Raw genomic sequence first — 55,859 nt, forward strand, 5'->3', positions numbered from 1 at the left:
GCGCCAGGAGCCTCGCGAAGGTCAGGTGGAACTTGCCTACCGCGGGCGACCGGCCGCGGAGCTGGTGCTGCAGCGCGCCGAGGCGGGCAACTCCCTGGCCGCCGCTCGGGTGCTGGAGGGCTGGCTCGGCGAGGTGCGCCCGACCCTGCCGCCCAGCGTCGAGCTTGAGGTCTTCGATGAGTCCTGGCAGTTGATTGACGATCGCATCTCGTTGCTGCTGGTCAACGGCGCGGGCGGCCTGCTGCTGGTGGTGATCCTGCTCTATTTCTTCCTGCCGGCGCGCGTAGCGCTGTGGGTGGCGATCGGCATTCCTACCGCCTTCATGGCGGCCCTGGGGGTGTTCTGGGGCATCGGTGGCTCCATCAACATGATGTCGCTCTTCGCGCTGATCATGGCGCTGGGGGTGATTGTCGACGACGCCATCGTGGTGGGGGAGGACGCAGATGCCCACCACCGCATGGGTGAGGCGCCTCGCAATGCCTCGGCGGGGGCCGCACGACGCATGCTGTGGCCGGTGGTGGCCTCCTCGCTGACCACGGTGGCGGCCTTCATGCCGCTGCTGATGGTGGGCGGGGTGATCGGCAATATCCTCGGCGATATCCCGGTGATCATGATCTGCGTGCTGATCGCCTCCCTGCTGGAGTGCTTCGTGGTGCTGCCCGCTCACCTGCGCAACGCCTTCGTGCCCGGCAAGGAGACGGCGCGCCGCCCGCGCGGCATTGCCAGGCTGAGGGAGGGCTTCGAGGCGCGTTTCGACGCCTTCCGTCACGGCCCCTTCCGGCGCTTCTCGGCGCTGACCCTGCGCCACCGCGGTGCCACGGTGGCCGGCGCCCTGGCGGTCACTCTGGTCACCGCGGGGCTGCTGGCCGGTGGTCGGCTCGGTTTCAACTTCTTTCCGTCCCCGGAGTCCAGCGTGGTCTATGCCAACGTCAGCTTCGTGGCCGGCACCGACCGGGCGCGGGTGGCTGAATTCGTCGACCATCTTCAGGTGACACTGGAGGAGACCGACAGCGCCCTGGGCGGTGGCCTGGTGAGGTTGGCAGTGTCTCGCTACGGCACCACCCAGGAGGGTGGCTCCCCCGGGCGCAGCGCAGACGAGGTAGGTTCGCTGATGATCGAACTGATCTCTCCGGATCACCGTGAGGTGCGCAACACCGCCTTTATTCGTGCCTGGCGCGAGCGCATTCGCGAGCCTGCCGGGCTGGATGCGTTGAACATCAACGAGCGTGCCGCGGGCCCGCCGGGGCGCGACGTCAACGTGCGTCTGATCGGCGAAGATGCTCTCGAGTTACGCCTGGCCGCCGATACCCTGGCCCAGGCCATGGCGGGCCTGTCCGGCGTACTCGACACCGAGGACGACATGCCCTGGGGTCGCGAGCAGCTGATCTATCGGGTCAACGCCTTCGGTGAGGCGCTGGGCCTGACCACCGCGGACCTGGGCCGCCAGCTGCGCACCGCCTTCGACGGCCAGGTGGTGCAGATTCACCAGTCGGGTGCCGACGAGATCGAGGTGCGCGTGCAGCTCCCCCGGGAACAGCGCGAGCGTCTCGCCACGCTCTCCGGGCTGGCGGTGAGCCTGCCGGACGGTCGCCAGGTGCCGCTGAGCCAGGTGATGAGCCTCGACCACCGCCAGGGCTTCGAGGCGCTGCGCCACGCCGACGGCCAGCTGGCGGTGGAGGTGACCGCGGAACTCGACGCCGCGGTCACCTCGGCGGAGCAGGTGCTGGAGAGTCTCTCGGCGGAGCTGCTGCCGGCCCTGGCGCGTGACCACCACCTGCACTACAGCTTCGAGGGGCGCGCCGCCGACCAGCGCGAGACCCTGGCCGACATGCGCATGGGCCTGCTGGTGGGGGTCGCATTGATGTACGGGGTGCTGACCTGGGTGTTCGCTTCCTGGAGCCTGCCGCTGATCGTCATGGCGATCATCCCCTTCTCGCTGGTGGGCGCGCTGCTGGGCCACTGGGCGCTGGGTATCGACCTGACCATTCTCTCGCTGTTCGGCTTGTTCGGCCTCTCCGGCATCGTGGTCAACAACGCGATCATCCTGGTGAGCTTCTATCGCGAGCAGCGCGATCGAGGACTGACCGTCGACGAGGCGCTCAACGAGGCGGTGGTGCAGCGGGTGAGGGCGGTGCTGCTGACCTCGCTGACCACCATCGGCGGCCTTCTGCCGCTGCTCTTCGAGACCTCGCTGCAGGCACAGTTCCTGATCCCTATGGCCACTTCCATTGCCTTTGGCCTGGGCGGTTCGACCCTGCTGGTGCTGCTGGTCACGCCGGCACTGCTCTCCTGGTTGGAGCACGGCCGCGAGCGACTGGCGCGGCGCAGGGCTGTGGTATCGGCGAACGCAGAGGACTAGGCTGGAACGGCATCAGAGGTGACTGAACCGCGCAGGGGAGGGAGAAGATGGACGTACGCGACTATCGCGCCCACGACGGACTGGGTCTCGCGATGCTGATCCGCTCGGGTCAGGTGAGCGCCGACGAGGTGTTCGACGCCTCCTGTGTGGCCATCGAGGCGCATAATCCTGCGCTGGGGGCGGTGGTGCGCACCCGGTTCGAGCAGGCCCGCGAGGAGGGGCGCCGCGTCGATCCGGCTGCCCCTTTCGCCGGTGTGCCTACCCTGACCAAGGACCTGCTGATGGCCATCGGCGACGAACCGCTGGCCTTCGGCAGCGCCGCCCTGGCGGAGTGGCGCTCTCCCGAGGATTCCAGCCTGGTGCGGCGGCTGCGCGAGGCAGGCCTCTCGATCCTCGGCCAGACCGCCACCCCGGAGCTGGGGCTGATGGGTATCACAGAGCCCCGCGCTTTTCCCCATCCGGTGAACCCCTGGGCGCCCGATCACTCCCCGGGTGGCTCCAGCGGGGGTTCCGCGGCCGCGGTGGCGGGAGGGTTGGTGCCCCTGGCCATGGCCGGCGACGGCGGCGGCTCGATCCGTATCCCGGCGAGCCACTGCGGGTTGTTCGGCCTCAAGCCCTCCCGCGGACGGGTGCCGCTGGGCCCCATGTTCGGTGAGGTGTGGCAGGGGGCGGTGGTGGAGCACGCCCTGACCCGTAGCGTGCGTGACAGCGCCGCTCTCCTCGACGCCATCAACGGCATGGACGAGGGCAGCCCCTGGCCGCTGCCCAGGGAAGACGGCTTTCTGGGCGCGCTATCTCATCCGCGGGAAGGTCTGCGGGTGGCGGTGTCGCTGGGAAGCCCCTTGAGCGCCACCCTGGGCACCCGCCTCGACCCCGAGGTGCGCCTGGCGGTGGAGCAGGCCGCCAGGCGCCTCGACGGGCTGGGGCACCACGTGGAGTGGGCCGATCCGCCGGTTGATGGCGCGGCGCTCGCCGATAGCTACCTCACCCTCTACCTGGGCCATCTGGCGGCGGACCTCATTTGGGTCAGCGAGCAGACCGATGTGCCGGTGTCGAAACTCGATATCGAGCCCGCCACCCGTGCCATCGGCCGCCTGGGCCGTTGCCTTCCGGCCGCGGACTACGAGACCGCCAAACGCTACTGGAACCGGGTGGCCCGCGACATGGCCGCCTTCCACCGTTGTTTCGACGTGCTGCTGATGCCGGTGGCCGCGACCCCCGCGCCGCGCCGCGGCGAACTCTACCCGACGCCCGCCCGGGAGCGACTGATGGCGCTGCTGGCGATTCCAGGCGCCTCACATCTGGCATTGAAGGCTGGCATGCTCAAGCGCCTGGCCGCCGATTCCCTGCGCATGACGCCTTTCACCCAGCTGGCCAACCTGACCGGCCAGCCGGCCATGTCGCTGCCTCTGCATGTCACCCCTGAGGGTCTGCCCGTGGGCGTGCAGGTACTCGGCCCCATGGGCGACGAGCGAGGCCTGCTGGCGCTGGCCGCCCAGCTCGAGGCCGAGGTGGACTGGGGCCGCCACCTGCCGCGGCCGCCAAGCCGTTAAGTTCAGGTAGAATCTCCCCCGACTTCTCCGAATGGTGTCTCATGCCCAAGCCCCCCGATACCGCGATACCTTCACCGCACTTCGCTTCGCCGCCCTCTGTTTCTCCCCTGTCCGCCGCGGGCGACCGCCACTTTGATGGCATGGCAGAGAAGTTTGCCGAGAGCCTCTATGGGGGCGCGCGCGGCGAGCTGCGCCTGGCGCTGCTCGACCGCCTGCTGCCGGAGATGCTTGCGCTGCATGGCCAACCGCTGCTCGACGTGGGCGGCGGTCTCGGTCAGCTGGCCAGCTGGTTTGCGGGACGTGGCCACGCCGTGACCCTGGTCGAGCCCTCCGGCGAGATGCTGTCGCGGGCCCGGGCGTCCCTCGAGGGGAGCGAGATTGCCTTCCTTCAGGCGCCGCTGCAGTCGCTACCCGACGCCGCCCCCGGCCCCTGGGCGCTGATCGCCTGCCACGCGGTGCTGGAGTGGCTGGCCGATCCTCGCGCCGCTCTGGCGACCCTGGCGGGACAGTTGGCGCCGGGTGGTCAGCTCTCGCTGATGGTCTTCAATCGCGATGCGCTGCGCTTTTCCAACGTGGTGAAGGGCAACCTGGAGAAGGCCCTGGCCGACCGGCTGGCAGGCAAGGGCCAGCGTCGGCGCTTGACGCCTATCTCGCCGCTCACTCATGCCCAGGTGGTGGAGTGGAGCGCCGAGCTGGGCCTGGAGGTTCGCGCCGTAGCGGGGGTGCGGATCTTCCACGACTACCTGCGCCGGCCCCCCGAGAGCGATGCCGACCGTGAGACGCTGCTTGAGCTCGAGTGGTGCTACTGCCGTTTCGATCCCCACTGGCGCCTGGGTCGCTACCTGCTCTACACCCTGGTACGCCCCGATGACTCCGCCCCATCGGCCGAGGAGCACGGGACATGAACGCCGAGACGATCCGCTCCTCGTCCCCCCGCGCCGAGACCCCGGCCTGCCAGCTGCTGGAACGTCAGGACCTCGACTACCGAGGGTGGTGGTGGGTAGCGCCGCCTCGTGACCCCTGGCTGGAGGCGGGGCAGGGCACAGCGATCAGCGCCGATCTCGGGGTGCGCGCCGCCTGGCAGGCCGCTGGCCGCCTTGCGATTTCGCCCTTCGAGGCGATGCCCGGGGGTAACGAGGGCATGATGCCCCCCGGTGCGGTGCTGTTCTGGCCCAAGAGCCACGCCCTGGGAGAGTGGTGGCTGCTGTGGCTATGCGCCACTTTGCCCGAGGGCACGCCGCTGCAGCTGGTGGGGGAAAACCAGGGCGGCATCAAACGGGTGCTCAAGGTGCTGGCCGCGCTCGGGCTGGGCTGTCGCAAGCGAGACAGCGCGCGGCGCTGTTCGCTGTTCGAGACGCGTCTTGGGCGGGTGGCGATCGCCCCCGATGCCGCCTGGACCGTCTTCGAGGCCGCGCTGGGAGAGAAAAAGTCGGGAGAGAAAAGGCCGGAAGAAGAACGCCTGACGCTTTCTAGCCACCCCGGGGTGTTTGGCCATGGCAAGCTCGATGCCGGCACGCTTCTGCTGCTGGAGACGCTGCCCGGCGCGCTGCCGACAGGGGAGGGCGACGTTCTGGGAGACGTTCTGGGCGATGTTCTGGGCGATGTTCTGGACATGGGCTGCGGCGACGGCATCCTGGCCGCCTGGCTGGCGCGTCGGGGGGCGCGGGTCACGGCGGTGGATGTCAACGCCTTCGCGGTGGAAGCCTCTCGCCGCACGCTTGCCGCCAACGGCTTGGCGGGCGAGGCGCTGGAAAGCGATGTCTACTCGGCCCTGGATGGCCGGACCTTCGACGCCATCGTCAGCAATCCGCCCTTCCATCAGGAGCGCGCCGTCGACTATGGTCCGGCGGCACGGCTGATCCTCGAAGCTCCGGCGCATCTTAAGCCGGGCGGACAGCTGATCATCGTGGCTAACGTCTTCCTGCCCTATCCGGACCTGCTGGAGCGGGCCTTCGGCGGCTTCGAGATACTGGCCGACGATCGCCGCTTCCGAGTCTACCGGGCGGTCAGGGGCTGATCAGGCGACGCGCTCGTGGTGCTGCGTCATGTCGCCACGGCCGGCAAGTAGGCCGTCAACGGCGATGTCCTCATCGAGCTCATCCCAGTGCAGGCCCTTGCCGGAATAGCTGATGCGGCACTGGTCCCTTTCTGCCGGGCTGGCGTGCAGGAGCCGCGGAAACCACGCCAGCGGGATTCCGAGCGTCCTGCCGTCATCCAGCTCGACCCACATGGTGTAGTCGTCAAAGCTGACGGTCTTGGCGGAAATGCTCATTCCAGGCCCTCTCGATCTCGTCATGATGTGCTTCCACCAGCTGCATGAGCTGTGAAAGCTGCTTTCGATTGTAGCCAGCGCTGGTCGCGATAGCGACCTGAGGTTCGAGCCATATTTTGGCTTCTCCGTCTCCGCTCTCTGCATGAATATGCATGGGCTCCAGCGGATTGCCCTCATTAGAATAGAAGAAGAATCTGATGCCCTTGTACCGAAAGACGACCGGCATGACATGGCTCCTATGCCTGAGGGTCGCGGTAGGCGATCTCGGTAATCACGTAGGTGGTCTCGCCGCCGGGAGCGGCTACCGTTGCCTCGTCATCCAGCGCCTTGCCGAGTAGGGCTTTCGCCAGCGGCGAATCGACGCTGATCCAGCGGTTGGCGGGTTCGATCTCGTCGTGGCCGACGATGCGGATCGCCATCTCCTCGCCCTCTTCGTCCTCCAGGGTGACGAAGGCACCGAAATAGACCTTGCCGGTGTCCGCCGGCAGGCGGTCCACGACCGAGAGCTCGTCGAGCCGCTTGGTCAGGTAGCGGATCCGGGCGATGACTCGGTTGAGCTCCTTCTTGTTGTAGGTGTAGTCGGCGTTTTCGCTGCGGTCGCCCAGCGCGGCCGCTTCGCCCACCTTGGCGGAAAGCGCGGGGCGCTTGACCCTCGCGAGGTGGTCGAGGATGCAGCGCAGCCGCTCGGCTCCTTCGGCGGTGATCAGGTCGCTCTTGGGCGCCTGGCGCGGATCCGTGGCCGGATCGCGCCAGCGGGTCATGTTGCGGCCCTTCATAGGCTCTCATCCTCGAATGGCTGTGGACCGCAACATACGCCATGAGGATGCCGCGGCCAAGCTCGGTACCGGCCGGGTTGGCATCCGCGCGCTCGGTCATGATAATGATCCTCTTTTCACAAGCGGAGCCCGCCATGAGTGATTCGCCTGACGTCCCGGACCTCTTTGCGGCGGCGCCCTTCACCGCCGTGGACGTGGACCTGCTGGAAAGGCGCTGCCTGCATCAGGGCTTTTTCCGCCTGGAGGCGCTACAGCTTCGTCATCGTCTGTTCAAAGGCGGCTGGAGTAGCACCATGACGCGCGAAGTGCATCATCGCCACGATGCTGTGGGGGTGTTGCTCTATGACGCGCAGCGCGATGCCGTGGTGCTGGTGGAGCAGTTTCGCGCCGGCGCACTGAACGACCCCGTCTCTCCCTGGAAGCTCGAGGTAGTGGCGGGGCTGGTGGAGCGGGGCGAGTCTCCCGCCGAGGTGGCCCGTCGGGAATCTCTCGAGGAGGCCAATGCGCTCGTTGGCGAGTTGATCGAGCTTCACGCCTATTATCCGAGTCCGGGGGCCTGTGACGAGCGGGTCACCCTGTTCTGCGGCCTGGTGGACAGCGAGGGACTGGGTGGCGTGCACGGCCTCGACGAGGAGCACGAGGATATTCGCGTGCATGTGCTACCGTTTGGCAGGGCCTGGGAACTCCTTCAGGCCGGACGACTCGACAATGCCATGTGCCTGATCGCCTTCCACTGGCTGGCGGTCGAGCGGGCTTCATTGCGAGCGAGGAGATAGTTTGCGGAGAAACGCTGATGGGAGAAATGGTGTGCGGAAAGACGGTGTGCAGAGAAGTGCCTATGTGACCGACCTCAGGGGTCTGCAGGGGGAGTGCAGCATCAACTTTCTGCGATTGGTGCGCCTGCTGGGCGACCTGGAGGTCGGCGAGACCCGCGAGATCGAGCTGGCAAGCGACGGTCGCTGGCTGGGCGTGCTCAGCCTCGAGCTGCTGGAGAGAGCGCCCTATACCAGCATCGTGCGGGTGACCCAGCGCGGCGTGCTCGACTCGATGATCGAGATCCCGCGCATGCGCGTGCATCTTTATCACGACGTGCGCATGGCCGAGGTCACCGACTTCCAGCGCCAGCGCCACTTCCACGGCCGCTATCGCTATCCCAACTCGCGCATGCACCAGCCCGATGAGAAGCTTCAGCTCAACCGCTTTCTCGGGGAGTGGCTGGAGCACGGCCTGGCCCATGGCCACTCTCTGGACCTGCCAGAATTTCCTTGAATCAGCTTTCTTGAATCAGCTTCCTTGAATCCGTGCCCTGAACCCGCCGCACTGACCGGCGCCCAACGAGAGCTCTTTCGATGATGCGACTGGTACAGATCAGCGATTGCCACCTCCACGCCGACCCCGCGGCACGTGCCCGGGCGGGCTTTCCGCTGCGCCAGCTCGAGGCGGTGGTGGAGGCGGTCAACCGCGAGCGCCCCGACATGGTGCTGGTCACCGGCGACATCAGCAACGACGAGACCGCCGCCTCCTACCAGCTGGCACAGCGCACCCTGGGTCGCCTCGCGGCGCCCTGGTGCTGGCTGGCCGGTAATCACGATGATCCGGCGCTGATGGCCGAGACCCGTGAGCTCCTCGACGAGCTCGACATCGGGGCCTGGCGGATCCTGATGCTGAATACCCACGTCAGCGGAGAGGCCCACGGTGAGCTGGGCCCCGAGCGCCTTGCCGACCTGGCCGCGCGTCTGGAAGAGGACGATCGGTCGACCCTGATCGCCATGCACCATCCGCCGCTGCTGGTGGGGTCAGCGTGGATCGATGCCCTTGGGCTCAAGGATCGCGAGGCCTTCTGGCAGACTGTCTCGGCCTCTGGCCAGGTGCGTGCCATCCTCTGCGGCCATATCCACCAGGCCTTTACCGGCCGCGGGCGCCTGGCAAAGGGAGAGGTCGCCGTATTGGGTTGCCCTTCGACCACCGACCAGTTCCTGGCCCATGCCGAGACCTTCGCCATCGATGAGGCTTCACGCCCCGGCTATCGGGTGCTCGACCTGGGTGATGATGATTTCACGACCTGGGTAGAGCGCGTCGATCTGTGACGATGGGACAAATTCGTTTTAGAGTATAAAAAGATCGCCATTAATTCTTTTGAGTCATAACAGTCCGGCGTTACCCTCGAGGTCATGATTTCCATGCCCACCGTCACGCGAGGTACCCGGGCCATGACCACGCTTCACGCCGCGACCGCTCCGTCGCTCGCCCAGTCGAGCAGCGCCCCCCCGGCGCTGTCGCCCCAGCGGCTGACCCACCTGCAGCAGCTCGAGGCGGAGTCGATCCACATCCTTCGCGAGGTGGCGGCCGAGTTCCGCAACCCGGTGATGCTCTACTCCATCGGCAAGGACTCCGCGGTGATGCTGCACCTGGCGCGCAAGGCCTTCTATCCCGGGCCGCCGCCCTTCCCGCTGCTCCACGTGGACACCACCTGGAAGTTCCGCGAGATGATCGCCTTTCGCGACCGCATGGCGGCCGAGGTGGGCATGGAACTGCTGGTGCATACCAATGAGGAGGGGCGCGCCGCCGGCATCAACCCCTTCGACCACGGCTCCAGCGGCTATACCGACGTGATGAAGACGGCAGCCCTCAAGCAGGCCCTGGACAAGTACGGCTTCGACGCCGCCTTTGGCGGGGCACGCCGGGACGAGGAGGCGAGCCGCGCCAAGGAGCGTGTCTTCTCTTTCCGTGACAAGTTCCACCGCTGGGATCCCAAGAATCAGCGCCCGGAGCTGTGGAACCTCTACAACGCCAGAATCAACAAGGGCGAGTCGATCCGCGCCTTCCCGCTCTCCAACTGGACCGAGCTGGATATCTGGCAGTATATCTATCTGGAGTCCATTGCCATCGTGCCCCTCTACTTCAGCGCCCCGCGCCCGGTGGTCGAGCGAGACGGCATGCTAATAATGGTCGACGACGAGCGCCTGCCGCTGGCCGAGGGCGAAGTGCCCGAGGAGAAGTGGGTGCGTTTCCGCACCCTGGGCTGCTACCCGCTCACCGGGGCGGTGGAATCCACGGCCGCCACCCTGCCGGAGATCATCCAGGAGATGCTGCTCACCCGCACCTCTGAGCGCAGCGGCCGCGCCATCGATCACGACCAGGCCGGCTCCATGGAGAAGAAGAAGCGCGAGGGCTATTTCTGATGACACACCAATCGACCCTGATCGCCGACAACATCGAGCAGTATCTGCACGAGCATGAGAACAAGGATCTGCTTCGCTTCATTACCTGCGGCAGCGTGGATGACGGCAAGTCGACCTTGATCGGCCGGCTCCTGCACGACTCCAAGATGATCTTCGACGACCAGCTCGCCGCGCTGACCAGAGACTCGCGGAAAGTGGGCACCACCGGCGAGGAGGTCGATCTCGCCCTGCTGGTGGACGGTCTGCAGTCGGAGCGTGAGCAGGGCATCACCATCGATGTGGCCTACCGCTTCTTCTCCACCGACAGGCGCAAGTTCATCATCGCCGACACGCCGGGGCATGAGCAGTACACCCGCAATATGGCCACCGGGGCATCGACCGCGAGCCTGGCGATTATCCTGATCGACGCCCGCTACGGCGTGCAGACCCAGACTCGCCGGCACAGCTTCATCGCCGACCTGCTGGGCATCCAGCACCTGGTGGTGGCGGTGAACAAGATGGACCTGGTGGACTACGCCGAGACTCGTTTCGACGAGATCGTCACCGAGTACCAGGAGATTGCCGGACAGCTCCAGGCCCGGGACATTCGCTTCGTGCCGCTTTCGGCGCTAAAGGGCGACAACGTGGTCAACAAGAGCGAGTCGCTCGCCTGGTATACGGTCGATGGGCAACCCGGCCCGACGCTGCTGGAACTGCTCGAGAGCGTCGAAATCAGCCGTGACCGCAACCTGACCGACCTGCGCCTGCCGGTGCAGTACGTCAATCGTCCCCACCTGGACTTCCGCGGCTATGCGGGCACCCTGGAGGCGGGCGTGCTGCGCCCCGGCCAGGCGATCAAGGTGCTGCCTTCCGGCAGGCGCTCCACCGTCGAGCGAATCGTCACCTGGGACGGCGATCTTGAAGCGGCCTGGCCGGGCCAGGCGATTACCGTGACGCTGGCCGACGAGATCGACATCTCCCGGGGCGACTGGATCGTCGCGGCGGACGCCGAGCTGGTCAGTTCCCACGCCTTCGAGGCGGATATCGTATGGATGCATGAGCAGCCGCTTGAGCCGGGCCGACAGGTCGATATCCGCCTGGCCGGTCGCTCGGTGGCGGGGCAGGTCGAGGCGATCCTCCACCAGGTGGACGTCAACACTCTGGTGCGACACACGGCTGAGCGTCTCGAGCTCAACGCCATCGCCCGCTGCCGGGTGGGGCTGACCGCCGAGGTGCCGCTGGATGACTACACGACCAGCCCGGGCACCGGCAGCTTTATCATCATCGACCGGCTGACCAACGTTACCGTGGGGGCGGGCATGATCCGCGCCGTGGTCGAGGGGGAGTCGGCGAGCCCCGGTGACGTGGACTGGGCCGGCTTCGAACTCGAGCTCAATGCCCTGGTGCGCCGATACTTCCCCCACTGGGAGGCGAAGGATATTCGCAAACTGCTTTAGGTCTCGAGGAAACCCGCTCTGGTAGGCTGTGTCCAATGCCTCACAGCCGACCCGGAGCCAAGCCTCGATGATTGTTCTTGCCATTGCCCTGCTGCTGGCCATTTTTTTGCTGCCCAACCTCTGGGCCCGGTGGGTAATCAAACGCCACTCACGCGGTCGCGACGACTACCCGGGTACCGGCGCGGAGCTGGCCGACCACCTGCTGCGGCGTCTTGGCATCGAAGGGGTCAAGGTGGAGCCCACCGAGCAAGGCGACCACTACGACCCCGAGGCGCGCCGGGTGAGGCTCTCGCCGGAGGTCTACGGCGGGCGCTCGCTGACGGCGGTCACGGTGGCGGCCCACGAGGTGGGGCACGCCATACAGCACCATCAGGGCTATGCGCCGCTGCTGGCACGATCAAGGCTGGTGGGCGTGGCCCAGAAGGCCGAGAAGCTCGGGGCGGTGCTGATGATGGCCGCACCCCTGCTGTTCCTGCTCACTCGATTGCCGGGCGGGCTCGCCATCGTGGTGGTCGCCGCGGTGATCAGCTTCGGCACCGCGGCGCTGGTGCACCTGGTGACCCTGCCGGTGGAGTTCGACGCCAGCTTCCAGCGTGCGCTGCCGCTGCTCAAGGACTACATCCCCCCCTACGACATGCCCGGTGCCCGCCACGTGCTCACCGCCTGCGCCTTCACCTACGTGGCAGCCTCCCTGGCCAGCATGCTCAATCTGGGGCGCTGGCTGGTGATTCTGCGACGTTGACATCTTGGACGGCCTGATGTAATAACTATGTTATTACTTTCTAGACTCCTGGCGGCAAGAGGAATGATATGCGTACTCATCTTAGAAAGATCGGGAACTCGAAAGGTGTTCTGATTCCGGCGGCCATGCTGACTGATCTCGGTATTACCGACGAGGTTGATATCCATCTGGAGGGTCAGCGGTTGGTGGTGGAGCCGGTCAAACAGCCACGTCAGCGCTGGTTCGACGGCTATGACGCTAGCCGTGATGAGGCCGTGTGGGAAGAGCTTATAGAAGTGGATGAGGAAGAGTGGCAGTGGTAGGCCGCGCGATAGGTCGTGGTGAAGTCTATTGGGTCAACCTCGACCCCACGGTGGGCACAGAGATCCGCAAGACCCGCCCTGCGCTGGTGATTTCCCCGGATGATTTGAATGCTGCGCTACCCCGAATCATTGTGGCGCCGGTTACGAGTAAAGGGCAGCCTCTCGGTTGCCGTCCCACGCTGATCTTTCAGAATAAACCTGCGCGGATACTTCTGGATCAGATTCGCTGCATCGACAAGCGCCGGGTGCTGGGCAAGATGGGGGATATCCAAACTTCGATCTGGCATGCCACCCTGCTTGAGATGTTTGAGTAGCTTTGCCTATCTTGGCCGGTTGGCAATGACCACCGCGCGGCGCGGGGCGGGATAGCCCTCTCGAGTCCGGGTCGGGTCTTCGGGGTCGAGAAAGTCGGCCAGCGACTGATAGGTCATCCACTCGGTGGCACGCTGCTCGTCAGTGGTTGTCGCCGCTTCGTCCACCACCCTCACATCGGTAAAGCCGCAGCGCGCAAGCCAGTGGCAGAGCGCCGCGGAGGAGGGCAGGAAGTAGACGTTGGGCATGGCGGCATACCGCTCTCCCGGCAGCAGCACCCTGGTGGCGTCGCCCTCCACCACCAGGGTCTCCAGCACCAGCTCGCCGCCGGGGCGCAGGGCGGCCCTGAGCTGCAGCAGGTGCTCCAGCGGGGAGGGGCGATGGTAGAGCACCCCCATGGAGAACACCGTATCGAAGACACCGAGATCCTCGGGGACTTCTTCGATGCCTACCGGCAGGAAGTGGGTTCGGCCTTGGTCGGCGTCGCCCACGAAGTGGCGCACCGCGCGGAACTGCCAGAAGAAGCGCGGTGAGGGGTCGATCACCAGTACGAAGGCGGCGCCCGCCCCGGCCATGCGCCAGCCGTGATAGCCGCTGCCGCCGCCCACGTCGAGAATCTTCCTGCCGGCAAGACTCGCCAGATGCGGCGCAACCCGCTGCCACTTCCAGTCCGAGCGCCACTCGGTGTTGATGGCAATGCCGCCGAGCGAGAAAGGCCCCTTGCGCCAGGGGGCGAGCTTGTGCAGCAGATTCTCGGCCTGGCGGCGCTGGCTGTCGGTGAGCGCGACCTCGACGCTGACCGTGTCGGCGTCCAGGCTCACCCGCCGAGCATCGGGCAGTGCCGGCAGCTTGGCCACCGCCTTCTCCCAGGCGGGCAGGTCGCCAAAGCGCTGGCGGTCGAGCCCGCGGGCGAGCTGCTCGGGGAGCCGGGCCAGCCAGGTGTCGAGGCCCTGGTCGAGGAAAGCGCGGTAGAGGTCGCGGTGGTCGGCGGGAATCGGCATGCTCAATCCTCCCGGGGCGCCGAGGGGTCGGCGTCCTTGAAAGCTTCGTCCTTGAAGGCCACCAGGGAGGCGAAGTTGAGGAGCTGGAACCAGGTGTGGGCGCGGGAGAAGCCGCTCCGGCCCAGGCGGGCGTGGTGCTCTGCCAGGGTGTCCGGTACCAGCACGTTCTCGAGCGCCGTGCGCTTCTGACTGATTTCCATGTCGCTATAGCCGTTGGCACGCTTGAAGTCGTGATAGCGCTCTACCAGCCAGGCGTTCTCCTCCTCGTCCTCGGCGCGGATCTTCTCGGAGAGCACCAGCACGCCGCCGGGTTCCAGCGCGGCGAAGAGACGCCCCATCACCGCTTCCCGATCCGCCGGCGGCAGGAACTGCAGGGTGAAGTTGAGTACGATCATGCCGGCCGGTTCATAGTCCAGGGTGCGGATGTCGCCCTCCATGACCTGGATGGCATGGTCGGGGCATTCGGTGTCAAGCGTCTCCCGGGCTCGGGTCACCATGGCCGGGGAGAGGTCGACGCCGACGTAGCGGAAGGCCTCCGGCGGAAGTTGGCCGGCCAGTGACAGGCCGCCGGCCCCCAGCGAGCAGCCCAGGTCGTAGACCCGTGCCCCGTGGCGCAGGTGTCGGCGGGCGATCAGTCCCAGCATGCCCAGTATCTGCCCGTAGCCCGGCACCGAGCGGCGAATCATATCGGGAAAACAGGCAACTACCTGCTCATCGAAGGAGAAACGCGCCACTCGGTCCAGGGGTGTCGAAAAGATCGCGTCACGGTAAGATGCATCACTCATGATCAGGCCAAAAATGCGGGAACGGCCGCCATTCTACGCGCGCCGCCATGACCCTGCACCCGCCGGGCTTCAAGGAGGATAGGATGATCGATCAGAGCGACGCCTGGCATGCGCTCGAGGCCCATGTCAAGGCAACGGGCCGCCGCCACCTGTGTGAACTGTTTGCCGAGGAGCCGGATCGTCAGGTGTGCTTTACCCGGCACGCCGCCGGCCTGACCGTGGATCTCTCCAAGCAGCGCTGGTCTGCCGAGACCCTGGCGCACTTGCTGGCGCTGGCCGAGCAGGCGGACGTCCCCGGGGCGATCCGGCGGCTGCTGGGCGGTGAGCGGGTCAACGTCAGCGAGGATCGCCCGGCGCTGCACACGGCTCTGCGCTTGCCAGAGGGCGCCTCGCTGGTGGTCGAGGGCGAGGATGTGGTGCCCGGTGTGCATCGCACCCTCGAGCGTATGGAGGCCATGGTTGAGCGCTTCCACACCGGGCAGTGGCGCGGCGCCACCGGCCGGGCCATCCGCCACGTGGTCAACCTGGGCGTGGGTGGCTCGGACCTCGGTCCGCTCATGGTGACCCACGCCCTGGCCGACTATCGGCTGCGCGACGTGCACCGCGTAGAGGTGCATTTTGCCTCCACCATGGACGGCTCCCAGCTGGCCGACTGCCTGGCACGCCTCGACCCCGAGGCCACGCTCTTCGTGCTGTCGTCGAAGTCCTTTACCACCATCGATACGCTCTCCAATGCGCGCACCGCCCGGGACTGGCTGATGGCGCGACTGGCCGGTGAAGAGGGCGTCGACGCCGAGCTGGTGATGCGCCAGCACTTCATCGGCGTCTCGGCCAGCCCCGATAAGATGGCCGAATGGGGCATTGCGCCCGCCCACCAGCTCGAGTTCTGGGAGTGGGTCGGGGGTCGCTTCTCGCTGTGGGGAGGCATCGGCCTGCCCATCGCCCTGGTAATCGGCATGCAGCGCTTCCGCGAACTGCTGGCCGGGGCCCACGCCCTGGACGAGCATTTCCGCACCGCTGCGCTGGCCGATAACCTGCCGGTGCTGCTGGCCCTGGCAGGTATCTGGAACGTCAACTTTCTGGACATTCGTGCCCACTCCATTCTGCCCTACGACGGTCGCCTGGAGTATTTTGCCGCCTACCTCGAGCAGCTCGAGATGGAGTCCAACGGCAAGTCGGTGACGGCCCAGGGACGCGAGGTGGGCTACTCTACCTGCCCGGTGCTCTGGGGGCAGCTCGGACCCAACGCCCAGCACGCCTTCTATCAGCTGCTCCACCAGGGCACTCAGTCGGTGGAGTGCGACTTTATTGCGCCTCTCAGGCGTTACGATGAGGTCGATAACGAGGCGACTCGCCAGCATCTCAAGGGGCAGCATCGGTTGACCCTGGCCAACTGCTTCGCCCAGTCGCGGCTGCTGGCGCTGGGCGATGATGCTATCGATGAGCCGGGAGAGCGCCCCGGGCACAAGCGCTATCGCGGTAACCAGCCGTCTACCACCCTGCTGCTGGACGAGTTGACGCCCTATACCCTGGGTGCACTGATTGCTCTTTACGAGAACAAGGTGTTCGTCCAGGCAACGCTCTGGGGCATCAACCCTTTCGACCAGTGGGGGGTGGAGCTGGGCAAGCAGATCGCCGGTGAGACCCAGCGGATTCTCGAAAGCCACGAGGGTCTGGAGACCATGGATGGCTCTACCCGGGCGCTGATCGAAGCGGCCTGGGCGGCCGAAGCGAACGGCAAGGCCTCCTTATGATACTGGCTGTTCGTACAGCAGTTGCGCTATGCTGAGCCCCCTTTACCGGATGAAGCCAGCCAGCGGGGTGCTCTACCTGCACGGCTTCAACAGCGGCGCCGATTCGCCCAAGGCGGTATGGGTACGCGAGGCCTGTTCCCATCTGGACTTGGCCTGCGCCACGCCCCAGCTGCCTCATCGCCCGGCCGACGCATTGGCGCTGGCCGAGTCGCGGCTCGCTGAGCTTGGCCCCGAGCCGCTGCTGGCGGGTAGCTCCATGGGGGGCTTTCTGGCCACCTGTCTGGCCGAGCGCCACGGCCTGCGCGCCGCTCTGATCAATCCCGCGGTGGCCCCGGCCCGGCTAGTGGCCGACTGGGTCGACGAGGTCTTCGTCAACGCCACCACCGGCGAGCGCTTTACGGTGGGGGAGAAGCACCTGGCCGAGTTGGCGGCACTGACGCCGGCGAAGGTCACCGCCCCCGAGCGTTACCTGGTGCTGCTGGGCACCGCCGACGAGGTGCTGGACCCGGCGGATGCCTTCGCCCTCTACCGCGGTGCCCGCACCCTGCTGCACCCGGGAGCCGACCACGGCTTTGCCGCCTTGGCCGGGCACTTGACGGCCCTGCTGGCCCATGGCGGCCATGCCCTGCCGCCGGCATGGCGGCCCCGACCACATGCGGCCCTGACCACATAAGGAACCGGACGACTTATGACGCAATACAGTGCCAGCTCGATCGAGGTGCTTTCCGGCCTCGAGCCGGTGCGCAAGCGCCCGGGCATGTATACCGACACCAGCCGCCCCAACCACCTGATCCAGGAGGTGGTCGACAACAGCGTCGACGAGGCGCTGGCCGGCCATGCCAGCCAGGTGAGCGTGCGGCTGTTCGAGGATGGCGGCATCGAGGTCGCCGACGACGGTCGCGGTATGCCCATCGATATCCACCCGGAGCACGGCGTCTCCGGGGTGGAACTCATCCTGACCCGGCTGCATGCCGGCGGCAAGTTCTCCAATGCCAGCTACAAGTTCTCCGGGGGCCTGCATGGCGTTGGCGTCTCGGTGGTCAACGCGCTCTCTAAGCGCCTCGAGGTGGAGGTCCTGCGCGACGGCAATCGCTACGCCGTCGCCTTTGAGCACGGTGAGCCGGTCTCACAGCTGTCGGTGATTGGCAGTGTGGGCAAGCGCAATACCGGCACCGTCCTTCGCTTCTGGCCCGAGACCAGCTACTTCGACAGCCCACGCCTGGCGGTAGGCCGGCTGAAGCATCTGCTGCGCGCCAAGGCAGTACTCTGCCCCGGGCTCAAGGTGAGTCTGGTGGACACCGACGGAACCGAGAGCGAGTGGCAGTACGAGGATGGCCTGCGCGACTACCTGGCCCAGGCCACCGATGGCTTTGATGTGCTGCCTCAGTCGCCCTTCATCGGCCACTTTGCCGATGACGAGCACGGCGTGGATTGGGCGATCCAGTGGCTGCCCGAGGGCGGCGAGCCCCTGCTGGAGAGCTACGTCAACCTGATTCCCACACCCCAGGGCGGCACCCACGTCAACGGCCTGCGTGCCGGCCTGCTCGAGGCGCTGCGCGAGTTCTGCGAGTACCGAAGCCTCCTGCCGCGGGGGGTGAAGCTCACCGCCGAGGACCTCTGGGAGCGGGTCTCCTACGTGCTCTCGGTGAAGATGCTCGACCCCCAGTTCGCCGGCCAGACCAAGGAACGCCTCTCCTCGCGCACCGTGGCGGGCTTCGTCTCCGGGGTGGTCAAGGACGCCTTCTCGCTGTGGCTCAACCACCACGTGGACCAGGCCGAGGCGCTGGCGGAGCTGGTGATCAACGCCGCCCAGCGTCGCCAGAAGAGTGCCAAGAAGGTGGCGCGCAAGAAGGTCACCTCGGGCCCGGCGCTGCCCGGCAAGCTGGCCGACTGTTCCGGTCAGGATCCGGCCCTGAGCGAGCTGTTCCTGGTGGAGGGCGACTCCGCCGGCGGCAGTGCCAAGCAGGCCCGCAACCGCGAGAGCCAGGCGATCCTGCCGCTGCGCGGCAAGATACTGAACACCTGGGAGGTGGAGTCCCACGATATCTACGGCTCCCAGGAGGTCCACGATATTGCCGTCGCCGTGGGCATGGATCCGGTCAGCGACGACCTCACCAAGCTTCGCTATCACAAGATCTGCATCCTAGCCGATGCCGACTCCGACGGCCTGCACATCGCCACCCTGCTTTGCGCGCTCTTCATGCGTCACTTTCCGGCGCTGGTGGATGCCGGCCACGTCTACGTGGCCATGCCGCCGCTCTACCGCATCGACCTGGGGAAGGAGGTGCACTATGCCCTGGACGAGAGCGAGAAGGCGGCGATCCTGCGCAAGCTGGAGGGCAAACGTGGCACCGTGAACGTGCAGCGCTTCAAGGGCCTGGGCGAAATGAGCCCGCTGCAGCTGCGCGAGACCACCATGGCGGTGGACACTCGCCGCCTGGTGCAGCTGACCCGTGAAGTGGGCGACGGCACCATGGAGATGATGGACATGTTGCTGGCCAAGAAGCGTGCCCCCGACCGCAAGAGCTGGCTGGAAGACTACGGCAACCTCGCTGACATAGAGGTCTGATCCCCTTATGACCATGGATATTCAGGTCGCGGAGGGTGACGTCGAGCGTCTCTCCCTTCGCGAGTACTCCGAGAAGGCCTACCTCGACTACTCGATGTACGTCATCCTCGATCGAGCGCTGCCCCATATCGGCGACGGCATGAAGCCGGTGCAGCGGCGCATCGTCTACGCCATGCGCGAACTGGCGCTGGGGGCCAACGCCAAGTACAAGAAGTCGGCGCGCACCGTCGGCGACGTGCTGGGCAAGTTTCACCCCCACGGTGACAGCGCCTGCTACGAGGCCATGGTGCTGATGGCGCAGCCGTTCAGCTACCGCTACCCGCTGGTGGATGGCCAGGGCAACTGGGGCAGCCCGGACGATCCCAAGTCCTTTGCCGCCATGCGCTACACCGAGGCGAGGCTGTCGAAATTCGCCGAAGTGCTGCTCGCCGAGCTCGGCCAGGGCACCGTGGACTGGACCCCCAACTTCGACGGCACCATGAATGAGCCGGTGGTGCTGCCGGCGCGTCTGCCCCACGTTCTGCTCAACGGCGGCACCGGTATCGCCGTGGGCATGGCGACGGATATTCCGCCGCACAACGTGAATGAGGTGGTCGAGGCGACCTGCCACCTGTTGCGCCATCCCGAGGCCACCACGGCGGATCTGGTGACGTATCTGCCGGCACCGGACTTTCCCACCGCGGCGGAGATCATCACGCCCCGCGCCGATCTGCGAAAGCTCTACGAGAGCGGGCGCGGTTCGGTGAAGCTGCGTGCCCGCTATGAGATGGAGGAGGGCAGCATCGTGGTCACCGCGCTGCCTTATCAGGTGAGCGGGTCCAAGATCCTCGAGCAGATCGCTGCCCAGATGCAGGCCAAGAAACTGCCCATGGTGGCCGACCTGCGCGACGAGTCGACCCACGAGGAGCCGACCCGCCTGCTGATCGAGCCGCGCTCCAACCGCGTCGACATCGAGGCGCTGATGGCGCACCTGTTCGCCACCACCGATCTCGAGAAGAACATCCGCGTCAATATCAACGTGATCGGCCTCGACGGTCGGCCGCGGGTGATGCCGCTGCCCGATCTGCTCGGCGAGTGGCTGCGCTTCCGTCGCTCCACCGTGCGCCGGCGGCTGGAGCACCGCCTGGGCAAGGTCGAGGACCGCCTGCACCTTCTCGATGGGCTGCTGATCGCCTACCTCAATATCGACGAGGTGATCCGGATCATCCGTGAGGAGGACGAGCCAAAGCCGGCGCTGATGGCGGCTTTCGGGCTGTCGGAGCGCCAGGCCGAGGCGATCCTCGAGCTGCGCCTGCGCCACCTGGCCAAGCTCGAGGAGATGAAGATCCGCGGTGAGCAGGAGGAGCTCGAGGCCGAGCGCAAGCGCCTCCAGGAGCTGCTCGGTAACGAGGCGGCGCTCACCGACCTGATCGAGGAGGAGCTGCGCACCGCTGCCGAGGCCCATGGCGACGAGCGCCGCTCGCCCATCGTCGAGCGCGAGGAGGCCAGGGCGCTTTCCGAGGTAGAGCTGGTCGGCGCCGATCCGGTCACCGTGGTGCTTTCCGAGAAGGGCTGGATCCGCAGTGCCAAGGGGCACGAGATCGATCCCGCCGGGCTCTCCTACAAGGCCGGGGACCGCTTCCATCTCGCCGCCCGGGGCAAGACCAACCAGCCGCTGGTGCTGCTGGATGACACCGGACGCGCCTATACCCTGCAGGCCCACAACCTGCCCAGCGCCCGCGGCCAGGGCGAGCCTGTCACCAGCCGCGTCAACGTGGTGGCCGGCGCCCACATGGCCGGGTTGATGCTGGCGCCTCCAGCGACCCGCTACCTGCTTGCCTCCGACGGCGGCTACGGCTTTGTGGCACCCCTGGAGGCCCTGGTGGGCAAGAACAAGTCCGGCAAATCGGTGCTCTCGGTGCCCAAGGGCTGCAATGTGCTGCCGCCGAAGGCGGTGCCGGAGGGCGAGGGGGCCCAAGTGGTGGCGGTCTCCAACGAGGGTCGCCTGCTGGTCTTCCCCCTGGAGGACCTGCCGGAGTTGGCCAAGGGCAAGGGCAACAAGATGATCGACATTCCCGGTCCTCGAGCGGCGCGGCGCGAGGAGTTCGTGCGTGACCTGGTCCTGGTGCCGGCCGGTGCCAGCCTGGTGGTCCACGCCGGCAAGCGCCACCTCACCCTCAAGCCCGACGATCTCGCGTATTATTGCAGCGAGCGCGGCCGGCGCGGCAGCAAGCTGCCCCGCGGCCTGCAGAAAGTGGACCGGTTGGAGGTTGCGGGATGACACGACGAGTACTGATCCGGGCTACCGGCGCGGCTCGCCCGGGCCAACTGGCCGGTCTGGGCAAGGCCCTGGCGACGAGCGGCGCGCGCCTGCTGGACATCAACCAGAGCGTGACCTTCGGCATGCTGTCCCTGGAGGCGCTGGTGGGTCTCGACCACGAGGCCGATCTGGAGGGGGCGCTTGGTGCTGCCGGCGATGCCCTGGGGCTCGACGTCCAGGCGATCCAGGTCAGCGCCGAGGACTACCAGCGCTGGAGCAGCCAAGCGAGCCAACCACGGCTTATCCTGACCCTGCTGGCGCCGCATCTGCCGGCCGGCATTCTGGCCGAGGTCGGTGCCCTCACCGCCGGGCATGGCCTGACCGTGGAGCTGATTCACCGCCTTTCCGGGCGCGAGCCGCTGGACGGCGGCGTGCCCCGGGATCACGACAGTATCCAGGGGGCCTGCGTGGAGTGCTGGCTGCGTGGCGAGGAGATCGACCTCGACGCGTTGCGCGAAAAAGCGCTGGCCCTGGGGGCCATGCACGGCGTGGACATCGCCATCCAGGAGGATTCCATCTGGCGCCGGCACAGGCGGCTGGTTTGCTTCGATATGGATTCGACCCTGATCCAGGCCGAGGTAATCGACGAACTCGCGCGCCGACACGGCGTCTACGACGAGGTGGCCGAGGTGACCGAGCGAGCCATGCGCGGGGAGCTCGATTTCCAGCAGAGCTTTCGCGAGCGCATGGCCAAGCTCAAGGGCCTCGATGAGTCTGTGCTGGCCGAGATCGCCGAGTCGCTTCCGCTGATGGATGGCGTGGAGCGGCTGATGGCCCAGCTCAAGCGCCTGGGCTACCGTACGGCTATTCTCTCCGGCGGTTTCACCTACTTCGCCCGCCACCTTCAGCAGATGCTTGGCTTCGACGAGATTCACGCCAACGAACTTCTGATCGAGAATGGCAAAGTCACCGGCGAGGTCAGGGAGCCGATCCTCGATGCCGACCGCAAGGCCGATCTGCTGCGGGAGATCGCCGCGCGTGAGGGTCTCAGCCTGGAGCAGACCATCGCCGTCGGCGACGGGGCCAACGACCTCAAGATGCTGGCGGCGGCCGGGCTCGGTATCGCCTTTCGCGCCAAGCCGCTGGTGCGCGCCCAGGCCAACCACTCGATCTCGACGCTCGGCCTTGATGCTGTGCTCTACCTGATCGGCTATCGCCAGGTGGACCTGGAGGAGCAGGGACCGTGAGCGCTTCCTTCGAGACCTGGCGCGACCGCTTCGAGCGGCTGCGCTCCCACAAGGCCTTCGAGCTCACGGTGATCACCATCATCGTGGTCTCGGCGCTGTTGATTGGTGCCAAGACCTACGAGGAGGAGGTCAGCCGGTTTCAGGCGGCCATGCTGTGGCTCGACGTGGCGGTAACGGTGTTTTTCCTGGTGGAGATCCTGATTCGGATGGCCGCCGAGAAGCGCCTGCGCGACTTCTTCCGCAAGGGCTGGAACATCTTCGATTTCCTGATCGTGACCGCCAGCCTGATTCCCCTGGATGATTCGGAGATGGTGCTGCTGGCCCGACTGCTGCGCATCTTCCGGGTGCTGCGTCTGGTATCGATGATTCCCGAGCTGCGAATGCTGATCGCCGCGCTGTTCAAGTCGATTCCACGCATGGGCTACGTGGTGCTGCTGATGTTCATCATCTTCTACATCTACGGCGCCCTGGGCAGCTTCCTGTTCGCCAGCGTGGACGAGAAGCTGTGGGGCAACATCTCGCTGGCCATGCTGACGCTGTTCCAGGTAGCCACCTTCGAGAGCTGGGCCACGGCGGTGCTCTACCCGACCATGGAGCACTATCCCTATGCCTGGATCTACTTTCTTACCTTCATTTTTCTCAACGCCTTCATCTTCCTGAACATGATGATCGGCATCGTGCTCGATGTGATGCAGAAGGAGAGCCTGGCTATCGAGCTGGAGACCGGGGAGGGCGAGGCCGCCGAGCTGCACGGCCTGCGCGACGACGTGCGTCAGATGCGCGACCAGCTCTCGCGCATGGAGGCGCTGCTGGATCGCCAACGGAGTTAGGCCGGCAGGCGCTGGATGCAGAAGGTTGACAATGGGGCTAAACCTTGATTCTCTAGAGCGATGAATATGACCTCGTACAGCCTCGACCTACGACTACCAGCCCTCGCCTGAATAGCGAGCGGCGATGTTTGTTTGCATCGCCTGGAGTCCGGTCGAAAATGAGGTTGTACCATGTCCACCACCCCTTTCAGCAACGCCATGTATGCCCAGAGAGTCGCTCGCGTCAGCCAAGGTGCTGTCGTCTGTGCGATCATATATGAAGCGAGTCTCGACGCCCCGACTGGCCAGTGCCTGTCGGGGCGTCATCGTTTCTGCACCGCCCACTGATTTCGCCGCACCGTCGCCCAGGGAGAACGCCGCCATGATGCTCGACAACCCCGCCGCCAAGTACCACCCCTTCGTTGCCGTCGACCTGCCAGACCGCCAGTGGCCCAGTCGCCGCATCGAACAGCCGCCCATCTGGACCAGCGTCGACCTGCGCGACGGTAACCAGTCGCTGATTGATCCCATGGACCAGGAGCGCAAGCAGCGCCTGTTCGATCTGCTCGTCAAGATCGGCTTCAAGGAGATCGAGGTGGGCTTCCCCTCGGCCTCCCAGACCGACTTCGACTTCGTACGCTCGCTGATCGACAACGGCAAGATCCCCGATGACGTGACCATCCAGGTGCTGACCCAGGCCCGTGATCACCTGATCGACCGTACCTTCGAGGCGATCAAGGGGGCGAAGAGCGCCATCGTCCACGTCTATAACGCCACCGATCCGATGTTCCGCCGGGTCGTGTTCAACGTCAGCAAGCCCGAATGCATCCAGATCGCCGTGGATGCGACCACCCGTATTCGGCAGCGCATGAGCGAGGCGCCCGAGACGAACTGGACCTTCCAGTACTCGCCGGAGCTGTTCACCACCACCGAGATGGACTTCGCCAAGGAGATCGTCGAGGCGGTGATGGTTGCCTATGGCGCCACCGCCGAGACGCCGATGATCGTCAACCTGCCGGCCACCGTGGAGGTGGCGACGCCCAACAATTACGCCGACCAGGTGGAGTGGTTCTGCCGACACGTGAATGATCGCGAGGCGCTGATCGTCAGCGTGCACCCGCACAACGATCGCGGCACCGGGGTGGCTGCCGCCGAGATGACCCTGATGGCCGGCGCCGACCGGGTGGAGGGCACCCTGTTCGGCAATGGCGAGCGCACCGGCAATGTCGATATCGTCACCCTGGCCATGAACCTCTACACCCAGGGTGTTCACCCGGGGCTCGACTTCTCCAACATCACGCCGATCATGCGCGAGGTGGAGTACTGCAACCAGCTGCCGGTGCATCCGCGTCACCCCTACGTGGGCGACCTGGTGTTCACCGCTTTCTCCGGCTCGCATCAGGACGCCATCAAGAAGGGCATGGCCGATCGCCGCGCCAATCCGGACGCCATCTGGGACGTACCCTACCTGCCCATCGATCCGCTGGACGTGGGCCGCAGCTACGAGGCGGTGATCCGCGTCAATAGCCAGTCGGGCAAGGGGGGTATCTCCTATCTGCTGGAGCAGGAACACGGTATCGAGCTTCCTCGCCGACTCTCCATCGAGTTCAGCCAGGTGGTTCAGGAGGTGGCCGATCGCACGGGCAAGGAGATCACCTCGCAGATGATCTATCAGGCCTTCGCCGATGAGTACCTGGGTCAGACAGTGCCCTATGCGCTGGTCAGCCATCGTCTCTCCTCGGAGCCGGACAGCCCGAAGGTGACCCTGGAGGCGACCATCGAGGAGCGCGGCGAGCGTCGTACCATCCAGGGCGAGGGCAACGGACCGCTGGCGGCCTATATCAAGGCGCTGGGCGGTGCCGGTCACGACGTGGAAATCATCGACTACCATGAGCACTCACGCGGCCAGGGCGCCGACGCCGAGGCGATCGCCTACGTGGAGGTGCGTATCGATGGCAAGGCGGTGTTTGGGGTTGGTACCGACGAGAGCATCACCAGCGCCTCCATGAAGGGCGTGATGAGCGCCATCAATCGCCATCTCTCCACCCAGGCCCCGGCGGCCAACGTGACCGCCGACAGCCTGGCCGTAGCGAAGTAATCCTTGTGGTGTGGCGTCGAGCAGGCGCCACCTGGCTTTAGTCACAGCGGCGTCTTGCTGCCCTCGCCCGGGATCTCCCGAACCAGCTTGGGCACCAGGAACCCAGGCAGCACATCCCGGAGGCCCGCGACCAGCTCGCGGGCCTCGTCGTCCGGCACGTCAAAGTGGGCGGCGCCGGCTACCGGATCAAGCACGTGGAGGTAGTAGGGCAGCACGCCGGCCTCGAAGAGTCGTTCCGAGAGCGCGGTCAAGGTGTCCACGCCGTCGTTGATCCCGCGCAGCAGCACGCTCTGGTTGAGCAGGGTGACGCCGGCGGCCTTGAGCCGTTCGCAGGCGCCGACCACGGCGTCATCGATCTCATTGGCGTGGTTGATATGCAGCACGACCACCTTCTGTAGACGGGTAGCGCCGAGCCACTCGAGCAGGGCGTTATCGACGCGGTCCGGGATGACCACCGGCAGACGGGTGTGGATGCGCAGGCGCTTGAGATGGGGGATCTTCTCCAGGCGCTCGACCAGCCAGGCCAGCTGGCGGTCGCTGGCGGCGAGCGGGTCGCCGCCGGAGAGGATCGCTTCACGGATCGTGGGGTCACCACGCAGGCTGTCCAGGGTTGCTTCCCACTGGGCCCGCGACGGTGAGTTGTCGTCATAGGGAAAGTGGCGGCGAAAACAATAACGACAGTTCACCGCGCAGGTGGGGCTCGTGATCAGCAGCACCCGGCCGGCGTATTTGTGGATCAGCCCTTTCGCGGGAGTATGCATCGCCTCTGCCAGGGGGTCAGTGACATAGCCCGGAGTCGTCAAGGCCTCCTCGCCAAGCGGCATCACCTGGCGCAGCAAGGGGTCGGACGGATCGTTCGGGCGCATGCGGGACAGGAAGGCCTCAGGCACCCGGACCTCGAAGAGAGCGTGACCTGCCTCGGCGCCAGGCCGCCAGGCCTCGTTCAGCCCCAGGCGTCGGCAGAGTTCGGCCGGGTCGCGGATGGCTCCGGCCAACTGCGCCTGCCAGGCGGGTGGCGTTACCAGTGGTTTGGCCTCGTCGTGACGCTGCAAAAAGGCGGGGCTTCGGGTTATCATGCGGCACCAGTCAATGCGGGCGGGGCGGGTTCCCGGAACCCTGGCCTCGTCGAATGTCGTTTCCCAGTGCGCCCCCGGGTTCCGTGGGGCGCGCTTGAACATGAGTGAGATAAGATGGCGAACTATTCTACCAATGAATTCAAGGGCGGTCTGAAGGTGATGCTGGACGGCGATCCCTGCGCGATCGTCGAGAATGAATTCGTCAAGCCGGGCAAGGGTCAGGCGTTCAATCGCGTCAAGCTGCGTAACCTGATCACCGGCCGGGTCTGGGAGCGCACCTTCAAGTCCGGCGAATCCCTGGAAGGTGCCGACGTCATGGATCTGGACATGGAGTACCTCTACTCCGACGGCGAGATGTGGCACTTCATGAAGACCGACGGTTCCTTCGAGCAGTACGCCGTCGAGAAGAAGGCCCTGGGCGACACCGTCAAGTGGCTCAAGGAGCAAGTGGCCTACACCGTGACACTGTGGAACGACAACGCCATCAGCGTGACCCCGCCCAACTTCATCGAACTGGAAGTGGTCGAGACCGATCCGGGCCTCAAGGGCGACACCGCTCAGGGCGGCTCCAAGCCGGCGACGCTCTCCTCCGGTGCCGTGGTCCGCGTGCCGCTGTTCATCAACCAGGGCGAGGTGCTGAAGGTCGACACGCGCTCCGGAGATTACGTTTCCCGCGCCTGATGGCTACCGACTGGCGACCCACGGCGTCGCTCGAGACTTTGCGCGAGCGGGCGCGGCTGCTCGCCGAGGTGCGGGCCTTTTTCGCTTCACGCTCTGTGCTTGAGGTGGAGACCCCGGTGCTGGGCCACGGCGGCAGTACCGATCTGCACCTGGCCTCTCTGGGCGTCCAGGCCACGACCCCTGCCGGCCGAGAGCGGCTGTGGCTGCAGACCTCGCCGGAATTCGCCATGAAGCGGCTGCTTGCCGAAGGCTCCGGGCCGATCTTCCAGCTGGCGCGCTGCTTTCGCGATGGCGAGGTGGGGCGGCGCCACAATCTCGAGTTCACCCTGCTGGAGTGGTATCGCCCCGGGTTTTCCCTGGATGAGCTGATCGAGGAGACGGTCGCCCTGGTGCGCCGGGTGCTGGGTCGAGAACTGGGGGATGAGGCCGGGCCGTTGCGGCGCCGCCGCTACCGGGAGCTGTTCCGCGAATACCTGGCCATCGACCCCTTCAGCATCGAGCTCGCCGCGCTTCGGCGGCTGGCTGGGGAGCGGGGAGGGCTTACGATGTCTGACGCTTCCCGCGACGACTGCCTCGATCTATTGATCAGCCTTGCGATCGAGCCCCATCTCGGCTTAGGGGGTATCGACGTGGTGGTTGACTACCCGGCCAGTCAGGCGGCCCTGGCGCGGCGCCACCGGGATCCGGAGGACGGAAAATGGGTAGCCTCGCGCTTCGAGCTCTATCTGGACGGGCTGGAGCTGGCCAACGGCTATGACGAGTTGACCGATGCCGACGAGCAGGCAGCACGGTTCAATGATGACAACCTCGCCCGCCGGGCAGCAGGGCTGCCCGAGGTGGATGTCGATGTCCGCCTGCTGGCGGCCCTGGCGCACGGCATGCCCGCGGGCAGCGGGGTGGCGCTGGGCATCGACCGGCTGATCCAGCTGGTGCTGGGCAAGTCGAGCGTGGCGGAGGTGATGGCCTTCGCCACGCCGCGCTGCTAGACGCTGCCGAGCGTCTGCCCCATCTGCACCTTGGCGCCGGGCTCGATGGCGTCGGCGAAACTGACCGGCTCACTGAACGCCATCACCACCGTGGAGCCAAGCTTGAAGCGGCCCATCTCCTCACCCTTCTCGAGCCTTACCGGCGTGTCGAAGCGGATGCGCTGCACGCCGCCTCTGGGCAGCGGGGTGATCTGACCGGCCCATACTGTCTCGATGGCGGCGACGATCATTGCCCCTACCAGCACCACGGCCATGGGGCCGTGCTCGGTGTCGAAGTGGCAGATCAGGCGCTCGTTGCGGGCGAACAGGTTGGGCACATGCTCGGTGGTGGCGGCGTTTACCGAGAAGAGCCTGCCGGGGACATAGACCATTTCCGTCAGGGTGCCGCTGACCGGCATATGCACCCGGTGGTAGTCGCTCGGGGAGAGATAGACCGTGGCGAAACTGCCGCCCAGAAAGCGCCTGGCTGCCTCGCCGTCTCCGCCGAGCAGCTCCATGGCCGAGAAACGGTGCCCCTTGGCCTGCAGCAGCTGGCCGGCCTCGATGGGGCCAAACTGCGAAAGGGTGCCATCGGCGGGGCTGACCATCCCCTCGCCGATGGGCCGGGCGCCTTCTTCCAACTCGCGAGTGAAGAAGTCGTTGAAGGTGGCGTAGGCCGTCGGGTCGGGCTCGGCCGCCTCATCCATGTCCACCCGGAATTGGCGGATAAAGGCCTGCACCAGGGCGTTCTTCAGCCAGGGGGTGCGGCACTCGGCCAATCCCCCCACCAGCCGTGAGAGCAGGTGGTGGGGCAGCGGATACTGGATGAGAGCAAAGAGTCGGGAGAGTAACAAGGGCGTTCCTGTGTCTGTTGTTGGATGCTATTTCTCGACCGGGGTATCGTCGCGGTTGCCCCACTCCTTCCAGGAGCCGGCGTAGCCGCGGATCTTGTCGAAGCCCAACGCGCGGCCCACCAGCCAGGTGAAACCGCTGCGGTGGTGGCTCTGGCAGTGGGTGGCGACCTCCATTTCCGGGGTCAGGCCCAGTGCCTCGAGTTCGGTGATCAGCTCGGCGTAATCGCGAATGCGCAGGCCGCGCTCCGGGTCCATGACCCGGGTCCACTCCATATTCACCGCGCCGGGGATATGGCCCAGGCGCTTGTTCTCGCCCTTCTCGCCGCGGTACTCCTCGGGGGAGCGGGCATCCCATACCGCGAAGCCCTTATCGTCCAGGCGCTCCGTGAGCTCGGCGAGGTCGATGGCGGCTTCGGGGTGGAGGATTTCCGCCTCGTACTCGCTGGGCGTCGGGTCGGTGGCTTCGGTGGAAACCTCAAGACCGTCCTGGCGCCAGGCGTGGATGCCGCCATTGAGGTAGGAGTAGCGGGTGTGGCCGATCAGTTCCAGCGTCCACAGCAGCCGTCCGGCCCAGCCGCCGCCCTCATCGTCATAGGCCACCACGTGGGTGTCGCGAGTCAGGCCAAGTTCGCTGAACAGCGTGGAGAGCTGCTCCACGGTAGGTGCCAGGCAGGGCACCTCGCCAGAGCCACGCATCAGCCTGCCCTTGTCGAGGAAGAGGGCGCCAGGCACGTGGCCCTCGGTGTAGCTCTCGGCCTTGAGGGGCACATCGATGATCATCAGCGATGGCTCGTCGAGATGCTCGGCAAGGGTTTCTGGCTCGATGATCAGCGGCAGCAGATTGGCTTCGGAACTCATGGGGGCTCTCCTATCCTATTCCAGCGAGTCGAGGATTCGGCGGTAGCTGGCGAAGCGTTCAGGGTGAATGTCGCCGCGCTCCAGTGCTTCCAGCAGCGCGCAGCCGGGCTCCTGGCGGTGGCGGCAGTCGCGGAAGCGGCAGTGGCCGAGCAGATCACGGAACTCGATGAACCCTTCGGCGACCTGCTGCTCATTGAGGTGTCCGAGGCCGAACTCGCGGATGCCCGGTGAGTCGATCAGCTCGGCCGCTTCGGCACTCGGCAGCGTGTAGAGGCGCGCGGTGGTCGTGGTGTGAGTACCCTTGCGACTGTCCTTGGACAGCGCGCCGATGCGCAGTTCCTCGTCAGGTAGCAGGCGGTCGATCAGCGATGACTTGCCCACGCCGCTCTGGCCCACGAACACGGAGGTGTTGCCGGCCAGCCGAGCGTGCAGGGCGTCGAGGCCGTTCTCGCGCTCGGTGGTGGTGGCCACCACCGGATAGCCCAGCGCCTCATAGCGATGCAGCAGCGCCATCAGCGCACCGCCATCTTCCGGCAGCAGATCGATCTTGTTGAGCACCAGGGCCGGGGCGATGCCGGTGGCTTCGGCGGCTACCAGATAGCGGTCGATCAGATTGGGGTGAGGCTCGGGTTCCACGGCAAACACGATCAGAATCTGGTCGATATTGGCCGCCACCGGCTTTAGCTGGCTGCGGGCGTCGGGGCGTTCCAGTACGCTTGTGCGCTCACCGCGGGCCACCACTACGCCTTCCACGATGGCGCCTTCGGCGTCCTGGCGGCCGCGCCAGATCACCCTGTCGCCGGTTACCAGGCCCTCGAGATTGGCGCGCATATGGCAGCGAACCGGTTCATCGTCGCCCTCGGCGCGTACATCCAGGGTGCGTCCGAAGTGGGCAACGACCCGTCCCGGCTGCTCGGGACCATATTCGCCGGCGGCCAGTTTCTCGCCGTCCTTGTCGTCGAGTCGCGTGGCTCTGGAGGCCCGTTCGGCCTGGATCTTTTCGATGCGCCAGCGCTGCTGGCGGTTCAACTTGCGTTTGGTCATGGCGTCCCGAAGCTCGTTACAATGGCGTGTAGTGTACTCACTCAGGGCGCCCGCTGTCGCGAGCCGCGCGGCGCAAGGAACTTGGTTAAGGAAAGTAGATGAGCAAGAGCAACGAATCCGAAGATCCACGCAAGAACCGCCTGGTCTGGATCGATCTGGAGATGACCGGGCTCGACCCGAATCGCGAGAGGATCATCGAGGTAGCCACCCTGGTCACCGACGCCGAGCTGAATGTCGTCGCCGAGGGCCCGATGATCGCGGTCAAGCAGCCCGACGACCTGCTCGATGCCATGGACGCCTGGTGCACAAGGACCCACGGCGAGTCTGGTTTGACCGCCCGGGTCAGGGCGAGTGCGATCGACACCGCACAGGCCGAGCGGCAGACCCTCGCCTTCCTGCGTGAGCACGTGGAGCCAGGTACCTCGCCCATGTGCGGCAACAGCGTCCACCAGGACCGCCGCTTTCTGGAGCGGGAAATGCCCGAGCTGCTGGCTTTCTTCCACTATCGCAACCTGGATGTCTCGACACTAAAGGAGCTGGCGAAGCGCTGGAACCCCGGGGCCATGGCGGGCTTCCACAAGCGCAACGTGCACCTTGCCATGGACGACATCAAGGAATCCATTGCCGAACTGGCCCACTATCGCGGCACCTTCCTGCGCCTGACGGACGCCGATAGCGACGAGGAGGAGTAGCGTCAGCCGCTGGCAATCCGCTTATCCCGCCTGTCCCGCTGACGGCCCAGCGCCCAGCGTACGTGCTCGCGCACCAGGTCGGAGGGGTAGGGAAGGCGTGCACGCAGGGCGGCCTCCACGGCTTCGCTCCAGGGGGCATTGCCCAGTCCCACGGCGAGATTGCGCAGCCAGCGCTCATAGCCGATGCGACGAATCGGGCTGCCGGCAGTCTTTTCCAGGAACTCCTCCTCGCCCCAAGCGAACAGTGAGAGCAGGCTGGCGCGATCCAGGTCGTGGCGGGGGGCAAAGTCGGCCTCTTGGGTAGCGCGGGTGAAGCGGGTATAGGGGCAGACCAGCTGGCAGTCGTCGCAGCCGAACACCCGGTTGCCCATGGCCTCGCGGTAGTGCTCCGGGATCGCCCCGAACAGCTCGATGGTCAGGTAGGAGATGCAGGCCCGGGCGTCTATCACTCGGTCCTCGACGATGGCTCCGGTGGGGCAAGCCGTGCGGCAGGCGCTGCAGCTGCCGCAGTGGTCCCCCTCGAAGGGGGCGTCCATCGGCAGCGGCAGGTCGGTATAGAGCTCGCCCAGGAAGAACAGCGAGCCGGCCTTCGGGTTGAGCAGCATGGCGTTCTTGCCGAACCAGCCAAGTCCTGCCTTGCGCGCCAATGCTCTTTCCATCACCGGGGCCGAGTCCACGAAGGCGCGGTAGCCGATCGGCCCCACCTCGGCCTCGATCCACTGGGCCAGGGTGGCCAGGCGCTTGCGCATCAGCTTGTGGTAGTCGCGCCCAGTGGCATAGCGTGAGACATAGGCGAGCTCGGGCTGGCCCAGCACCTTGGCGGTCTCGACCTCCGCGGGCAGATAATCGAGGCGCACGCTGATCACGCGGACGGTGCCGGGGATCAGCTCTGCGGGTCGGGTGCGTTTGGTCCCGTGTTTGGCCATGAAGCTCATCTCGCCCTGGTGGCCCGCCGCCAGCCAGCGTGCCAGGCGCGGTTCCTCCTCGGCCAGGTCCACGTCGGTGATGCCGAGCTGCTGGAAGCCGAGCTCGCGCCCCCAGGTCTTGATGCGCTGGGCCAGGGAGGCAAGATCGGCAGGTGAGAGCGAGGAATGACGCATTATCGTGAATATACCGGGCAAATGAGGCCGGGCGATTGGCGCCGGCGTCGGGAAACGACACACTGATGGTAAAGCAACCCCTTGCCAGGAGACACCGGATGTCTTTCGAGACCCTGCACCCTCTCTACCGCGCCGAGCAGGTAGGTGAACTCGACCGGCGCACCATCGCCGGCGGTATCGAAGGCTTCGCCCTGATGCAGCGCGCCAGCGCCGCTGCGTGGCAGGTGTTGCGCGATCGCTTCCCCGAGGTTCGCTCGCTGACGGTGCTGTGCGGCGCCGGCAACAACGGCGGCGATGGCCACGTGCTGGCCGCCCTGGCTGCCGCCGAGGGGCTGGCCGTGCAGCGCATCCTGCTCAAGGGCATCGATGAGCTTGGTGGCGACGCTCGCCTGGCCGCCGATATGGCCACGGCGGCCGGCGTTGGCGTCGAGCCCTGGACATCCGGCATGACGTTTACTGGCGAACTGCTGGTGGATGCCCTGCTTGGCACAGGGCTCTCCGGCGAGGTGCGCGGCGCCTTCCTCGATGCGATCACGGCCATCAATGCCAGTGCACGTCCCGTGCTGGCCATCGACATTCCCTCGGGGCTGCATGCCGATACCGGCGCGGTGCTGGGGAAGGCCGTGCGGGCCGCGGCGACGGTGACCTTTATCGGCGACAAGCTGGGGCTGCATACCGGGGCGGCGGCGGATCACGTCGGCGAGCGGCATTTCTGTGCGCTGGGCGTTGACGCGGCGGCCCAGGCCGACCTGATGCCGGCGGCTCGGCTGTTGGAGGAATCGCTGATTGCCGCCTGGCTGCCGCCGCGGCGGCGTGCCGCCCACAAGGGCGACTGCGGGCACTCGCTGATTCTCGGCGGGGCGCCGGGCTTCGGCGGGGCAGCATTGCTCGCTGCCGAGACATGCGCGCGACTGGGGGCCGGCAAGGTGAGCCTGGCCACGGCGCCTGAGCACGTCGTCGCCAGTCTGGTGCGCTGCCCCGAGGTGATGGTCCACGGTGTGCGCGGCGCCGCCGACCTCGGCGAGCTGCCCAGCGGTGCCGATGTGCTGGTGGTGGGGCCGGGGCTGGGCCAGGGCAGCTGGGGGCAGGGGGTGTTGCAGGCGGCGCTCGATGCAGAGCGTCCCCTGGTGGTGGACGCCGATGGCCTCAACTTGCTGGCCACGCGGTTTTCCAAGTCACAGCGCGCCGGCTGGATTCTTACGCCGCATCCGGGGGAGGCCGCCCGGCTGCTCGGTTGTTCGGCCGCCGAGGTGGAGGCGGATCGCCCCGCCGCGGCGCTGGCGCTGCGCGAACGCTGGGGCGGGGTGGTGGTGCTCAAGGGCGCCGGGACCCTGGTGGCCGGCCCTTCGGGGCTCGTTGTCTGCCCGTTTGGCAACCCCGGCATGGCCAGCGGTGGGATGGGCGATGCGCTCTCCGGCATGCTGGGCGCCCTGCTGGCTCAGGGCGTACCGCTGGAGATCGCCGCCTGGCTGGGGGTGCTGACGCACGCCCTGGCCGCCGATCTGGCAGCCCGCGACGCGGGAGAACGTGGTCTGCTGGCGGGCGATCTGGCATCCTATGCGCGAATGCTGGTCAATCCGACGATGGGCGGGGACGATGCTGCTGCGACTCGATGATGAAGCTCGCCAGGTGGCTCTGGGCGAATGCCTGGGGCAGGCCCTGGAAGGGCATGGACTGGTCTATCTCGAGGGTGAGCTTGGCGCCGGCAAGACCACCCTGGCCCGAGGCGTGCTGCGCGCCTACGGCCACCAGGGTGCGGTGAAGAGTCCCACCTATACGCTGGTGGAGCCTTATGAACTTCAGGATGTGCGGATTTACCACTTCGACCTCTATCGCCTCGGCGATCCGGAAGAACTGGAATTCATCGGGGGTCGCGATCTGTTGGCCGAGGATGCCCTATGTCTCATCGAGTGGCCCTGCCGCGGCGAGGGATGGTTGACCGAGCCAGATCTGCGCATCCTCCTGACGCTTTCCGGGACGGGGCGAGAAGCTCGGCTCGAGGCCCGAAGCCCCCGGGGCGATCAGCTGTTGGCAAGACTGGCGGCCATGCCCGAGCTTGCCACCTGTCGCCTGATGGGGCCTGACGATGCCAGGGAGGGCGAGGTAGCACAATGATCAAGTGGCTCACTCGCGGCCTGCTGGCCGCTACACTGTCTTATCTTCCCCTGGCGAGTCTTCATGCTGCCCAGGTGGATAATGTGCGTCTGTGGGCAGCGCCGGACCACGCTCGGCTGGTGTTCGATCTCGCTTCGCCGACCCAGGCCAATATCTTTGCGCTCGACAACCCGCGACGCCTGGTGATCGATCTGGATGACAGCCGCATGGCGGCGGACCTCGCCGGCATCGACCTCGCCGGCAGCGCGATCAGTCGTATTCGCACGGGGGTGCGAGACGGCGATGGCCTACGCGTGGTGCTGGAGCTCGAGCGCGAAGTGGACCCTCGCCACTTCAGTCTGGCCCCCAACGATCAGTACGGCCACCGCCTGGTGGTGGACCTCGAGTACCCCGGCGAGAGTGCCGTGAAGGATCCGATCGATCCCATCGAGGCGATGATCCGAGAGCAAGAGATCGCCGCCAAGCGCGTCCGAGTCGTCACCTCGGACGGCGGCGCGCCTGCCGAGGTAACATCGCCGCCGCCGGTGGCCCTGCAGAAGGCACAGGCCCATCCTCGTCGCGATATCATCATCGCCATTGATCCCGGTCACGGTGGTGAGGACCCCGGTGCCATCGGCCCCAGCGGCACTCGCGAGAAGGATGTGGTGATGGAAATCGCCCGGCGCCTGCAGCGGCTGGTGGACGATACCGACGGATTTCGTGCGGTGATGATCCGCGATGGCGACTATTACATCGGGCTGCGTCAGCGCACCCAGATCGCCCGGGATCAGAAGTCCGACTTTTTCGTTTCTATCCACGCCGACGCGTTCACCAGCCCGCGACCCAACGGCAGTTCGGTCTACGCGCTTTCTCAGCGTGGCGCCACCTCCGAGACCGCTCAGTGGCTTGCGGCCAGCGAGAACCGCGCCGACCTGATCGGCGGGGTGGACGGAAACCTCTCCCTCAGGGACAAGGACGAGGTCCTGCGTGGCGTGCTGCTCGATCTGACCATGACCGCGACGCTCAACGACTCCCTCTCTATCGGTGGCCAGGTGCTCGACCAGCTGGGGCGCATCAATCGGCTCCACCGCAGCCGGGTGGAGCAGGCCGGTTTCATGGTGCTCAAGTCGCCGGATATTCCGTCGTTGCTGATCGAGACCGGCTTCATTTCCAACCCGGATGAGGAACGCCGGCTGCGCGACTCGAGCCATCAGCAGAAGCTGGCCCGGGCGATCTTCTCGGGCCTTCAGGATCACTTCCGTCGTAATCCGCCGCCGGCCAGCCTGCTGGCTTGGCAGCGTGACAACAACCGCAGTCCCGGCGGCAACGAATATCGCATCCAGCCTGGCGATACCCTTTCGCAAATTGCCGCCCGACATAATGTCTCCACGGATCGACTCAAGCAGGCCAACGAACTCAACGGCGATGTGATCCGCGTGGGTCAGGTGCTGCGCATTCCGCGAACCTGAATCGAATGGCAAGGAGAGACATGAGCGAACCGCGCCCTATCCGGATCCTCGACCCGCGACTGGCCAACCAGATTTCCGCCGGGGAAGTGGTGGAGCGCCCCGCCTCGGTGGTCAAGGAACTGGTCGAGAATGCCATCGACGCGGGCAGCCGGCGCATTGACGTGGAGCTTGAGGCCGGCGGTACTCGGCTGATCCGCGTGCGCGACGATGGCAGCGGTATCGGCGAGGAAGACCTGGCACTGGCGCTGTCTCGCCACGCCACCAGCAAGATTATCTCCCTGGAAGAACTGGAAGGCGTGGCGAGTCTGGGGTTTCGCGGCGAGGCCCTGGCCTCGATCAGCTCGGTGTCGCGTCTGGAACTGGTTTCCAACGCCGATGAAGACCCTACTACCGGTTGGCGAGTGGTGGCCGAGGGTCGCAACATGGAGCCACGGATTTCGCCGGCTCCCCACGCCCGAGGCACTTCTGTCACGGTGCGCGATCTCTTCTTCAATACGCCGGCGCGGCGCAAGTTCCTGCGCATGGAGAAGACCGAGTTCAGTCATGTGGAGGAGGCCTTTCGTCGCCAGGCGCTCTCCCGCTTCGACATCGGCTGGACCCTGCGCCACAACCAGAAGACCCTCCACCAGCTTCGTCCCGGTGGCGATCAGGCCTCCCGGGAGCGACGCATCGCCTCCCTGCTCGGCAAGGCGTTCCTGGAGAACGCCCTGCACCTGGATCTCGAGGCCTCGGGGCTACGGCTATGGGGCTGGGTGGGGCTGCCTACCCACTCCCGGGCCCAGGCCGACCAGCAGTACTTCTTCGTTAATGGGCGGGTGGTGCGCGACCGCCTGGTGGCTCACGCCGTGCGTCAGGCCTATCGTGACGTGATGTTCAATGGCCGCCATCCGGTGTTCGTGCTCTACCTGGAAGTGGACCCGGCAGTGGTGGATGTCAACGTCCACCCCACCAAGCACGAGGTGCGCTTCCGCGACGGCCGCCTGGTCCACGACTTTCTTTTTTCCAGCCTGCATCGGGCCCTGGGAGAAGCTCGGGCCGGCCATCCGGGGGCCGGGCATTCGGGGGCCGGCCATCCGGGAGATGTCTTGGGAGATGATTCGGGGGCAGGCTCGGAGGAGGGGTCGGTCGGTAAGGCGGGCGTGGAGGCAGGTGAGCCTCAGGCTGCGTTTCCCGAGGCTCAGCGGGTGGCCGAGCGCGCCGGCCGCTGGCAGCAGCAGCCCATGGCTCTGCCGGGTGAGGAGGGCGCGCGGGTCACGCCGGATCGCGTCAGGGCCTTCATGGAGGGCTATCGGGCGCTGCACCCGGGTCATGAGGAGAGCCTGCTAACGCCACGGCCGGCGGCGCCAGTGGCAGATGGCACCGGGGCGGGGGGCGCCGCCGCCGAGATGGCATTGGCCGAGCGCCAGTCTGCACGCCGCCCGCCGCTGCCAGACGCCGATGACACCCGAGCGCCACCGCTGGGCTTTGCCATCGCTCAGCTTCACGGCGTCTATATTCTCGCCCAGAGCGAGCGAGGTCTCATCCTGGTGGACATGCACGCCGCCCATGAGCGCATTGTCTACGAGCGCATGAAGATCCAGGTGCACGGTGGCAGGCTCGAGGCCCAGCCGTTGCTGGTGCCGGTGTCGCTCGCCGCCAGCCCCGCCGAGGTGGCCACCGCCGAGGCGGAGCGCGAGGCTTTTGCTCGCTTTGGCGTAGAGCTTGACGTGGCCGGCCCCGAGACCCTGCTGGTACGCCAGTTGCCGGTGCAGCTGAGCGACGCCGACGTAGAACCGCTGATCCGCGACATGCTCGGAGAACTCGAACGCTATGGGCGTTCCGATCGCCTCGAGGCCCACGTCAACGAGTTGCTCGCCACCATGGCCTGCCACGGCAGCGTGCGTGCTAACCGCCAGCTGACCCAGGCGGAGATGAACGCCCTGCTGCGCGACATGGAGCGTACCGAGCGCAGCGGTCAGTGCAACCACGGTCGCCCCACCTGGACCGAAATGAGCATGAAGGAGCTGGACCGCCTCTTCATGAGGGGGCAGTAGTCCCATGAGTGACACTCGTCCTCCCGCCATCCTGCTGGTAGGCCCCACCGCCGCCGGCAAGACCGGTCTGGCCATCGAACTGCACGAACGCCTGGGCGTGGAGCTGATCAGCGTCGACTCCGCCATGGTCTATCGCGGGATGGACATCGGCAGTGCCAAGCCCTCTGCGGAGGAGCTGGCCCGCGCGCCGCATCGGCTGATCGACATCCGCGACCCCGCCGAGCCTTACTCGGCGGCGGCGTTCCGCGAGGACGCCCTGCGCGAGATGCACGAGATCACGGCCGCCGGCCGGGTGCCGCTGCTGGTAGGCGGCACCATGATGTATCTGAAGCAGCTGTTGCACGGGGTGGCCAATCTGCCCAGTTCGGACCCTGCGTTGCGCGCCGAGCTGGAAGCCGAGGCGTCAGCCCATGGCTTGGCGGCGCTGCACAAGACCCTCGCCCGGGTCGATCCTGCCTCGGCTGCCCGCATTCATCCTAACGATCCCCAGCGGTTGATGCGGGCGCTGGAAGTCTATCGGCTAAGCGGCCGGTCTCTCAGCGAGCTGTGGGCTGAGCAGCAATCTGAAACCTTTCCGTGGCGCACGTTGTCGATAGGACTCGCTCCAGTGGACCGTGTCGTGCTTCATCAGCGGATCGAGCAGCGCTTCGATGCCATGCTCGAGGGAGGTTTCATCGAGGAGGTGGCATCATTACGCGCCCGCGGCGACTTGTCGCAGGACCTACCCTCCATGAAGAGCGTCGGCTATCGCCAGGTATGGGAGGCGCTTGATGGCGAGGGGAATCTCGAGGGTCTGCGACAGCGTGGTATTGCCGCCACTCGCCAGTTGGCCAAGCGGCAACTGACCTGGATGCGTAGTTGGGAGGGGCTCGAGTGGGTCGACAGCGTGGGAGATGATCCCCTCGGTGATGTGCTGAAACTCGTGCGCGATTTCGGCACTTAGCGTAAGATACGCCATTCACAAGCCGGGTAGCCTGCCCGTCGCGTACCCAACGTCAACCCCAGAGACAATGTCAGGGAGATCAACATGTCCAAAGGGCAGTCCCTTCAAGATCCGTACCTGAACATCCTGCGCAAGGAGCGCATACCGGTATCGATTTTCCTGGTCAACGGGATCAAGCTGCAGGGCCAAATCGAGTCCTTCGACCAGTTCGTGATCCTGTTGCGCAATACCGTTAGCCAGATGGTCTACAAGCACGCCATCTCCACCGTGGTACCGTCGCGCAACGTGCGCCTGCCGGTCCAGGACCCTGCCGAGCCGCAGGATAGCCAGTGAGGTAGTGATTGTTTTTCGAACGTCCCGACGCCGGTGAAACGGCCGTCCTCGTCCATGTGGACTTCCAGGACGAACAGAAGCGCGAAGATGCGGGTGAGTTCCTTGAGCTCGTTCGCTCCGCTGGCGCTGTACCGGCTACCCTGCTGACAGGCAGTCGCCAGCGGCCCGACCCGCGGATATTTGTGGGCACCGGCAAGTTGGAGGAGTTGCGCGAGGCAATGGTGGCCCATGGTGCAGAGCTGGTAATATTCAACCATGCCCTGAGCCCCTCCCAGGAACGTAATATCGAGCGCGAGCTAAAGTGCCGCGTGCTCGACCGCACCGGTCTTATTCTCGATATCTTCGCCCAGCGGGCTCGAACCCACGAGGGCAAGCTTCAGGTAGAGCTTGCACAGCTTGAGTACATGTCCACACGCCTGGTGCGTGGCTGGACTCACCTGGAGCGTCAGAAAGGCGGTATTGGTCTGCGCGGTCCCGGTGAGACCCAGTTGGAGACAGACCGTCGCCTGCTGCGTGGACGTATCAAGTCGATTCATCGGCGGCTCGACAAGGTGCGCAGCCAGCGTGAGCAGAACCGTCGCTCTCGCGCTCGAGCCGAGATCCCCAGTGTTTCTCTGGTGGGTTACACCAACGCAGGCAAGTCAACGCTGTTCAACGCGCTCACCTCCTCCGAGGTCTATGCGGCCGACCAGCTCTTCGCTACCCTCGATCCAACGCTGCGGCGTCTGGAAGTCGAAGATGTGGGTCCGGTGGTGCTGGCCGACACCGTGGGTTTCATTCGTCACTTGCCCCACAAGCTGGTGGAAGCGTTCCGCGCCACCTTGCAGGAGGCCGCTGAGGCGACCCTGCTGGTACATGTGATCGACGCCGCCGACCCGGATCGCGAGCTCAACGTGCAGCAGGTCGAATTGGTGCTCGACGAGATTGGCGCTCTGGAAGTGCCGATGCTCAAGGTGATGAACAAGATTGATCTTCTGGACAGCGCGCCGCGCATCGAGCGCGACGGTGAAGGGCGCCCCGAGGTGGTGTGGCTATCAGCGCAGGAGGGAAGGGGGTTGGAGCTGTTGGCTCAGGCCCTGGCCGAGCGGTTAGCCGACGACGTTCTCGACTTCTCCCTCACGTTGGCGCCTGAACAGGGTCGGCTGCGCGCGGCCCTTCACGAGCTCGGCGCGGTGCGCGACGAAGCCTTTGAAGAGCAGGGCGACACCCGATTGCAGGTGCGCCTGCCACGTCGCGACTTCCTGCAGCTCATGTCTCGGCTCGGCGAGCGCCCTGAAGACTATCTTCCTGAGTTCATGAGTGATCGCGAGGCTTGGGAAGAGCAAGGGGCAGGCTAGGTACGGGCAGACGATAATAACGACGACACGGACGACGGGCGCCACTGTCCTGCAAGGTGGGGGCGCCGAAAGGATCGCAACCGACGTCTCGGCCGGCTCGCCGGCAGGGGCCGCAACACAGAGTGGAGAAGACCTATGGCCTGGAATGAGCCTGGTGGTGGCAACCAGCACGACCCATGGAGTGGTGGTGGTCGCCGTGGTGGTAATGAAGGCGGAGGCAATGGTGGCGGCGGCGGTAATCGCGGCGGCAACCAGGGCCCTCCCGACCTCGAGGAGGCCCTGAAGAAGTTTCAGGATAAACTCAACAGTATGCTCGGCGGCCGCGGTGGCAAGGGCGGCGGCAGTGACGGCAAGGGCGGTAAGGGTGGAGGCGGCAAGCCACGCAACGTCCTGGCGTTGCCCGGCCTGCTGATCGTGGTGGCCCTGGCGATCTGGGCGGCTACCGGCTTCTACCTGGTCGACCAGTCGGAGCGTGGCGTGGTGCTGCGGTTCGGCAAGTTTCAGGAGGTGGTCAGCCCGGGCCTGCAATGGAACCCGCCGCTGGTCGACGATGTACGCATGGTCAACGTGACTCGCGTGCGTTCGCTGACCCAGACCCAGGCGATGCTGACTCGCGATGAGAACATCGTCGAGGTCGAGATTTCGGCGCAGTATCAAGTGGCTGACCCGCGCGACTTCGTGCTGAACGTGCGCAATCCGCAGCTCTCCATCGAGAACGCGCTGGACTCCGCGCTGCGCCACGTGGTCGGTGGCACCGACATGATCGAAATCCTGACCTCCGGTCGTGAGATTCTCGGCAGCTCGGTGCGCAGCCGCCTTCAGTCCTACCTGGACAGCTACGGTACAGGGATCAGTCTGCAGACCATCAACATCGAGTCCACCACCGCGCCCGGTCCGGTCATCGACGCCTTCGACGACGTTATCCGGGCCCGTGAGGATCGCCAGCGGACCATCAACCAGGGCATGGCCTACGCCAACGCCATCATCCCCGAGGCCCAGGGTCAGGCACAGCGCCTGGTCGAGCAGGGCCAGGGTTATCGCGAATCGGTCGTTGCCGAGGCGCGTGGTCAGGCCAACCGCTTCAACGCGCTGCTGTTCCAGTACCAGGACTCTCCGGCGATCATGCGCGAGCGCCTCTACTTAGACGCTATCGCCGAGATCTTCGGCAGTACGCCCAAGGTACTGGTTGACGTGGCCGACGACAGTCCGCTGATGTACTTGCCGCTTGACCAGATGGGCAGTGGCGGCTCAGGTAGTTCGTCCTCCGGCGAGCGTCTGGGCGATCAGGGCGAGCTCGACCCACGCGTGCTGGAGCGACTGCGCTCCGGCCAGACGACCTCTAGCAGCAATACCGGTGGAATCCGCAGGGAGGGCCGCTAAATGATCAATAATCGTTCCCTGCTCATTGTCGGCGGCCTGGCCGCCGTGGCCTGGCTGGCCAGCAACAGCCTCTATGTGGTCGACGAGACCGAGCGCGCCGTCAAGCTGCGCTTCGGTGAGGTCATCGAGGAGAACATTCAGCCGGGCCTGCACGTCAAGGTGCCGATCACGCAGACCATTCGCAAGTTCGATACCCGGGTGTTGACGCTGGATACCGATACCAGCCGCTATCTGACCCTCGAGCAGAAAGCGGTGATCGTCGATTCTTACGTCAAGTGGCAGGTGGTCAACCCGACCCGCTACTACGAGGCCACCGCCGGCGACGAGCTGATTGCAATTCGTTTGATTCAGCCTCGAGTTGACGAGAGCCTGCGTAACGAGTTTGGTCGACTGGACCTCCAGCAGATCATCGCCGAGCGTCGTGACGACCTGATGATCGGGCCGACCCAGGACCTCGATGCCCTGTTGCGTGAAGAGCTCGGCGTTGCCATTGTCGATGTTCGCGTCAAGCGGATCGATCTGCCCGAAGATGTCTCCGCGGCGGTGTTCGACCGAATGCGCTCGGAGCGCGAGCGCGAAGCCCGCGAGTGGCGCGCCCAGGGGCAGGAAGAGGCCGAGCGCATCCGCGCCAACGCCGATCGCCGACGCCAGGTGCTCCTGGCCCAGGCCACCGAGCGAGCCGAGACTCTTCGCGGTGAGGGTGACGCCGAGGCCGCGGGGATCTTCTCGGAGTCCTACTCCCAGGATCAGGAGTTCTTCACCTTCTGGCGCAGTCTGAACGCCTATCGTGAGAGCTTCCAGAGCGACGGCAACATGCTGGTGCTCGATCCTTCCAGCGACTTCTTCCGCTACCTGAAGAGCGCTTCGCCTTCCAGCGGCGAGTGAGCGTGACATGCGCCGGGGTTCATCCTCGGCGCAGACGTGGTAGAATCCTTGAACCGGGCGTGGCCCGGTTTTTTTGTGGCCGTTTATCGCAGGATTTAGCCTAAGCCCTGTCGCAAGCCCTGTCGTACTCGACGCCAGCCAATCCCTTGGTTTGAGCGTCCTTGCGGCCATTTTCACTGCCTTGCAGGATGATTGACATGACCATTGCTGACCGCTGGCTGCTGCCCGACGGCATGGACGAGGTGCTGCCGCCCCAGGCAAGTCGCATGGAGGAGCTTCGTTGTGCGCTGCTCAGCCTTTACCATCGCTGGGGGTACGACCAGGTGATGCCGCCGACGGCGGAGTTTCTTGACTCCCTGCTGACCGGCACCGGCTCCGACCTGGCTCTTCAGACCTTCAAGCTCACCGACCAGCTTACCGGACGCATGATGGGCGTCAGTGCCGATGTCACCCCCCAGGTGGCGCGCATGGACGCTCACTCCCTGAAGCGCCAGGGACCGGTGCGGCTCTGCTACTGCACCAATGTACTTCGCGCCACCGCCGACCAGCATCAGAGCGGCCGCAGTCCCGTGCAGGTTGGCGTAGAGCTGTTCGGTCACGCCGGCATCGAGGCTGACCTTGAGATCCTTCACCTGGCACTGGCTAGCCTTGCCGCTGTCGGTGCCGATGAGATTCACCTGGCGCTGGGACATATCGGCATCTACCGAAGCCTTGTCGAAGCGGCCGGGCTCGAGGGAGACGCCGAGCGCGCGCTCTTCGAAGCCCTGGAGCGAAAGAGTCCCGGTGAGATCGCCGAGCGGGTAGCCCAGAGCGTCCAGGATCCGGCCCTGGCCGAGATGTTTCTGGCGCTGGGCCGGCTTCACGGCGGCGCCACGGTGCTGAAGGAAGCTCAGGAGGTCTTCGCCGGCGCACCGGCAGCGGTGGGGGCGGCTCTGGACCAGCTGCGGGCCATGCACCAGGGCGTGTTAGCCAGCCACCCCGAGGTGGCGCTCTACTTTGACCTGGGCGAGCTGCGCGGCTATGCCTATCATACCGGCATGATGTTCGCCGCCTATGTGCCCGGCTTCGGCCAGGCGCTTGCCAAGGGTGGCCGTTATGACGATACCGGCCGAGCCTTCGGGCGCGCACGTCCGGCCACCGGGTACTCCATGGACCTCAAGCTGTTAGCGGGACTGTCCTGCTCGGAGCCACCGCGAGATGGCATCTGGGCCCCGGCCGAAGGCGAGGGGCTGCACGAAGCCGTGGCAGCCCTGCGGGCGCAGGGCGAGCGGGTGGTGCAGGCGCTACCGGGACAGGACACCGGGCCTGTCGAGCATCGATGCAACCGAGAGCTGGTGCCTCGCGATGGCCACTGGCAGGCCATAGCACTGTAGACTGAGTTAACCCTTGGGTGCGACGGCAGGCCGTCGCGCGGCAACGAGAGACGAGAGATCAATGGGCAAGAACGTAGTGGTACTGGGCACCCAGTGGGGTGATGAAGGCAAGGGCAAGGTCGTTGACCTGCTCACGGAATCCGCTGCGGCGGTAGTTCGCTTTCAGGGCGGCCACAACGCCGGCCACACTCTGGTGATCGACGGTGAAAAAACCGTCCTGCACCTGATCCCCTCGGGTATTCTGCGCAAGGACAAGGTGTGCGTGATCGGCAACGGCGTGGTGCTGTCGCCCGAGGCGCTGATCAAGGAGATCCGTGAACTGGAGGCCAAAGGCGTGCCGGTGCGAGATCGGCTGCGCCTCTCTCCGGCGTGTCCGCTGATCCTGCCTTACCATGTACGTCTCGACCAGGCTCGCGAGAAGGCCCGCGGTATTGCCAAGATCGGCACTACGGGTCGCGGCATCGGCCCGGCCTATGAGGACAAGGTGGCCCGCCGCGGCCTGCGTCTGGGTGATCTGCAGCACCGCGAGCGTTTCGCGTCCAAGCTTGGCGAGGTGCTGGACTATCACAACTTCGTGCTGGTGAACTATCACGGCGAGGCGCCGGTTGATTTCCAGGAGGTGCTCGACAGCGCGATGGAGATGGCCGAGGAGCTGCGCCCCATGGTCTGCGATACCGTGGGCCTGGTCCACGACTACCGCAAGGCGGGTGAGAACATCCTGTTCGAGGGTGCCCAGGGCTCTCTGCTGGATATCGATCACGGCACCTACCCCTTCGTGACAAGCTCCAACACCACCGCCGGCGGCACCGCGACCGGTTCAGGTGTCGGTCCGCTCTATCTTGACTACGTGCTGGGCATCACCAAGGCCTACACCACCCGGGTGGGCTCCGGCCCGTTTCCCACCGAACTGTTCGATGAGCACGGCCGTCATCTGGCCGAGCGTGGCCACGAGTTCGGCGCCACCACCGGTCGCGCGCGCCGCTGTGGCTGGTTTGACGCCGTGGCCTTGCGCCACGCCGTGCAGATCAACTCGGTGTCGGGCATCTGCCTGACCAAGCTCGACGTGCTCGACGGTCTCGAGAACATCCGGGTCTGCGTAGGGTATCGCAGCAAGGATGGCGAGGTGCTGGACACGCCGGTGGATTCTGAAGGCTACGAGGCCATCGAGCCGCTCTACGAGGACCTGCCGGGCTGGAGCGAATCTACCCTGGGCGTTCAGCGCGTCGAGGAGCTGCCGGCCAACGCCCGCTCCTATATCAGCTATCTGGAGGCAAAGGTCGGTGTCAGCATCGATATCATTTCCACCGGCCCGGATCGCAACGAGACCATCGTGCTGCGAAACCCCTTCGATGGCTGATCGCCGGGCTCGGTAACAGAAGGCTCGATAACAGAAAGGCCCCGCAGATGCGGGGCCTTTCTCGTAGCAGCTCCCTCGGCAGAGAGCGGCGTAAGACTCAGAAGTCGATGCCGCGGCGCGCTTGGACGCCGGCGTTGAAGGCATGTCGCACCTCCTGCATCTCGGTAACGGTGTCGGCCATGGCAAGCAGCTCGCGGTGGGCGTTGCGGCCGGTGACGATGACGCTCTGCTCCGGCGGGCGATTCTCGATGGCGTGCTTCACCGCCTCGATGTCGAGGTAACCGAACTTGAGCATGTAGGTAAGCTCGTCGAGGACCACCAGATAGACGTCGGGGTCGGCCAACATGCGCTCTGCTTCCACCCATACCCTTTGGCAGGCGGCCGTGTCGGCTTCGCGATTCTGGGTATCCCAGGTAAAGCCGGTGGCCATGATCGCCACCTCCAGATGGGGATCCTCGACCAGCCGCTCGCGCTCGCCGCACTCCCACATGCCCTTGATGAACTGCACCACTCCGACCCTGTAACCGTAGCCCAGGGCGCGGGTCACGGTGCCCCAGGCGGCGGTGGTCTTGCCCTTACCGTTGCCGGTAAAGACCAGCAGCAGGCCGCGCTGTTCGGTAGCGGCGGCGACCTTCTCATCGACGTGGGCCTTGAGTTTCTGCATCGATTGTTTGTGGCGGGTGTCGCGATCGTTCATCGGGGCTCCGTTTCTTGTACAGGGTTTGTCCAACAGTCGGATCTTACGCCAACCGGCGTGCCGCGTCAGCCACCCTTGCCTCCATACGTGCCAGGAACACTGCCATGATGCGTTCATAGAGGGTGCGCCCCAGGACCGCATCCTCGATGCCGGCGTCTACATTGGGATTGTCGTTGACCTCGATCACCACCACCCGTTCGCCGGCCTGTTTGATATCGACCCCGTAGAACCCATCGCCGATCAGTCGGCACGCCTTTAGCGCCGCTCTGGTCACCGCCGCCGGTGCCTCGGCAGGGTCGTGGGTGGTGAAGCCACCGCTCTTCACCCGGGCCCCAGAGTGGTCGTAAATCTGCCAGTGGCCGCGGGCCATATAGTAGCGGCTGGCAAACAGTACCTGGCCGTTCAGCACGCCGATGCGCCAGTCGAACTCGGTGGGCAGCCACTCCTGGAGCAGCAGCAGAGCGGAGTCTTGAAATAGCCGTGCGGCCTCCTGTTCGAGATGTGCAGGGTCAGTCACCTTGACCACGCCGCGGGAAAAGGCGCCGTCTGGCACCTTGAGCACCAGCGGGAAAGCGAGCTCGCCGAGTCGCTCGGCCAGGGGGCGGCGGTCGCCGCGCTGTAGCAGCACGCCTTCCGGCGCCGGCACGCCCCGTGCTCGCAGCAGGGCGTGGAGGTAGACCTTGTTAGTGCAGCGCAGGATGTCGCGGGGCGAGTCGATCACCACCAGCCCCTCGTGCTCGGCGCGCCGTGCCATTCGGTAGGTGTGGTGATCCAGCGATGTGGTTTCGCGGATGAACAGCCCATCGAATTCTGCCAGCCGGCCGGCGTCGCGGCGGGTGATCAGCGACACATCGATGCCCATTTTGCGTCCGGCGCGGATGAACGCCTTCAGCGCCCCCCGATTACTGGGCGGCAGCACCTCCCTGGGCTCGACCAGGATGGCAAGGTCGAAGCGGTAGCGGCGGCGGGCCTTTGGGGTGCGCCACACCTGGCGCGAATGCCGGTTCAGCGCACTGGCAAACAGGTCCTGCTCCTCGGCGGCCAGATCTCGCAGCCGAAGCGGCTTGAGCCGCGCCAGACGCCAGAGATCATGGCGGCGTACCAGACGCGCCTCCAGCAGCGGGCAGGGCAGGCGCTCGAACAGCTTGCGGGCGAGCCGCGCCAGAGCCGGTTCGTGACACTCGCCGAACAGCACCCTCAGGGTCAGGGCATCGCCGGGCAGAGCGCCCTCGCGGGCCAACTCGCCGAGCAACGGAGCCAGGGTGTCCAACTGCAGGTCGATCAGCGTCTTGCGTGACAGTTCATTGAGCGTCTCCACCGTAGGCAGCACCCGATGACCGCGGGCCTGGGCCAGCAATGATACGTAGTAGCCGCTGCCGAGATAGTCGAGCTCGCCGCACAGATTGAGCACATGGGTCGTGCGGTCCTGCTCTTCGCCCACCCGGTGACGGCGGTCCTGGGCCAGAAAGTCGGCCGCGGTGATCAGGTCCTCGGAAGGATAGTAGGGCTGCCAGTCGTCAAGGCGGTCGACGACGATACGCAAGGGGCACATGGGTTCTTTCCGGATAAAGAAGAGGGGAGATGTCCTGCTCAGCATGGGGCAGGGCGGCCCGGCGGACAATCGGCTGTCACAGTGAAAAGATTTCATGTTGATGCCCGCTGACAGCCGTCTCTGTGCTGCGCAGAATCATCGCTTCGACCCAGGAGACCCTCATGACCACCCGACTGCGTCCGGCGACCTCCCATGATCTGGATGCCCTGTATCGCCTGGAGCAGGTCGCCTTTACCGGCGACCGCTTCAGCCGCCGCCAACTCTGGCACCTGCTCAACCGCGCCCACGCCGAAACCTGGGTGGTCGAGCGCGATGCTCAGGGCTTCTCGCCCGCCCGCCTGCTGGGCTACGGCACCCTGCTGTTCCGCCATGGCAGCCGACGTGCGCGGCTCTACTCTTTCTGCGTTCACCCCGATGCCCGCGGCAGCGGCCTGGGACGTCAGCTGCTCGAGACCCTGGAAGGAGAGGCTCGGGGCCGCGACAGCGCGCGGCTGGGTCTCGAGGTGCGCGCCGACAACCGGGTCGCCCTTAAGCTCTATCGACGCATGGGCTTTTGCCTGGAGCGCTGGCTACCGGAGTATTACGAGGATGGCTGCGCCGGCTGGCAGATGGTCAAGGAACTCGAGACGGTCCCAGCAGGCGCAGCCATCGTCTCGGACTGATAGAATCTCGACGTTTATTATTTTCTTATTTCTTTCGTCCTTCAGGAGCCACCATGCCCTCCTTCGATATCGTTTCCGAATTTGATGGCCACGAGGCCAGCAACGCCGTGGATCAGGCTAACCGCGAGGTCCAGTCCCGCTTCGACTTCAAGGGCGTCACTGCTAACTTCGAGCTCAGCGGCGAGAGCGTGGCCCTGGAAGCCGAGGTAGATTTTCAGCTCAAGCAGATGCTCGACGTGCTGCGCAGCAAGCTGATCGCGCGAGGTATCGACGCTCGCTGCATGGACGTTCAGGACCCGGTGCTCTCCGGCGTGCGGGCCCGCCAGGAAGTGACTCTCAAGCAGGGCCTCGACCAGAAGGAGGCGAAGGAGATCGTAAAGCGCATCAAGGACTCAAAGCTCAAGGTCCAGGCGCAGATCCAGGGTGACAAGGTGCGCGTCACCGGCAAGAAACGCGACGACCTCCAGGCGGTGATGGCGCTGCTGCGCGGTGAGGGCGGCCCCGAGCTCCCCCTGCAATTCGATAACTTCCGTGACTGAGGGCCCTCGGGGCCGTTATTTCTCCGGCTTCGGGCGGTGATCGGGTTCGCTTTGAGGTTGGGGGGGCGGGCGCCGTACAATGGTGGCCATTTCCGACAGGAGCATCCCGAATGTCCGATCCCCAGGCGACCCATCTCAGCGATTATCGTCCCCCTGCCTACCGCGTGATCTGCACTGAGCTGACCTTCGATCTCGATCCCGCGGCGACCCGCGTGAAGGCGTCTCTGCATCTGGAACGTCATCCGCAGCGCGAGGCCGGTCTTCCGCTGGAGTTGGACGGCGAGGGGCTGGACCTCAAGGTCATTGCCCTCGACGGTCAACCGCTCGAAGCAGACGAATATGCGGTGAGCGATACCGGGCTGATCGTCCATCGGGTGCCTGAGCGTTTCCGGCTCGAGACCGAGGTGGAGATCGCTCCCCAGGCGAATACCGCACTGGAAGGCCTCTACCGCTCGGGCAGCATGTACTGCACCCAGTGCGAGGCCGAAGGCTTCCGGCGCATCACCTTTTACCCGGACCGCCCCGATGTCATGGCCACCTTCACCACCACGGTGATCGGCGACGCCGAGCGCGAGCCGGTGCTGCTCTCCAACGGCAACCCGGTGGAGCGCGGGTCGCTGCCGAACGGTCGTCACTTCGCCACCTGGGAAGACCCGCACCCCAAGCCCAGCTATCTGTTCGCCCTGGTGGCCGGCGACCTCGAGAAGGTCGAGGACGCCTTCACCACCGCCAGCGGTCGCGAGGTGACCCTGCAGATCTGGGTGGAGGAGGAAAACCTCGGGAAGACCGACCACGCCATGGCCTCGCTGAAACGTGCCATGAGCTGGGACGAACAGGCCTATGGGCGCGAGTATGACCTGGACCTGTTCATGATCGTGGCAGTCAACGACTTCAACATGGGCGCCATGGAGAACAAGGGGCTCAACATCTTCAACTCGGCGGCGGTGCTGACCCACGTGCATACCGCCACCGACGCCGCCTTCCAGCGCGTCGAGAGCATCGTTGCCCACGAGTACTTCCACAACTGGTCGGGCAACCGGGTGACTTGCCGGGACTGGTTCCAGCTCTCCCTCAAGGAGGGCTTTACCGTCTACCGTGACCAGTGCTTCTCCGCCGATACCAACTCGCCGGCGGTCAAGCGCATCGAGGACGTCTCCGTCTTTCGTACCTCCCAGTTCGCCGAGGATGCCGGCCCCACGGCGCATCCGGTGCGTCCCGACCACTACATCGAGATAGGCAACTTCTACACCCTGACCATCTACGAGAAGGGCGCTGAGGTGGTGCGCATGCTGGCCAACCTGGTGGGGAAAGAGGCCTTCCGGCGAGGGAGCGATCTCTACTTCGATCGTTTCGACGGTCGGGCGGTGACCATCGAGGACTTCGTGGGCTGCATGGCGGAGGCTTCCGGCCTGGATCTGACCCAGTTCATGCGGTGGTATTCCCAGGCAGGCACTCCTGAGATCGATGCCTTTGGCGAATACGACTACGCCCGTGGCGAATACCGCCTGATGCTGCGTCAGCGCACCCCGGCCACCCCGGGTCAGCCCGACAAGCAGCCGTTGCATATTCCGATCCGCCTGGGCCTGGTGGGTACCAAGAGCGGCCGCGACCTCCCGCTGACCCTGAACGGCGAAACGCTTGGCTCCGACGCGGTGATCGACCTTCGCGAGGCCGAGCAGGAGTTTCTGTTCACCGACGTCTCCGAGGCCCCGGTGCCTTCTCTGCTGCGGGGGTTTTCGGCCCCGGTCAAGCTTCGCTTCCCCTATGGCCGCGAGGACCTGGCCTTCCTGCTGGCCAACGACTCCGACGGCTTCAATCGGTGGGACGCCGGGCAGCGCTTGGCGATGCTGGCGCTGGACGACCTGATCGCCGCCCATCGCAACGGCGTAGAAAAGGTGATGGATACCCGGGTGGTGGAGGCTTTCCGCGGCCTTCTCTCGGCCGAGATCGACGACAGGGCGGTGCTGGCCGAGATGCTTACCCTGCCTTCCGAGGCCTACATCGCCGAGCAGCAACCGCTGGTGGACGTGGATGCCATCCATGCAGCCCGCACCTTCGTCAAGCAGGGCCTGGCCACGGCGCTGCGCGACGACTTCCTGAGGGTCTATCGCGAGAATCATTGCGATGAATCCTATGCCCCGACCCCGGAGCAGATTGCCGGGCGCAGCCTGAAGAACGTGGCGCTCTCCTATCTGGTTGCCATCGAGGACGAGGAGGGGATCGCACAGGCCATGGAACAGTTTGAGGCCGACCACAATATGACCGACGTGCGCCATGCCCTGACCCTGCTGACCCACAGCAGCCGCGACGATCTCAGCGAGCCGGCGCTCAGGGCCTTCGGCGAGAAATGGGCCCATGACACCCTGGTGATGGACCAGTGGTTCAGCATCCAGGTCACCCGTCCACAGCCCGACGTGCTCGACCGCGTCAAGTTCCTGATGGAACACCCGGCCTTCTCGCTGAAGAACCCCAATAAGGTGCGCGCGCTGATCGGCACCTTTGCCGGCCAGAACCGGGTGAACTTCCACCGTATTGACGGCGAGGGATATCGCCTGCTTGCTGACGTGGTGATCGAGCTCAATCGCCTCAACCCGGAGATTGCCGCGCGACTGATCACGCCGCTGACCCGCTGGGCGCGCTTCGACGAGACCCGCCAGGAGCTGATGAAGGCCGAACTCGAGCGCATCCGCGCCGAGAAGCTCTCGCCCAACGTCTATGAGGTGGTGGAAAAGGCCCTGGCCTGAGCAGCCGAAGGCCGAACGACAAGCGCCGCCCCTCGGGGCGGCGCTTTCGTTATGGGCTCTCGTGTCGGGGTCTGGTGATCAGGCGTGGCGCTCAGTAGATGAGCCAGCTCAATACCACCACCCCCAGCAGCAGCCAGATCAGAGCGGCGACGATGGCCCGGCGCATCAGCGCCCTGACCCCTTTCCACAGCAGCCATAGCCCGATCACCAGAATGACCAGGCTGATCAGCGAGGGAGGAATGCCCAGCGCTCCCGATAGCCCGTCCAGAAAGCCACGAGCGGCATTGCCGATGTTGGCGAAGAAGCCGGTCAGCAGGTCCACGACGAAGCGGATGATTTCGCCGAGCGTGCTGCCGACCCAGGTAAAGAACTCTTCCATGTCGATGGGTTTCCCAGGGTCACTCAATCAGGTCTAGAACGGTACCCACGATATCGTCCATGGTCACCAGGCCGACCAGGCGATTGTCATCCAGTACCAGCACGCGTTTGACAATGCTGTCGGTCATCAGCTTGGCCACGTGGCGGACATCCAGCGATTCGCCGACGCCGATAGCGGGCTTGGCGCAGACGTCATAGACGTTGATCAGGTCGATGTCGCCGTTCTCGGCGACAATGGTCTTGAGAATATTGGTGTAGGTGATCAATCCCCATGCGTCTTGGGGGTCCTGCTGCTCCACCACCAGGCACTTGAGATTGTGCTTCTTCATCAGCGCCAGGGCGTCGCGCAGGGTGGCAAAGGGTGACACCGTCACCACGTCCTGCATCATGATGTCCTTGACCTGCATCGTCTCTCTCCGTCAATGGGGGCTCAGCTATCGTGCCTGAGCCGTTCCTCGAAGCGCTTGACCTGCGCCATGTCGATGCCGCCCAGGTGCTCCACGGGCAGGGTCATCACCAGGCCCTTGGAATCCTCGCCGCTGGGGTTGAGGATCTGGCGAATGGCCTTGAGCACCTTGAGCGATAGCCCCTTCTCCAGGGTCAGCAGCATGATGCTCTGACTACCCTCGAACGTCAGGCCAAAGAAGGTCTTCTTGCGTTCGCCGCCGATGCCGCGGCCTGACATCAGGGTCATGCCCACGGCGCCGGCCTTGGTAGCAGCATCGATGCACTCCTGCTCCAGATCTTCAGGCACGATGGCCACCAGCAGGGAAAACTTCATGGTTGCCTCTCTTTCCAGTGAGCCACCCGCTCCATCAGGATGGCATAGCTCATTACGGTCACGATAGGGAAGATCGAGGCGAAGGCGATCAGGCCAAAACCGTCGATCAGCACGTTTCGCCCCTCGATCTGGCTGGCCAGGCCGATGCCCAGCGCGGTGACCAAGGGCACGGTGACCTCCGAGGTTGTCACCCCACCCAGGTCGAAGGCCAGCGCCACAATATAGCGCGGCGCAAGAGCCGTCAGGGTGATCACCAGAAGGTAGCCGCCGATGATGTAATAGTGAATGGAGTCGCCGGTGATGATGCGGTGCACGCCGATGGTGATGCCGATGGCCACGCCGACAGCGACAAGCAGGCGGATAGTATTGCCGTTGATCTTGCCGGCCGCGGCCTCTTCGGCCTGCTGACCTACCGCGATCAACGCCGGCTCGGCCATGGTGGTGGCGAAGCCGATGGCAAAGGCGAACAGGTAGACCCACAGCCAGGTGTCGAAGCCGATCAGCTGCTCGGCCATGCGCTGGCCGATGGGGAAGAGCCCGAGCTTCAGACCCACCACGAAGGCGTAGAGGCCGATGATCACCATGGCAAAGCCCACGCCCACCTTGAGCGGGCTGGCCAGAGGGCGACGCAGCACCGCGTACTGGAAAAACAGGATGACCAGGATGATCGGCAGCACATCACGCAGCATGCTGAACAGGTCGAGGATCAGAGTGGCCAGGCCCGAGGGCGGCTCGGCATTGTCTGCAAGACCGACCAGGGCGGCGCCGTTGGCGATATTGCCCGGGTCAGCGTAGACCAGGATGCCGTAGAGCTGCACGCTGATCATCGGTACCATCACCGCCAGTGCTACCAGGCCGAAGCCGTCGAGCAGCGGGTTTCGACCGCGAATGGAGGCCGCCAGGCCGATGCCCAGGGCGGCGATGAGCGGCACGGTGACAATATTGGTGGTGACACCGCCGGAGTCGTAGGCGAGCCCGATGATCTCCTCGGGGGCGAAAAAGGTCACCAGCACTACCGTGATATAGCCAACGATCATGTACCAGTGGAGAGGGTGCCCCAAGATCACGCGGAATACCCCCAGGGCCATCACCAGGCCCACCGAGCCCGCCACGATCAGCCGCAGGGTGAGGGCGTCGATGCGCCCGTCGCTGATCTCATAGGCCTGCTCGGCGACGGCAATCAGCGCGGGTTCTGCCACCACTGCCGAAAAACCGATGGCGAAACCGAAGGCCATGAGCAGCGGCATGGAGCCCCGGCGGGCAAACTGGTTGGCCAGCCGCTTGCCCACTGGGAAGATGCTTAGCTCCAGTCCCTGAAGAAACAGCGCCACGCCCACGGCGACAATGCCCAGACCTATTGCCATGCTCACGCCGCCTTCGGGCCATTCGCGCAGCAGCAGGGCCTGGAAGGCCACCACCACCACGATGATCGGCATCAGGTTGCGCAGGGCGTGGAGAAAGGCGTGTGCGAAGTCCCTGAGTTGCTCGGCCAAGTTCGGCTCCCTGATTTGTCTCTTCGAACATCCCGGTGGCGACCCCGGGGCGCCGGCCTGCTAGCCTTGAGGCTGTCCCTGCCAGGCTGGAAAGTTCGGATGATAGCATCTCGCCCCGGCCGCGGCATGGCCTACCCGGCATCCGGGGCCTTGAAAAGGGGCGAGTCGCCGGAACTTGCTCTTCCTCCAATTTCGACAAGGAGTCGACCATGTCACTCTCGATGATTCTGCCGCTGGTCGTACTCGGCCTGCTGGTTGTTTACGCGGTCTCGATCTTCAATCGCCTGGTGGCGCTGAAGAATCGCTACCAGAATGCCTTCGCCCAGATCGAGGTGCAGCTCAAGCGCCGCCATGATCTGATTCCCAATCTGGTGGAAACCGCCCGCGCCTATATGAGCCACGAGCGTGAGACCCTGCAGGCGGTGACCGAGGCGCGCAATGCGGCGGAAGTTGGGCTCAGGAATGCCGCCGCCAACCCCGGCGAACCGGGCGCCATGGCGGCGCTTGCCGGCGCCGAGGGCGCGCTTGGATCGGCCCTGGGGAAGCTCAACGTGGTGATGGAGGCCTATCCGGATCTCAAGGCCTCGGAAAACATGCAGCAGCTCTCCGAGACTCTGACCAGCACCGAAAATCGCGTCGCCTTCGCCCGCCAGGCCTTCAACGACGCCGTCATGCAGTACAACACTTACAAACAGAGCTTTCCCCCGGTGATCCTGGCGTCCTCCTTCGGCCACAAGCAGGATGCCGCGCTGCTGGAGTTCGAGGACAGCGCCGAGATCCAGGCTGCGCCACGCGTCAGCTTCTGAACGAGGGCCGCCCATGGATTTCTTCACCGCCCAGGATCGCGCTCGGCGCCAGACTGGGCGCCTCGTGCTACTTCTCCTGCTCGCCGTGGCCGGTCTGATCGTGGCGGCAAGCGTGGTGGTTGCTTTGGCCGTGGTGCTGTTCGATGGCCAGTTTGGCGGTCCAGACCCGCTCGCCCGGGCGCTGGCGCCCGAGCTGTTCGGCTGGGTGACGCTGGGGGTGGTAACCCTGGTGGTGGGCGGTGCGCTGATGCGCCACGTTCAGCTGCGTGCCGGTGGCTCGGCGGTGGCGGAGGCGCT

The 55,859-nt window shown here is 65.6% G+C and carries 54 protein-coding genes (2 of these 54 running past the window's edge); 38 read left to right on the top strand and 16 right to left on the bottom strand.

Annotation, left to right across the window (positions count from 1 at the left end; translation table 11 throughout):
- The 4 genes in view from ACFODV_RS11385 to ACFODV_RS11400 are tightly spaced (at most 47 nt apart) and all read left to right on the top strand, a layout consistent with a single transcriptional unit that may run on beyond the window.
- A protein-coding gene (locus ACFODV_RS11385) for an efflux RND transporter permease subunit (RefSeq protein WP_379759278.1) crosses the window boundary here: on the top strand, positions 1–2,359 show its 3' portion. The gene continues 779 nt to the left of window position 1, outside the view; only the last 2,359 of its 3,138 coding nucleotides appear in the window; the start codon falls outside the window, past its left edge; it ends in the stop codon at positions 2,357–2,359.
- A 47-nt stretch (positions 2,360–2,406) separates the two neighbouring features.
- On the top strand, positions 2,407–3,912 hold the full coding sequence (locus ACFODV_RS11390; protein WP_379759281.1) for an amidase: 1,506 nt from the start codon (positions 2,407–2,409) through the stop codon (positions 3,910–3,912).
- A 41-nt stretch (positions 3,913–3,953) separates the two neighbouring features.
- On the top strand, positions 3,954–4,817 hold the full coding sequence (locus ACFODV_RS11395) for a methyltransferase domain-containing protein (protein WP_379759284.1): 864 nt from the start codon (positions 3,954–3,956) through the stop codon (positions 4,815–4,817).
- Complete coding sequence (locus tag ACFODV_RS11400; protein ID WP_379759287.1) at positions 4,814–5,929, top strand: methyltransferase; 1,116 nt, start codon at positions 4,814–4,816, stop codon at positions 5,927–5,929. The genes ACFODV_RS11395 and ACFODV_RS11400 overlap by 4 nt, the downstream gene beginning before the upstream one ends.
- Here the strand turns inward: ACFODV_RS11400 and ACFODV_RS11405 are convergent, their stop codons facing one another.
- Genes ACFODV_RS11405 through greB form a run of 3 tightly spaced genes read right to left on the bottom strand, consistent with a single transcriptional unit; the run spans position 5,930 to position 6,960 of the window.
- Positions 5,930–6,184 carry a DUF2442 domain-containing protein gene (locus ACFODV_RS11405; RefSeq protein WP_379759290.1) on the bottom strand — a complete coding sequence of 85 codons (255 nt, stop codon included), beginning with the start codon at positions 6,182–6,184 and terminating at the stop codon, positions 5,930–5,932.
- Entirely contained in the window at positions 6,153–6,410 is a 258-nt protein-coding gene (locus ACFODV_RS11410; protein ID WP_379759293.1) for a DUF4160 domain-containing protein, read from the bottom strand. The genes ACFODV_RS11405 and ACFODV_RS11410 overlap by 32 nt, the downstream gene beginning before the upstream one ends.
- 10 nt (positions 6,411–6,420) lie before the next feature.
- Entirely contained in the window at positions 6,421–6,960 is a 540-nt protein-coding gene (greB, locus tag ACFODV_RS11415) for a transcription elongation factor GreB (protein ID WP_379759296.1), read from the bottom strand.
- Positions 6,961–7,094: 134 nt separating this feature from the next.
- Here greB and ACFODV_RS11420 point away from each other — a divergent pair, with 134 nt between their 5' ends.
- From ACFODV_RS11420 to ACFODV_RS11455, 8 genes are all read left to right on the top strand, one after another.
- Positions 7,095–7,736, top strand: a complete 642-nt coding sequence (locus ACFODV_RS11420; RefSeq protein WP_379759299.1) for an NUDIX domain-containing protein — start codon at positions 7,095–7,097, stop codon at positions 7,734–7,736.
- A gap of 46 nt (positions 7,737–7,782) precedes the next feature.
- Complete coding sequence (locus ACFODV_RS11425) at positions 7,783–8,229, top strand: DUF1249 domain-containing protein (RefSeq protein ID WP_379759302.1); 447 nt, start codon at positions 7,783–7,785, stop codon at positions 8,227–8,229.
- An 83-nt stretch (positions 8,230–8,312) separates the two neighbouring features.
- Positions 8,313–9,047: a phosphodiesterase gene (locus ACFODV_RS11430; RefSeq protein ID WP_379759544.1), complete on the top strand. Its 735-nt coding sequence runs from the start codon at positions 8,313–8,315 to the stop codon at positions 9,045–9,047.
- 123 nt (positions 9,048–9,170) lie between these two features.
- The gene (cysD, locus tag ACFODV_RS11435; protein ID WP_379759305.1) at positions 9,171–10,142 is read left to right on the top strand and encodes a sulfate adenylyltransferase subunit CysD; all 972 of its coding nucleotides are present in this window, start codon (positions 9,171–9,173) and stop codon (positions 10,140–10,142) included.
- On the top strand, positions 10,142–11,578 hold the full coding sequence (gene cysN / locus ACFODV_RS11440) for a sulfate adenylyltransferase subunit CysN (protein WP_379759308.1): 1,437 nt from the start codon (positions 10,142–10,144) through the stop codon (positions 11,576–11,578). The genes cysD and cysN overlap by 1 nt, the downstream gene beginning before the upstream one ends.
- Positions 11,579–11,645: 67 nt before the next feature.
- Positions 11,646–12,320, top strand: a complete 675-nt coding sequence (locus ACFODV_RS11445; protein ID WP_379759311.1) for a zinc metallopeptidase — start codon at positions 11,646–11,648, stop codon at positions 12,318–12,320.
- A 68-nt stretch (positions 12,321–12,388) separates the two neighbouring features.
- The gene (locus tag ACFODV_RS11450) at positions 12,389–12,622 is read left to right on the top strand and encodes an AbrB/MazE/SpoVT family DNA-binding domain-containing protein (RefSeq protein WP_379759314.1); all 234 of its coding nucleotides are present in this window, start codon (positions 12,389–12,391) and stop codon (positions 12,620–12,622) included.
- Positions 12,610–12,936: a type II toxin-antitoxin system PemK/MazF family toxin gene (locus ACFODV_RS11455; protein ID WP_379759317.1), complete on the top strand. Its 327-nt coding sequence runs from the start codon at positions 12,610–12,612 to the stop codon at positions 12,934–12,936. Before ACFODV_RS11450 ends, ACFODV_RS11455 begins: the two co-directional genes overlap by 13 nt.
- 6 nt (positions 12,937–12,942) lie before the next feature.
- On the opposite strand, the gene cmoB is transcribed toward ACFODV_RS11455, so the two are convergent.
- Both cmoB and cmoA read right to left on the bottom strand, forming a co-directional pair.
- Positions 12,943–13,935, bottom strand: coding sequence for a tRNA 5-methoxyuridine(34)/uridine 5-oxyacetic acid(34) synthase CmoB (gene cmoB, locus ACFODV_RS11460; protein WP_379759321.1), 993 nt, complete (start codon positions 13,933–13,935; stop codon positions 12,943–12,945).
- A 2-nt stretch (positions 13,936–13,937) separates the two neighbouring features.
- On the bottom strand, positions 13,938–14,720 hold the full coding sequence (cmoA, locus tag ACFODV_RS11465) for a carboxy-S-adenosyl-L-methionine synthase CmoA (protein WP_379759325.1): 783 nt from the start codon (positions 14,718–14,720) through the stop codon (positions 13,938–13,940).
- A gap of 83 nt (positions 14,721–14,803) precedes the next feature.
- On the opposite strand from cmoA, the gene pgi reads away from it, so the two are divergent.
- The 7 genes from pgi to leuA all read left to right on the top strand — a co-directional run bounded on the left by pgi (position 14,804) and on the right by leuA (position 25,436).
- On the top strand, positions 14,804–16,474 hold the full coding sequence (gene pgi, locus ACFODV_RS11470; protein WP_379759328.1) for a glucose-6-phosphate isomerase: 1,671 nt from the start codon (positions 14,804–14,806) through the stop codon (positions 16,472–16,474).
- Positions 16,475–16,502: 28 nt separating this feature from the next.
- Positions 16,503–17,147, top strand: coding sequence for a YqiA/YcfP family alpha/beta fold hydrolase (locus ACFODV_RS11475; protein WP_379759331.1), 645 nt, complete (start codon positions 16,503–16,505; stop codon positions 17,145–17,147).
- A 15-nt stretch (positions 17,148–17,162) separates the two neighbouring features.
- On the top strand, positions 17,163–19,043 hold the full coding sequence (gene parE, locus ACFODV_RS11480) for a DNA topoisomerase IV subunit B (protein ID WP_379759334.1): 1,881 nt from the start codon (positions 17,163–17,165) through the stop codon (positions 19,041–19,043).
- 7 nt (positions 19,044–19,050) lie between these two features.
- Complete coding sequence (gene parC / locus ACFODV_RS11485) at positions 19,051–21,303, top strand: DNA topoisomerase IV subunit A (protein WP_379759337.1); 2,253 nt, start codon at positions 19,051–19,053, stop codon at positions 21,301–21,303.
- Positions 21,300–22,529, top strand: a complete 1,230-nt coding sequence (gene serB / locus ACFODV_RS11490) for a phosphoserine phosphatase SerB (RefSeq protein WP_379759340.1) — start codon at positions 21,300–21,302, stop codon at positions 22,527–22,529. The genes parC and serB overlap by 4 nt, the downstream gene beginning before the upstream one ends.
- A complete protein-coding gene (locus ACFODV_RS11495) occupies positions 22,526–23,359 on the top strand; it encodes an ion transporter (RefSeq protein WP_379759343.1) in 834 nt (277 codons plus the stop codon). Before serB ends, ACFODV_RS11495 begins: the two co-directional genes overlap by 4 nt.
- A 361-nt stretch (positions 23,360–23,720) precedes the next feature.
- Positions 23,721–25,436 carry a 2-isopropylmalate synthase gene (gene leuA / locus ACFODV_RS11500; protein WP_379759346.1) on the top strand — a complete coding sequence of 572 codons (1,716 nt, stop codon included), beginning with the start codon at positions 23,721–23,723 and terminating at the stop codon, positions 25,434–25,436.
- 41 nt (positions 25,437–25,477) lie between these two features.
- On the opposite strand, the gene epmB is transcribed toward leuA, so the two are convergent.
- Complete coding sequence (epmB, locus tag ACFODV_RS11505) at positions 25,478–26,512, bottom strand: EF-P beta-lysylation protein EpmB (protein ID WP_379759349.1); 1,035 nt, start codon at positions 26,510–26,512, stop codon at positions 25,478–25,480.
- A gap of 114 nt (positions 26,513–26,626) precedes the next feature.
- Between epmB and efp the strand changes: the two genes are divergently transcribed.
- A complete protein-coding gene (gene efp / locus ACFODV_RS11510; RefSeq protein WP_290789136.1) occupies positions 26,627–27,193 on the top strand; it encodes an elongation factor P in 567 nt (188 codons plus the stop codon).
- Positions 27,193–28,179, top strand: a complete 987-nt coding sequence (gene epmA / locus ACFODV_RS11515; protein WP_379759353.1) for an EF-P lysine aminoacylase EpmA — start codon at positions 27,193–27,195, stop codon at positions 28,177–28,179. The genes efp and epmA overlap by 1 nt, the downstream gene beginning before the upstream one ends.
- Here the strand turns inward: epmA and asd are convergent.
- Genes asd through rsgA form a run of 3 tightly spaced genes read right to left on the bottom strand, consistent with a single transcriptional unit; the run spans position 28,176 to position 30,914 of the window.
- Positions 28,176–29,012, bottom strand: a complete 837-nt coding sequence (gene asd, locus ACFODV_RS11520) for an archaetidylserine decarboxylase (protein WP_379759356.1) — start codon at positions 29,010–29,012, stop codon at positions 28,176–28,178. The two genes, epmA and asd, sit on opposite strands and share 4 nt — an antisense overlap.
- Before the next feature lie 27 nt (positions 29,013–29,039).
- Positions 29,040–29,870 (bottom strand): sulfurtransferase, encoded by an 831-nt coding sequence (locus ACFODV_RS11525; protein ID WP_379759359.1) that lies wholly within the window; start codon positions 29,868–29,870, stop codon positions 29,040–29,042.
- A gap of 15 nt (positions 29,871–29,885) precedes the next feature.
- Entirely contained in the window at positions 29,886–30,914 is a 1,029-nt protein-coding gene (gene rsgA, locus ACFODV_RS11530; protein ID WP_379759362.1) for a small ribosomal subunit biogenesis GTPase RsgA, read from the bottom strand.
- A 98-nt stretch (positions 30,915–31,012) separates the two neighbouring features.
- On the opposite strand from rsgA, the gene orn reads away from it, so the two are divergent.
- Entirely contained in the window at positions 31,013–31,606 is a 594-nt protein-coding gene (gene orn, locus ACFODV_RS11535; RefSeq protein WP_379759365.1) for an oligoribonuclease, read from the top strand.
- 2 nt (positions 31,607–31,608) lie between these two features.
- Here the strand turns inward: orn and queG are convergent, their stop codons facing one another.
- On the bottom strand, positions 31,609–32,706 hold the full coding sequence (queG, locus tag ACFODV_RS11540; RefSeq protein WP_379759368.1) for a tRNA epoxyqueuosine(34) reductase QueG: 1,098 nt from the start codon (positions 32,704–32,706) through the stop codon (positions 31,609–31,611).
- Between the two features lie 98 nt (positions 32,707–32,804).
- On the opposite strand from queG, the gene ACFODV_RS11545 reads away from it, so the two are divergent.
- The 11 genes from ACFODV_RS11545 to ACFODV_RS11595 all read left to right on the top strand — a co-directional run bounded on the left by ACFODV_RS11545 (position 32,805) and on the right by ACFODV_RS11595 (position 45,910).
- Positions 32,805–34,322 carry an NAD(P)H-hydrate dehydratase gene (locus tag ACFODV_RS11545; protein ID WP_379759371.1) on the top strand — a complete coding sequence of 506 codons (1,518 nt, stop codon included), beginning with the start codon at positions 32,805–32,807 and terminating at the stop codon, positions 34,320–34,322.
- Complete coding sequence (gene tsaE / locus ACFODV_RS11550) at positions 34,303–34,821, top strand: tRNA (adenosine(37)-N6)-threonylcarbamoyltransferase complex ATPase subunit type 1 TsaE (protein ID WP_379759374.1); 519 nt, start codon at positions 34,303–34,305, stop codon at positions 34,819–34,821. The genes ACFODV_RS11545 and tsaE overlap by 20 nt, the downstream gene beginning before the upstream one ends.
- The gene (locus ACFODV_RS11555) at positions 34,818–36,269 is read left to right on the top strand and encodes an N-acetylmuramoyl-L-alanine amidase (RefSeq protein WP_379759377.1); all 1,452 of its coding nucleotides are present in this window, start codon (positions 34,818–34,820) and stop codon (positions 36,267–36,269) included. Before tsaE ends, ACFODV_RS11555 begins: the two co-directional genes overlap by 4 nt.
- 20 nt (positions 36,270–36,289) lie before the next feature.
- Positions 36,290–38,302, top strand: coding sequence for a DNA mismatch repair endonuclease MutL (gene mutL / locus ACFODV_RS11560; protein ID WP_379759380.1), 2,013 nt, complete (start codon positions 36,290–36,292; stop codon positions 38,300–38,302).
- A 4-nt stretch (positions 38,303–38,306) separates the two neighbouring features.
- Positions 38,307–39,245 (top strand): tRNA (adenosine(37)-N6)-dimethylallyltransferase MiaA, encoded by a 939-nt coding sequence (miaA, locus tag ACFODV_RS11565; RefSeq protein ID WP_379759384.1) that lies wholly within the window; start codon positions 38,307–38,309, stop codon positions 39,243–39,245.
- Between the two features lie 84 nt (positions 39,246–39,329).
- Positions 39,330–39,578 (top strand): RNA chaperone Hfq, encoded by a 249-nt coding sequence (gene hfq / locus ACFODV_RS11570; protein WP_379759387.1) that lies wholly within the window; start codon positions 39,330–39,332, stop codon positions 39,576–39,578.
- Between the two features lie 8 nt (positions 39,579–39,586).
- The gene (hflX, locus tag ACFODV_RS11575; protein ID WP_379759390.1) at positions 39,587–40,915 is read left to right on the top strand and encodes a ribosome rescue GTPase HflX; all 1,329 of its coding nucleotides are present in this window, start codon (positions 39,587–39,589) and stop codon (positions 40,913–40,915) included.
- A gap of 135 nt (positions 40,916–41,050) precedes the next feature.
- Positions 41,051–42,295 (top strand): FtsH protease activity modulator HflK, encoded by a 1,245-nt coding sequence (gene hflK, locus ACFODV_RS11580; RefSeq protein WP_379759393.1) that lies wholly within the window; start codon positions 41,051–41,053, stop codon positions 42,293–42,295.
- Positions 42,296–43,180 carry a protease modulator HflC gene (hflC, locus tag ACFODV_RS11585; RefSeq protein WP_379759396.1) on the top strand — a complete coding sequence of 295 codons (885 nt, stop codon included), beginning with the start codon at positions 42,296–42,298 and terminating at the stop codon, positions 43,178–43,180.
- 197 nt (positions 43,181–43,377) lie between these two features.
- Positions 43,378–44,553, top strand: a complete 1,176-nt coding sequence (locus tag ACFODV_RS11590; RefSeq protein WP_379759399.1) for an ATP phosphoribosyltransferase regulatory subunit — start codon at positions 43,378–43,380, stop codon at positions 44,551–44,553.
- A gap of 61 nt (positions 44,554–44,614) precedes the next feature.
- A complete protein-coding gene (locus ACFODV_RS11595; RefSeq protein ID WP_379759402.1) occupies positions 44,615–45,910 on the top strand; it encodes an adenylosuccinate synthase in 1,296 nt (431 codons plus the stop codon).
- Between the two features lie 97 nt (positions 45,911–46,007).
- Here the strand turns inward: ACFODV_RS11595 and cobO are convergent, their stop codons facing one another.
- Together cobO and ACFODV_RS11605 are read right to left on the bottom strand one after the other, a co-directional pair.
- Positions 46,008–46,607, bottom strand: a complete 600-nt coding sequence (cobO, locus tag ACFODV_RS11600) for a cob(I)yrinic acid a,c-diamide adenosyltransferase (protein WP_379759405.1) — start codon at positions 46,605–46,607, stop codon at positions 46,008–46,010.
- A 43-nt stretch (positions 46,608–46,650) separates the two neighbouring features.
- A complete protein-coding gene (locus tag ACFODV_RS11605; protein WP_379759408.1) occupies positions 46,651–48,159 on the bottom strand; it encodes a RimK family protein in 1,509 nt (502 codons plus the stop codon).
- A gap of 161 nt (positions 48,160–48,320) precedes the next feature.
- Here ACFODV_RS11605 and ACFODV_RS11610 point away from each other — a divergent pair, with 161 nt between their 5' ends.
- The 3 genes from ACFODV_RS11610 to pepN all read left to right on the top strand — a co-directional run bounded on the left by ACFODV_RS11610 (position 48,321) and on the right by pepN (position 52,104).
- A complete protein-coding gene (locus tag ACFODV_RS11610; protein WP_379759411.1) occupies positions 48,321–48,821 on the top strand; it encodes a GNAT family N-acetyltransferase in 501 nt (166 codons plus the stop codon).
- A gap of 53 nt (positions 48,822–48,874) precedes the next feature.
- Complete coding sequence (locus ACFODV_RS11615; RefSeq protein ID WP_379759414.1) at positions 48,875–49,360, top strand: YajQ family cyclic di-GMP-binding protein; 486 nt, start codon at positions 48,875–48,877, stop codon at positions 49,358–49,360.
- Between the two features lie 110 nt (positions 49,361–49,470).
- On the top strand, positions 49,471–52,104 hold the full coding sequence (gene pepN / locus ACFODV_RS11620; protein ID WP_379759417.1) for an aminopeptidase N: 2,634 nt from the start codon (positions 49,471–49,473) through the stop codon (positions 52,102–52,104).
- A gap of 91 nt (positions 52,105–52,195) precedes the next feature.
- Here the strand turns inward: pepN and ACFODV_RS11625 are convergent, their stop codons facing one another.
- Genes ACFODV_RS11625 through ACFODV_RS11640 form a run of 4 tightly spaced genes read right to left on the bottom strand, consistent with a single transcriptional unit; the run spans position 52,196 to position 54,756 of the window.
- Positions 52,196–52,483 (bottom strand): hypothetical protein, encoded by a 288-nt coding sequence (locus ACFODV_RS11625; protein ID WP_379759420.1) that lies wholly within the window; start codon positions 52,481–52,483, stop codon positions 52,196–52,198.
- Positions 52,484–52,502: 19 nt separating this feature from the next.
- Complete coding sequence (locus ACFODV_RS11630; RefSeq protein ID WP_379759423.1) at positions 52,503–52,889, bottom strand: CBS domain-containing protein; 387 nt, start codon at positions 52,887–52,889, stop codon at positions 52,503–52,505.
- 23 nt (positions 52,890–52,912) lie between these two features.
- Positions 52,913–53,263: a P-II family nitrogen regulator gene (locus ACFODV_RS11635; protein WP_379759426.1), complete on the bottom strand. Its 351-nt coding sequence runs from the start codon at positions 53,261–53,263 to the stop codon at positions 52,913–52,915.
- Positions 53,260–54,756 (bottom strand): DUF1538 domain-containing protein, encoded by a 1,497-nt coding sequence (locus ACFODV_RS11640; protein WP_379759429.1) that lies wholly within the window; start codon positions 54,754–54,756, stop codon positions 53,260–53,262. The genes ACFODV_RS11635 and ACFODV_RS11640 overlap by 4 nt, the downstream gene beginning before the upstream one ends.
- 209 nt (positions 54,757–54,965) lie before the next feature.
- Here ACFODV_RS11640 and ACFODV_RS11645 point away from each other — a divergent pair, with 209 nt between their 5' ends.
- Both ACFODV_RS11645 and ACFODV_RS11650 read left to right on the top strand, forming a co-directional pair.
- On the top strand, positions 54,966–55,562 hold the full coding sequence (locus tag ACFODV_RS11645) for a LemA family protein (protein ID WP_379759432.1): 597 nt from the start codon (positions 54,966–54,968) through the stop codon (positions 55,560–55,562).
- A 13-nt stretch (positions 55,563–55,575) separates the two neighbouring features.
- Positions 55,576–55,859 carry the 5' end (the start) of a M48 family metalloprotease gene (locus ACFODV_RS11650; protein WP_379759435.1) on the top strand. It continues 1,666 nt past the right edge of the window, so the window shows 284 of its 1,950 coding nt (coding positions 1–284); its start codon is at positions 55,576–55,578; its stop codon lies beyond the right edge, outside the window.

The sequence above is a fragment of the Halomonas tibetensis genome, from assembly GCF_042643535.1.
Lineage (GTDB): Bacteria > Pseudomonadota > Gammaproteobacteria > Pseudomonadales > Halomonadaceae > Halomonas > Halomonas tibetensis.

What these genes read in the sequence shown, in the direction of transcription:
- ACFODV_RS11475 (WP_379759331.1), top strand. Translation starts at nt 16,503, where the DNA reads ATGCTGAGCCCCCTTTACCGGATGAAGCCAGCCAGCGGGGTGCTCTAC.
- cmoA (WP_379759325.1), bottom strand. Translation starts at nt 14,720, where the DNA reads ATGAGTGATGCATCTTACCGTGACGCGATCTTTTCGACACCCCTGGAC.
- ACFODV_RS11430 (WP_379759544.1), top strand. Translation starts at nt 8,313, where the DNA reads ATGCGACTGGTACAGATCAGCGATTGCCACCTCCACGCCGACCCCGCG.
- ACFODV_RS11525 (WP_379759359.1), bottom strand. Translation starts at nt 29,870, where the DNA reads ATGAGTTCCGAAGCCAATCTGCTGCCGCTGATCATCGAGCCAGAAACC.
- ACFODV_RS11610 (WP_379759411.1), top strand. Translation starts at nt 48,321, where the DNA reads ATGACCACCCGACTGCGTCCGGCGACCTCCCATGATCTGGATGCCCTG.
- miaA (WP_379759384.1), top strand. Translation starts at nt 38,307, where the DNA reads ATGAGTGACACTCGTCCTCCCGCCATCCTGCTGGTAGGCCCCACCGCC.
- hflC (WP_379759396.1), top strand. Translation starts at nt 42,296, where the DNA reads ATGATCAATAATCGTTCCCTGCTCATTGTCGGCGGCCTGGCCGCCGTG.
- cobO (WP_379759405.1), bottom strand. Translation starts at nt 46,607, where the DNA reads ATGAACGATCGCGACACCCGCCACAAACAATCGATGCAGAAACTCAAG.
- ACFODV_RS11595 (WP_379759402.1), top strand. Translation starts at nt 44,615, where the DNA reads ATGGGCAAGAACGTAGTGGTACTGGGCACCCAGTGGGGTGATGAAGGC.
- tsaE (WP_379759374.1), top strand. Translation starts at nt 34,303, where the DNA reads ATGCTGCTGCGACTCGATGATGAAGCTCGCCAGGTGGCTCTGGGCGAA.
- mutL (WP_379759380.1), top strand. Translation starts at nt 36,290, where the DNA reads ATGAGCGAACCGCGCCCTATCCGGATCCTCGACCCGCGACTGGCCAAC.
- epmA (WP_379759353.1), top strand. Translation starts at nt 27,193, where the DNA reads ATGGCTACCGACTGGCGACCCACGGCGTCGCTCGAGACTTTGCGCGAG.
- parE (WP_379759334.1), top strand. Translation starts at nt 17,163, where the DNA reads ATGACGCAATACAGTGCCAGCTCGATCGAGGTGCTTTCCGGCCTCGAG.
- ACFODV_RS11410 (WP_379759293.1), bottom strand. Translation starts at nt 6,410, where the DNA reads ATGCCGGTCGTCTTTCGGTACAAGGGCATCAGATTCTTCTTCTATTCT.
- hflK (WP_379759393.1), top strand. Translation starts at nt 41,051, where the DNA reads ATGGCCTGGAATGAGCCTGGTGGTGGCAACCAGCACGACCCATGGAGT.
- efp (WP_290789136.1), top strand. Translation starts at nt 26,627, where the DNA reads ATGGCGAACTATTCTACCAATGAATTCAAGGGCGGTCTGAAGGTGATG.
- ACFODV_RS11645 (WP_379759432.1), top strand. Translation starts at nt 54,966, where the DNA reads ATGTCACTCTCGATGATTCTGCCGCTGGTCGTACTCGGCCTGCTGGTT.
- cysN (WP_379759308.1), top strand. Translation starts at nt 10,142, where the DNA reads ATGACACACCAATCGACCCTGATCGCCGACAACATCGAGCAGTATCTG.
- ACFODV_RS11420 (WP_379759299.1), top strand. Translation starts at nt 7,095, where the DNA reads ATGAGTGATTCGCCTGACGTCCCGGACCTCTTTGCGGCGGCGCCCTTC.
- serB (WP_379759340.1), top strand. Translation starts at nt 21,300, where the DNA reads ATGACACGACGAGTACTGATCCGGGCTACCGGCGCGGCTCGCCCGGGC.
- queG (WP_379759368.1), bottom strand. Translation starts at nt 32,706, where the DNA reads ATGCGTCATTCCTCGCTCTCACCTGCCGATCTTGCCTCCCTGGCCCAG.
- ACFODV_RS11630 (WP_379759423.1), bottom strand. Translation starts at nt 52,889, where the DNA reads ATGCAGGTCAAGGACATCATGATGCAGGACGTGGTGACGGTGTCACCC.
- ACFODV_RS11635 (WP_379759426.1), bottom strand. Translation starts at nt 53,263, where the DNA reads ATGAAGTTTTCCCTGCTGGTGGCCATCGTGCCTGAAGATCTGGAGCAG.
- greB (WP_379759296.1), bottom strand. Translation starts at nt 6,960, where the DNA reads ATGAAGGGCCGCAACATGACCCGCTGGCGCGATCCGGCCACGGATCCG.
- pepN (WP_379759417.1), top strand. Translation starts at nt 49,471, where the DNA reads ATGTCCGATCCCCAGGCGACCCATCTCAGCGATTATCGTCCCCCTGCC.
- ACFODV_RS11400 (WP_379759287.1), top strand. Translation starts at nt 4,814, where the DNA reads ATGAACGCCGAGACGATCCGCTCCTCGTCCCCCCGCGCCGAGACCCCG.
- ACFODV_RS11555 (WP_379759377.1), top strand. Translation starts at nt 34,818, where the DNA reads ATGATCAAGTGGCTCACTCGCGGCCTGCTGGCCGCTACACTGTCTTAT.
- ACFODV_RS11395 (WP_379759284.1), top strand. Translation starts at nt 3,954, where the DNA reads ATGCCCAAGCCCCCCGATACCGCGATACCTTCACCGCACTTCGCTTCG.
- ACFODV_RS11590 (WP_379759399.1), top strand. Translation starts at nt 43,378, where the DNA reads ATGACCATTGCTGACCGCTGGCTGCTGCCCGACGGCATGGACGAGGTG.
- hfq (WP_379759387.1), top strand. Translation starts at nt 39,330, where the DNA reads ATGTCCAAAGGGCAGTCCCTTCAAGATCCGTACCTGAACATCCTGCGC.
- pgi (WP_379759328.1), top strand. Translation starts at nt 14,804, where the DNA reads ATGATCGATCAGAGCGACGCCTGGCATGCGCTCGAGGCCCATGTCAAG.
- ACFODV_RS11615 (WP_379759414.1), top strand. Translation starts at nt 48,875, where the DNA reads ATGCCCTCCTTCGATATCGTTTCCGAATTTGATGGCCACGAGGCCAGC.
- rsgA (WP_379759362.1), bottom strand. Translation starts at nt 30,914, where the DNA reads ATGACCAAACGCAAGTTGAACCGCCAGCAGCGCTGGCGCATCGAAAAG.
- parC (WP_379759337.1), top strand. Translation starts at nt 19,051, where the DNA reads ATGACCATGGATATTCAGGTCGCGGAGGGTGACGTCGAGCGTCTCTCC.
- cmoB (WP_379759321.1), bottom strand. Translation starts at nt 13,935, where the DNA reads ATGCCGATTCCCGCCGACCACCGCGACCTCTACCGCGCTTTCCTCGAC.
- ACFODV_RS11405 (WP_379759290.1), bottom strand. Translation starts at nt 6,184, where the DNA reads ATGAGCATTTCCGCCAAGACCGTCAGCTTTGACGACTACACCATGTGG.
- ACFODV_RS11545 (WP_379759371.1), top strand. Translation starts at nt 32,805, where the DNA reads ATGTCTTTCGAGACCCTGCACCCTCTCTACCGCGCCGAGCAGGTAGGT.
- cysD (WP_379759305.1), top strand. Translation starts at nt 9,171, where the DNA reads ATGACCACGCTTCACGCCGCGACCGCTCCGTCGCTCGCCCAGTCGAGC.
- epmB (WP_379759349.1), bottom strand. Translation starts at nt 26,512, where the DNA reads ATGATAACCCGAAGCCCCGCCTTTTTGCAGCGTCACGACGAGGCCAAA.
- ACFODV_RS11390 (WP_379759281.1), top strand. Translation starts at nt 2,407, where the DNA reads ATGGACGTACGCGACTATCGCGCCCACGACGGACTGGGTCTCGCGATG.
- orn (WP_379759365.1), top strand. Translation starts at nt 31,013, where the DNA reads ATGAGCAAGAGCAACGAATCCGAAGATCCACGCAAGAACCGCCTGGTC.
- ACFODV_RS11605 (WP_379759408.1), bottom strand. Translation starts at nt 48,159, where the DNA reads ATGTGCCCCTTGCGTATCGTCGTCGACCGCCTTGACGACTGGCAGCCC.
- leuA (WP_379759346.1), top strand. Translation starts at nt 23,721, where the DNA reads ATGATGCTCGACAACCCCGCCGCCAAGTACCACCCCTTCGTTGCCGTC.
- ACFODV_RS11445 (WP_379759311.1), top strand. Translation starts at nt 11,646, where the DNA reads ATGATTGTTCTTGCCATTGCCCTGCTGCTGGCCATTTTTTTGCTGCCC.
- ACFODV_RS11450 (WP_379759314.1), top strand. Translation starts at nt 12,389, where the DNA reads ATGCGTACTCATCTTAGAAAGATCGGGAACTCGAAAGGTGTTCTGATT.
- ACFODV_RS11625 (WP_379759420.1), bottom strand. Translation starts at nt 52,483, where the DNA reads ATGGAAGAGTTCTTTACCTGGGTCGGCAGCACGCTCGGCGAAATCATC.